The organism is Brevibacillus sp. NRRL NRS-603, from assembly GCF_003013445.1.
Lineage (GTDB): Bacteria > Bacillota > Bacilli > Brevibacillales > Brevibacillaceae > Brevibacillus > Brevibacillus formosus.
The window spans coordinates 1-57,671 of record NZ_PXZN01000030.1 but is presented as its reverse complement, the minus strand read 5'-3'; the positions used below and the strand labels follow the sequence as shown (position 1 = coordinate 57,671).

The 57,671-nt window shown below is 49.0% G+C and carries 49 protein-coding genes; 31 read left to right on the top strand and 18 right to left on the bottom strand.

Features of this window, described 5'->3' with window-relative positions:
- Positions 1 to 17 precede the first annotated feature (17 nt).
- The 3 genes from C7R94_RS21635 to C7R94_RS21625 all read left to right on the top strand — a co-directional run bounded on the left by C7R94_RS21635 (position 18) and on the right by C7R94_RS21625 (position 3,645).
- A complete protein-coding gene (locus tag C7R94_RS21635) occupies positions 18 to 2,693 on the top strand; it encodes a YhgE/Pip domain-containing protein (RefSeq protein WP_106784557.1) in 2,676 nt (891 codons plus the stop codon).
- 143 nt (positions 2,694 to 2,836) lie between these two features.
- Positions 2,837 to 3,082, top strand: a complete 246-nt coding sequence (locus C7R94_RS21630; protein ID WP_106784555.1) for a hypothetical protein — start codon at positions 2,837 to 2,839, stop codon at positions 3,080 to 3,082.
- 131 nt (positions 3,083 to 3,213) lie between these two features.
- Positions 3,214 to 3,645: a DUF2935 domain-containing protein gene (locus tag C7R94_RS21625; RefSeq protein ID WP_106784552.1), complete on the top strand. Its 432-nt coding sequence runs from the start codon at positions 3,214 to 3,216 to the stop codon at positions 3,643 to 3,645.
- 453 nt (positions 3,646 to 4,098) lie between these two features.
- Here the strand turns inward: C7R94_RS21625 and C7R94_RS21620 are convergent, their stop codons facing one another.
- Positions 4,099 to 5,496, bottom strand: a complete 1,398-nt coding sequence (locus C7R94_RS21620; protein ID WP_106784549.1) for an MFS transporter — start codon at positions 5,494 to 5,496, stop codon at positions 4,099 to 4,101.
- Between the two features lie 109 nt (positions 5,497 to 5,605).
- Positions 5,606 to 6,031 carry a MarR family winged helix-turn-helix transcriptional regulator gene (locus C7R94_RS21615; protein ID WP_106784547.1) on the bottom strand — a complete coding sequence of 142 codons (426 nt, stop codon included), beginning with the start codon at positions 6,029 to 6,031 and terminating at the stop codon, positions 5,606 to 5,608.
- A 169-nt stretch (positions 6,032 to 6,200) separates the two neighbouring features.
- Here C7R94_RS21615 and C7R94_RS21610 point away from each other — a divergent pair, with 169 nt between their 5' ends.
- Positions 6,201 to 6,854 (top strand): glycosyltransferase, encoded by a 654-nt coding sequence (locus C7R94_RS21610; protein WP_106784545.1) that lies wholly within the window; start codon positions 6,201 to 6,203, stop codon positions 6,852 to 6,854.
- A gap of 65 nt (positions 6,855 to 6,919) precedes the next feature.
- Here C7R94_RS21610 and gcvPB read toward each other — a convergent pair whose 3' ends face one another.
- The 3 genes from gcvPB to C7R94_RS21595 all read right to left on the bottom strand — a co-directional run bounded on the left by gcvPB (position 6,920) and on the right by C7R94_RS21595 (position 10,929).
- Entirely contained in the window at positions 6,920 to 8,479 is a 1,560-nt protein-coding gene (gcvPB, locus tag C7R94_RS21605; protein ID WP_199197954.1) for an aminomethyl-transferring glycine dehydrogenase subunit GcvPB, read from the bottom strand.
- 232 nt (positions 8,480 to 8,711) lie between these two features.
- Complete coding sequence (gcvPA, locus tag C7R94_RS21600) at positions 8,712 to 10,097, bottom strand: aminomethyl-transferring glycine dehydrogenase subunit GcvPA (RefSeq protein WP_106784541.1); 1,386 nt, start codon at positions 10,095 to 10,097, stop codon at positions 8,712 to 8,714.
- A gap of 49 nt (positions 10,098 to 10,146) precedes the next feature.
- Entirely contained in the window at positions 10,147 to 10,929 is a 783-nt protein-coding gene (locus C7R94_RS21595; RefSeq protein ID WP_106784538.1) for an SDR family NAD(P)-dependent oxidoreductase, read from the bottom strand.
- Positions 10,930 to 11,191: 262 nt separating this feature from the next.
- Between C7R94_RS21595 and C7R94_RS21590 the strand changes: the two genes are divergently transcribed.
- Both C7R94_RS21590 and C7R94_RS21585 read left to right on the top strand, forming a co-directional pair.
- Positions 11,192 to 12,946 (top strand): sigma-54 interaction domain-containing protein, encoded by a 1,755-nt coding sequence (locus C7R94_RS21590; RefSeq protein ID WP_106784536.1) that lies wholly within the window; start codon positions 11,192 to 11,194, stop codon positions 12,944 to 12,946.
- 59 nt (positions 12,947 to 13,005) lie between these two features.
- A complete protein-coding gene (locus C7R94_RS21585; protein ID WP_106784533.1) occupies positions 13,006 to 13,782 on the top strand; it encodes an arylamine N-acetyltransferase family protein in 777 nt (258 codons plus the stop codon).
- 60 nt (positions 13,783 to 13,842) lie between these two features.
- On the opposite strand, the gene C7R94_RS21580 is transcribed toward C7R94_RS21585, so the two are convergent.
- Both C7R94_RS21580 and C7R94_RS21575 read right to left on the bottom strand, forming a co-directional pair.
- The gene (locus tag C7R94_RS21580; RefSeq protein ID WP_106784531.1) at positions 13,843 to 15,270 is read right to left on the bottom strand and encodes a M23/M56 family metallopeptidase; all 1,428 of its coding nucleotides are present in this window, start codon (positions 15,268 to 15,270) and stop codon (positions 13,843 to 13,845) included.
- A gap of 4 nt (positions 15,271 to 15,274) precedes the next feature.
- On the bottom strand, positions 15,275 to 15,649 hold the full coding sequence (locus C7R94_RS21575; RefSeq protein ID WP_087348490.1) for a BlaI/MecI/CopY family transcriptional regulator: 375 nt from the start codon (positions 15,647 to 15,649) through the stop codon (positions 15,275 to 15,277).
- Positions 15,650 to 15,762: 113 nt separating this feature from the next.
- Between C7R94_RS21575 and C7R94_RS21570 the strand changes: the two genes are divergently transcribed.
- Positions 15,763 to 16,431 (top strand): class I SAM-dependent methyltransferase, encoded by a 669-nt coding sequence (locus tag C7R94_RS21570; protein WP_106784529.1) that lies wholly within the window; start codon positions 15,763 to 15,765, stop codon positions 16,429 to 16,431.
- Positions 16,432 to 16,473: 42 nt separating this feature from the next.
- On the opposite strand, the gene C7R94_RS21565 is transcribed toward C7R94_RS21570, so the two are convergent.
- Entirely contained in the window at positions 16,474 to 18,012 is a 1,539-nt protein-coding gene (locus C7R94_RS21565; RefSeq protein ID WP_106784527.1) for a hypothetical protein, read from the bottom strand.
- A 144-nt stretch (positions 18,013 to 18,156) separates the two neighbouring features.
- Between C7R94_RS21565 and C7R94_RS21560 the strand changes: the two genes are divergently transcribed.
- The 9 genes from C7R94_RS21560 (at position 18,157) to C7R94_RS21520 (ending at position 31,532) form a co-directional block, all read left to right on the top strand.
- Positions 18,157 to 19,560: a sigma-54 interaction domain-containing protein gene (locus tag C7R94_RS21560; protein ID WP_106784524.1), complete on the top strand. Its 1,404-nt coding sequence runs from the start codon at positions 18,157 to 18,159 to the stop codon at positions 19,558 to 19,560.
- Between the two features lie 203 nt (positions 19,561 to 19,763).
- On the top strand, positions 19,764 to 21,113 hold the full coding sequence (gabT, locus tag C7R94_RS21555) for a 4-aminobutyrate--2-oxoglutarate transaminase (RefSeq protein WP_015893916.1): 1,350 nt from the start codon (positions 19,764 to 19,766) through the stop codon (positions 21,111 to 21,113).
- Positions 21,114 to 21,139: 26 nt separating this feature from the next.
- Positions 21,140 to 22,564 carry an aldehyde dehydrogenase family protein gene (locus C7R94_RS21550; RefSeq protein WP_106784522.1) on the top strand — a complete coding sequence of 475 codons (1,425 nt, stop codon included), beginning with the start codon at positions 21,140 to 21,142 and terminating at the stop codon, positions 22,562 to 22,564.
- Positions 22,565 to 22,827: 263 nt separating this feature from the next.
- Positions 22,828 to 24,282: a polysaccharide deacetylase family protein gene (locus C7R94_RS21545; RefSeq protein WP_106784520.1), complete on the top strand. Its 1,455-nt coding sequence runs from the start codon at positions 22,828 to 22,830 to the stop codon at positions 24,280 to 24,282.
- 32 nt (positions 24,283 to 24,314) lie between these two features.
- Entirely contained in the window at positions 24,315 to 25,628 is a 1,314-nt protein-coding gene (locus C7R94_RS21540) for a nucleotide sugar dehydrogenase (RefSeq protein WP_106784518.1), read from the top strand.
- Positions 25,629 to 25,654: 26 nt separating this feature from the next.
- Complete coding sequence (locus C7R94_RS21535; protein ID WP_106784516.1) at positions 25,655 to 27,538, top strand: glycosyltransferase; 1,884 nt, start codon at positions 25,655 to 25,657, stop codon at positions 27,536 to 27,538.
- Positions 27,539 to 27,574: 36 nt separating this feature from the next.
- Positions 27,575 to 29,335, top strand: a complete 1,761-nt coding sequence (locus C7R94_RS21530) for a polysaccharide deacetylase family protein (RefSeq protein WP_106784514.1) — start codon at positions 27,575 to 27,577, stop codon at positions 29,333 to 29,335.
- A 27-nt stretch (positions 29,336 to 29,362) separates the two neighbouring features.
- A complete protein-coding gene (locus C7R94_RS21525; RefSeq protein WP_106784511.1) occupies positions 29,363 to 30,427 on the top strand; it encodes a glycosyl hydrolase family 18 protein in 1,065 nt (354 codons plus the stop codon).
- A gap of 271 nt (positions 30,428 to 30,698) precedes the next feature.
- Positions 30,699 to 31,532, top strand: coding sequence for an undecaprenyl-diphosphate phosphatase (locus C7R94_RS21520; RefSeq protein ID WP_304533970.1), 834 nt, complete (start codon positions 30,699 to 30,701; stop codon positions 31,530 to 31,532).
- Between the two features lie 41 nt (positions 31,533 to 31,573).
- On the opposite strand, the gene C7R94_RS21515 is transcribed toward C7R94_RS21520, so the two are convergent.
- From C7R94_RS21515 to efeO, 8 genes are all read right to left on the bottom strand, one after another.
- Entirely contained in the window at positions 31,574 to 32,041 is a 468-nt protein-coding gene (locus tag C7R94_RS21515; protein ID WP_106784509.1) for an OsmC family protein, read from the bottom strand.
- Between the two features lie 168 nt (positions 32,042 to 32,209).
- A complete protein-coding gene (locus C7R94_RS21510; protein ID WP_106784506.1) occupies positions 32,210 to 33,898 on the bottom strand; it encodes a hypothetical protein in 1,689 nt (562 codons plus the stop codon).
- Between the two features lie 27 nt (positions 33,899 to 33,925).
- Positions 33,926 to 34,366, bottom strand: coding sequence for a divergent PAP2 family protein (locus C7R94_RS21505; RefSeq protein WP_106784503.1), 441 nt, complete (start codon positions 34,364 to 34,366; stop codon positions 33,926 to 33,928).
- Between the two features lie 23 nt (positions 34,367 to 34,389).
- Complete coding sequence (locus tag C7R94_RS21500) at positions 34,390 to 34,746, bottom strand: SMR family transporter (RefSeq protein WP_088909983.1); 357 nt, start codon at positions 34,744 to 34,746, stop codon at positions 34,390 to 34,392.
- Positions 34,747 to 34,970: 224 nt separating this feature from the next.
- Positions 34,971 to 35,900: a decaprenyl-phosphate phosphoribosyltransferase gene (locus C7R94_RS21495; RefSeq protein ID WP_047070136.1), complete on the bottom strand. Its 930-nt coding sequence runs from the start codon at positions 35,898 to 35,900 to the stop codon at positions 34,971 to 34,973.
- 238 nt (positions 35,901 to 36,138) lie between these two features.
- Positions 36,139 to 37,923 carry an FTR1 family iron permease gene (locus C7R94_RS21490; RefSeq protein WP_106784501.1) on the bottom strand — a complete coding sequence of 595 codons (1,785 nt, stop codon included), beginning with the start codon at positions 37,921 to 37,923 and terminating at the stop codon, positions 36,139 to 36,141.
- A 27-nt stretch (positions 37,924 to 37,950) separates the two neighbouring features.
- A complete protein-coding gene (gene efeB, locus C7R94_RS21485; RefSeq protein WP_106784499.1) occupies positions 37,951 to 39,228 on the bottom strand; it encodes an iron uptake transporter deferrochelatase/peroxidase subunit in 1,278 nt (425 codons plus the stop codon).
- Positions 39,229 to 39,232: 4 nt separating this feature from the next.
- Positions 39,233 to 40,129, bottom strand: a complete 897-nt coding sequence (gene efeO / locus C7R94_RS21480) for an iron uptake system protein EfeO (RefSeq protein WP_106784497.1) — start codon at positions 40,127 to 40,129, stop codon at positions 39,233 to 39,235.
- A gap of 370 nt (positions 40,130 to 40,499) precedes the next feature.
- Here efeO and C7R94_RS21475 point away from each other — a divergent pair, with 370 nt between their 5' ends.
- The 14 genes from C7R94_RS21475 to C7R94_RS21405 all read left to right on the top strand — a co-directional run bounded on the left by C7R94_RS21475 (position 40,500) and on the right by C7R94_RS21405 (position 54,323).
- The gene (locus tag C7R94_RS21475) at positions 40,500 to 41,288 is read left to right on the top strand and encodes an HAD-IIA family hydrolase (protein WP_106784495.1); all 789 of its coding nucleotides are present in this window, start codon (positions 40,500 to 40,502) and stop codon (positions 41,286 to 41,288) included.
- A 21-nt stretch (positions 41,289 to 41,309) separates the two neighbouring features.
- Positions 41,310 to 43,391 carry a glycerophosphodiester phosphodiesterase family protein gene (locus C7R94_RS21470; RefSeq protein WP_106784493.1) on the top strand — a complete coding sequence of 694 codons (2,082 nt, stop codon included), beginning with the start codon at positions 41,310 to 41,312 and terminating at the stop codon, positions 43,389 to 43,391.
- A gap of 61 nt (positions 43,392 to 43,452) precedes the next feature.
- Positions 43,453 to 44,553, top strand: a complete 1,101-nt coding sequence (locus C7R94_RS21465; RefSeq protein WP_106784491.1) for an ABC transporter ATP-binding protein — start codon at positions 43,453 to 43,455, stop codon at positions 44,551 to 44,553.
- A gap of 25 nt (positions 44,554 to 44,578) precedes the next feature.
- Positions 44,579 to 45,898 (top strand): ABC transporter substrate-binding protein, encoded by a 1,320-nt coding sequence (locus C7R94_RS21460; protein ID WP_106784489.1) that lies wholly within the window; start codon positions 44,579 to 44,581, stop codon positions 45,896 to 45,898.
- Positions 45,899 to 45,925: 27 nt separating this feature from the next.
- Positions 45,926 to 46,813, top strand: a complete 888-nt coding sequence (locus C7R94_RS21455; protein WP_106784487.1) for a carbohydrate ABC transporter permease — start codon at positions 45,926 to 45,928, stop codon at positions 46,811 to 46,813.
- A 13-nt stretch (positions 46,814 to 46,826) separates the two neighbouring features.
- Positions 46,827 to 47,630 carry a carbohydrate ABC transporter permease gene (locus tag C7R94_RS21450; protein WP_106784485.1) on the top strand — a complete coding sequence of 268 codons (804 nt, stop codon included), beginning with the start codon at positions 46,827 to 46,829 and terminating at the stop codon, positions 47,628 to 47,630.
- 18 nt (positions 47,631 to 47,648) lie between these two features.
- The gene (locus C7R94_RS21445; RefSeq protein ID WP_106784734.1) at positions 47,649 to 48,470 is read left to right on the top strand and encodes a sugar phosphate isomerase/epimerase family protein; all 822 of its coding nucleotides are present in this window, start codon (positions 47,649 to 47,651) and stop codon (positions 48,468 to 48,470) included.
- Between the two features lies 1 nt (position 48,471).
- Positions 48,472 to 49,038 carry a glycerol-3-phosphate responsive antiterminator gene (locus C7R94_RS21440; protein WP_106784483.1) on the top strand — a complete coding sequence of 189 codons (567 nt, stop codon included), beginning with the start codon at positions 48,472 to 48,474 and terminating at the stop codon, positions 49,036 to 49,038.
- Positions 49,039 to 49,180: 142 nt separating this feature from the next.
- Complete coding sequence (locus C7R94_RS21435) at positions 49,181 to 49,483, top strand: NINE protein (RefSeq protein ID WP_158264698.1); 303 nt, start codon at positions 49,181 to 49,183, stop codon at positions 49,481 to 49,483.
- 282 nt (positions 49,484 to 49,765) lie between these two features.
- The gene (locus tag C7R94_RS21425) at positions 49,766 to 50,863 is read left to right on the top strand and encodes a nitric oxide synthase oxygenase (RefSeq protein ID WP_106784477.1); all 1,098 of its coding nucleotides are present in this window, start codon (positions 49,766 to 49,768) and stop codon (positions 50,861 to 50,863) included.
- A 101-nt stretch (positions 50,864 to 50,964) separates the two neighbouring features.
- Complete coding sequence (locus tag C7R94_RS21420; RefSeq protein ID WP_106784475.1) at positions 50,965 to 51,552, top strand: RNA polymerase sigma factor; 588 nt, start codon at positions 50,965 to 50,967, stop codon at positions 51,550 to 51,552.
- Entirely contained in the window at positions 51,521 to 52,462 is a 942-nt protein-coding gene (locus C7R94_RS21415; RefSeq protein ID WP_106784472.1) for a hypothetical protein, read from the top strand. Before C7R94_RS21420 ends, C7R94_RS21415 begins: the two co-directional genes overlap by 32 nt.
- A gap of 231 nt (positions 52,463 to 52,693) precedes the next feature.
- Positions 52,694 to 53,098 (top strand): hypothetical protein, encoded by a 405-nt coding sequence (locus C7R94_RS21410; RefSeq protein ID WP_106784470.1) that lies wholly within the window; start codon positions 52,694 to 52,696, stop codon positions 53,096 to 53,098.
- A 259-nt stretch (positions 53,099 to 53,357) separates the two neighbouring features.
- Positions 53,358 to 54,323 carry an iron-hydroxamate ABC transporter substrate-binding protein gene (locus C7R94_RS21405; RefSeq protein WP_106784468.1) on the top strand — a complete coding sequence of 322 codons (966 nt, stop codon included), beginning with the start codon at positions 53,358 to 53,360 and terminating at the stop codon, positions 54,321 to 54,323.
- 64 nt (positions 54,324 to 54,387) lie between these two features.
- On the opposite strand, the gene C7R94_RS21400 is transcribed toward C7R94_RS21405, so the two are convergent.
- Positions 54,388 to 56,010, bottom strand: a complete 1,623-nt coding sequence (locus tag C7R94_RS21400) for a family 10 glycosylhydrolase (RefSeq protein WP_106784466.1) — start codon at positions 56,008 to 56,010, stop codon at positions 54,388 to 54,390.
- Positions 56,011 to 56,251: 241 nt separating this feature from the next.
- Here C7R94_RS21400 and C7R94_RS21395 point away from each other — a divergent pair, with 241 nt between their 5' ends.
- On the top strand, positions 56,252 to 57,202 hold the full coding sequence (locus C7R94_RS21395) for a lipase/acyltransferase domain-containing protein (protein WP_106784464.1): 951 nt from the start codon (positions 56,252 to 56,254) through the stop codon (positions 57,200 to 57,202).
- Between the two features lie 55 nt (positions 57,203 to 57,257).
- On the opposite strand, the gene C7R94_RS21390 is transcribed toward C7R94_RS21395, so the two are convergent.
- Positions 57,258 to 57,671, bottom strand: a 414-nt coding sequence (locus tag C7R94_RS21390; RefSeq protein ID WP_146142814.1) for an LPXTG cell wall anchor domain-containing protein, incomplete at its 5' end; no start/stop codon positions are given.

The window sequence follows — 57,671 nt, the reverse complement described above, 5'->3', positions numbered from 1 at the left end:
TACTAGGTGGTACATACATGCGGTCTATATGGAAGATTTACAAAACGGACTGGATTAACATTTTCAAGGTCCCGACTGGGATTTTTCTGATCATCGCCATCGTTCTCATTCCTTGTTTATACGATTGGATCAACATCAAATCAGTATGGGACCCTTACGCCAATACGCAAGGGGTCAAGGTGGCGGTGACGAGCGAGGATCAGGGAGCCACGGTTGGCGATAAAAAGGTCAACATCGGAGACGAGCTCATAAAGAGCTTGCATAACAACCAGAAACTAGGGTGGACCTTTGTGGACAAAGAAGAGGCCAGGCGGGGCGTGGAGCGGGGCGATTATTATGCCAGCATTCTGATCCCGGCTGACTTCTCCACAAAAATCACGGGAATTGTCCATAGCAACCTGAACAAGCCTGAAGTGATCTATACGGTCAATGAAAAAGTGAACGCTGTCGCTCCCAAAATCACCTCGTCAGGTGTTTCGGCGATTGCCAAGCAGATCAACGAGAGTTTTACGGAAAGCGTCAGTGAAGCCTTGCTGACGAAGCTTACAGAGATCGGCATTAAGATTGAAGAGCAATTGCCGACCATTCGCAAAATCGAGAGTGGAGTTTTCCAACTGGAAAAAAACCTTCCCGAGATTCATGCCGCAGGGCAAAAAGTATTGGAGATTGAGAAGAAACTTCCCGAGATTCACGAGAAAGCCCAAATCATTCTGGAAGTGGAAAAAAGAATCCCCGAAATCAATCAAGCTGGGCAGGCCGTGCTCAAAATCCAGCAAAACTGGCCGAAAATCAATGAGGCGGCGTCTGTCATTATCGCGATGGAAGACAAGCTGCCGGTGATTGAGCAAGCCGTTGGACGAATAGAGGAGCTGGATCAAAATTTTGATAAGGTCGCAAACGCAGTGACTACGGCCACAGAAAAAGCGAGTCAGGCCATTGAGATCGTTTCGGCTGCTCAAGATGCGTTGCCGCGTATCGCTGATCTGACGGATAAGGGCGCGTCTGTTGCCGATCAGCTCAATGACTTTTTTACAAAGCATGACGGTGCCTTTGAAACGATAGCACCGCTGATCAAGCAAAATCTCATCTTAGCCCAGCAAGCCGCGGATGCCCTCACACAGCTCACAGACAGGCTGCTGCAAATCAATCCGGATCGCCTGCCTACTGCCAGTGAGGTAAATGCGGTGAAAGACAGGTTATCCAGAGCTGCGAATGTTTTGGGGCATACCGCATCGATTGTAGAGAAAGTAAACAGTTATATTCCTGGACAGCCGTTGAGTCATTTCGCAGAGAGGCTGCGCACGATTGAGAACAGAATGAACCGGCAAATCGAGATTCTCGGCATGATTGCAAGCGCGCTGGAAAAAGGCAAGCAGCCTGCGAAAGATTTGGTGGAGAGCTTGAATCAGCTCTCGAAAAACTCTAGCGCGGAATTGGGAGACATCCTGTCCCGTTACGATAGCGAAATCGTCCCGAAAATTTCCGAGGGCATTGATAGGCTGAAAGTGATCACAGGAGAATCTGCCGATCTACTGCACAAGGTCCAAGAAAAACTCCCGGATATTGAAGCGATTCTCCAAGAGACAAAGACGGGCTTGGAGCTGGGATTGGCAGAATTGAAGCGAATCCAGCAGGAGATGCCGCAAATACGGGCGAAAGTCCACGAGTTGGCTCAAACGCTCAGAAGCAAGTCAGATGCTTTTGCAAATGCCATTCGCGTTGCAGCTCCATTCCTGAAGAGCAATCTTCCTGCGATCGGGAAAAAGCTCGACGAGGCAGCGGCATTTGTCCAGAACGATTTGCCCAAAGCGGAGGCGGATTTGACCAAGCTGGCTGATTTTGTGCGCTACAAGCTCCCGGAGGTGGAGGCAGGAGTCCACAGAGTTGCTGCATTGGTTCGCGACGATCTGCCTAAGCTGGAGAGTGCCATTGGGCAGGCCGCCGACAAGCTGAGAGAAGTCGAAGCGAACAACAACTTCGCCGACCTTGCCAAGCTATTGCGCGGCGACATTAAAAAAGAGAGCGAATTCCTCGCAAGTCCCGTGCAGATCAAGGAAAACCGCCTATACCCGATTCCGAATTATGGTTCGGCCATGTCGCCGTTTTACGGTGTGCTGTCTCTCTGGGTAGGTGCGACCTTGTTGATTTCTCTGCTGAAGCCGAATGCAGAAAATCCAGGTGGAGTGTACAAGCCGTATCAGTTGTATCTCGGCCGCTTGGGGACGTTTGTGACAATCGGGCTGCTTCAGGCGTTGTTCGTCACACTCGGTGATATTTACATCCTCGGGGCCTATGTAGCGGATAAAGCTCCGTTTGTGTTATTCGGTATGCTGGTCAGCCTGGTGTTCGTCACGATCACGTACACGCTGGTGTCCGTCTTCGGCAACGTGGGCAAAGGCATAGCGATCATCTTCATGGTATTCCAATTCTCCAGCTCGGGCGGTACGTTCCCGATCAGCATGACCGCGCCGTTTTTCCAAGCGCTGAACCCATACATGCCCTTCACGTATGCGATCAGTCTGTTGCGTGAAGGGGTGGGCGGCATCCTCTGGGAAACAGCGATTCGGGATATACTCGTACTATTCGGCTTTATTGGGATTAGCCTGTTTGTGGCGCTCGCGCTGAAGCGTCCGTTGAGCGGAATCATTGAAAAGTCGATGGAGAATGCGAAGAAGACCAAGATTATTGGGTAAAGGTTACACGGAAGTTGATTGGAATTAGCAGGGTGTCCTCACGTAGATATCACTACTGGAGGGCACCCCCTTTTTTTAAGGACAAGTGATTATTCCTTTTGGTAAAATGTGGGTGATCGCTGAATCGTAAAGGGGAGTGAACCATGGGGAGGTGGTTTGGATACATTCTATTGACGATTTTGATAGGCGGTGTGTGCTTTTTTGTCATTACTCCAGAAATCACCTTGATATTGAGTATGTTCGTCATTATCGGAACCCTGTTTTATATTGTACACATTTTGAAAAATGAACTGCCCAGAGTAGTCCAGGATCGGCTGGAGAGACGATTCAACAAGATAGACAAAAGCCTTGAAGAATTAAAAAACCGGTATAAGCAGGAGGCTGAATAGGGTGATTGGTTTACACGAATCGCCCACTTCAAAGCAACGGTCATACAATGTCAGCACGGATGGAGCATCATAACCCTCGCGTTTTCCCCATATGGTGAAAAGAGAGCATTCTAAAATAGGGGAGGATGGGGATGCAATTTTATTATGGTCAGCAAATGCCACTGCGGATTTTGGATGAAGCGGAATTTTGGAAAATGCAAGAGAGCGAGCACACTGTTGTCATTCGAGAGGCTCTAACAAATTTGGAGAACCAATATGTGGAGGCGCTAAAACAATGGGAGCAAGCCCTGACGCGAACTCATCAAGAAGTCGTGAGTTACGTAGAAACGGTGATTCGCAGTCAATATGTCCCTGCCCAGCTTCATCAACAGGTGATCCAGCTGGTAACATACTGCCTAGATGAAAGCATGAAATTTATTGAACTGTGCCGTCAGATTAAAATTGATAGTTCAGCTGCTAAGAATAATCCGATAGCCCAAACGATACTCGATCATATCATTAGGGAATCTGAATACTTTATCGGCATTGCGCGAGTCATTCTATACGGCGATGTTCAGGGTTAAGGACTACTGTCTCAAAAGGTAAGCGGGGAGCTTTTGATTCCGTATGACAGCTACCTCCTTAAGTCAGGCAATTCAATTTCTTACATAATATCCATGAAATCATACGCATACAGGAGATTGATCCTACTAATAACCCCCTGCAGGAAATACGGTTTTCCTGCAGGGGGTGTGGCTATTTTTGCCCAGGTACAATTCGTAACAAGCGATTTTGCTACTTCTGATTATCCCCAGGAAGTAGCGAATATTCTAAACCCATAAAACTAGCTACAGAGAGCTTTTCTTCGTTTATGACCTGAAATCGGTAATTAGCAGGAGACAATAGTATTCAATGTCTTCCTATAAGAAAATCCGCAAGATAAAGTGGATGTAATTCAGTGAGAAATTTATTAATAACCTCGTTGTACTCTTCTTAGTGGTCACCGATCAGCACCGCCCGATCTAAATCGTGTGAGGCTACCCCAAGGTGTCCCTGTTTTTTTGAGCAGGTACGGAACGTGTCTCCAGTCGGGCAGCAGATGCCAGCCCCAGTATGACGATGAACGTCTGAAGGAGCAGGGAAACGGTAATACCAACTGAAAGTGAAAACGCAAAGGCAGTCATCACAGATATGATGGCTCCTCCCACCCCAATGACGATCGCAGGCGTGAATGTATCAGCGATAGATAGTTCAGCAGACACTTTTCCTTCTTCACCAGCTTTTGCAAGAGAAAACGCAATAGCACCGCTTGTCGGGTGAGCCAAACCGATTCCGAAGCCCATAATGATCTGACTAAAAATCGCGACCACGATACCGAAAAGGTCTTGGTGAATCAACGGCAGAGGTACGGTGCAAGCGACTCCGATGAGCATAATAACGAGGCCTATGATAATTCGTTTTTTTCGGCCAACCCCTTGGTCTTTCTTGTCCAGCTTTGCTTGTACATTGGCTGCCAGCGACCAACTGATTGCTGCGGAGGCAACAGCTAAACCAGCTTTGTCGGCGGTTAATCCTAAAATCATAGTGAGTCCAAGGACGAGATATGTTTGCGTGCCGTAATAAGCAGCGACAAAAAGACCCCGAGACGCGATGACGGCAGGTAAGCCTGAGCGTGCGATGAGCGTCCCTTTAGGCATCAGCTTATACAACGGGACACTGAGGGTGAGCAAACCCGCGATGGATAGCAGGAAACCGTAGATGGAGGGAATTTTGCCGAGTCCAAAAAGCAAGGCACCAGTCCCAAGGGCCAAGAAAAAAGGCAGAAGAAGGCTACGATTGTTTGCCGCGCTTGCTGTTGGCGGTTGTAAGCCTCGAAAAGAGGGGGTGGTTAAAAGTGCAGACAGAAAGATAAAGGGAAGGATCAGCCAGAAGACATATCGCCACGACAACTGTTCAGCAATAATCCCGGCGACATACGGTCCGAACAGGCCTGGAAGAATATAAGCGCTGGAGAAGACAGCAAGAATCTGAGGGCGAAGAGAGTCAGGGTAACGCAAAGTAATCATGGTATACACGCAATTGACCAAGGCACCGGCACCGAATCCTTGCATCACTCGCCCAAGCAGTAAAGTATACATATCTGGCGCAATTGCAGCAACTACAATGCCAAGAGCAAAGAGCACGATAGTGACAATGAAAGGCTGGGCAGGCCCTTTTCTATCGACGAATTGACCTGTGACCACGGTTCCAATCAGCTGAGCCAACAAATAAGCACTGAATACCCACCCATAAAGATCCTCACCCTGTAGCTCTCGGGAAAGACCGGGGGCGATTGTCGTGACAGCCAAGCCTTCAAATGCTGTAGCAGTCACTACAAGAATAATACCAATCGTCAATGCCCGGTAATGCGCGCTCCAAATGCCTTCTTTGCTCATCATTTTCACTCCTCTTTTGCATATATTTTGCTTTTAAAGTTGCTATAAAAACTGTTGTTACAGCAACTAATTATATACAAAAAATGACATCCTGCAATGGCTTTTGTTTTTACAAGCTTTTCACGTTCTCATAAATGATATTGAGTGTTCTTCGAAATTGGTTCACTTCTTCTTCGGTCAATCCTGCAATGGTTTTCTCGTACGCTTCAATGGAGGGAGGAAGGACCTCGTCTTTTAAAAGTCGCCCTTTTTCCGTCAGATAGACACGAAGGGAGCGGCGATCCTTTTTATCTGTTTCGCGATGAATAAATCCTCTTTCCTCCATGAGAAAGAGCATCCGCGCGATATTCGTTTTATCCTTATAGGTGCGTTCAGCCAACTCGTTCTGGGTCAAACCTTCTTCTTCCCATAACACGACAAAAATCATCCACTGATCGATGGTGATGTTATACGGGTTGCATACTTTTTGATAATAGTTGTTCAGTTTTAAATCCGTTCGTTTTACGATGACGCCGATATACTCATCCAATTTCATTGCGAAACCTCCTAGGTTAAGCAGTCAGGGCAACTGTTGATAAGACAACTATAAGGATGCTTCCGACAAGTGTCAATTTGCAGCGCTGATGTGTTAGACGCATGAAAAAGCCAAATTTGCTCAAAATAACAGCGGGATTCACTATTTACCAGAAAAGGAGAAGGAATAAATGACTTTACTACTCAAAAAAGTAACGCTGTTATTGATGTGCCTCGCTTTGCTTGGTGTGCCGGGCATGGCAGAAGCCAAGGAATCACAAGGAAATGTACAGCAGGCAGAATGTATAAAGCCGAAAGAAGTAAAGCTGCAAGGGGATATGAGAAAGCTCTGGATCGACCATTTGCAATGGGACCATCAATATATGGTCAGCGCTTTGGCAGGGCTGGAGGACAAAGACGCCGTACTTGCACGACTCTTGAAAAACCAGGTGGACATCGGGAACGCAATGAAGCCGTATTACGGAGAGGAAGCAGGTAAAAAGCTTACCGATTTGCTGACGGAGCATATTATGATAGGTGGCAAAATCATTGACGCAGCCAAAAAGGGCGATCAGGCTACTGTGGCCAAGCTCGATAAGGACTGGCACCGGAATGCGGATGATATCGCCAAGTTCTTAAGCAGCGCTAACCCCAATTGGACCGAGAAGGAATTAAAAGAGATGATGTACACGCATCTGAAACTGCTCAATGATAATCTCCAGGCGAGATTGAGGAAAGACTGGCAAGCGGATATTGTTGCGTTTGATCAAGGGGAGGATCATATCATCTCGTTCGCTGATGTGCTGACAGCAGGCATCATTAAGCAGTTCCCGAATCAGTTCTAAAAGAAACTTCCCCAACGAAAAGAACGCCAGCACGTTATACAACAAGTGCTGGCGTTTCTTTCTTGCTATCCTTGTGCCGTCTTTTTCAAATAAGCTCTCCATGTGATGCACCATTGATCAGGATCATCGAGTACGGACTCTAGGACGCGGTGACCTGTACTATGGTGCGGGGCTGTTTTGACAATCTCCGGATTCTCATAAGCTTCCTGTGAAATATGGGTCAGTGCCGCGACGTATTCGTCGAGCTCTGCCATGGAGTAGGACTCCGTCGGTTCCAGCGTAAACGGCTCCGGCACGACATATGGGTGATGACTGGTCCAGTAATGGTGGGCAAAGTCGACCATCCGGCGCTGAACATCGTAGGTCGTGACGCCCGTGTCTTCTTTTAGCTGCTGCCAGCTGTAGCGAACCTGCTCCAGGCGTCGGCCTTGTATATAGGGGGCGCTCGCACCGCGGATTTGCAGGATTTTGTGATAGAGATAGTTGTTGTTGAGGCAAGCGATTTCGGCAACTTCCCTCAAGCCGTCAGCACCAAGCGCACGGACCCAAGCGTAGGAGCGCAGGACAGCAGGTGGTACCCCGTAAAAGCTGCGGACTTTTCCGATGCTGTTTTTCAAATCACGCTTATAGAAGTAACGCTCCCCGTCGAAGTCTACGATCGGTCCTGGGAGGAATGGCGCAAGCTCGGCAGTGACCCCGAGGGCGCCTGTTGCAGGTCCACCGCAAGCGTGTGGGACGGAGAAGGTTTTGTGCAGGTTGAAGAAGCACATGTCAAAGCCTGCTTCCAGCGCACGGGTAATGCCGAGCAAGCCGTTGGCGTTTGCTTGGTCGTAGCAGCATAGCCCCCCTGCGGCGTGAACGACGTCTGTGAACTCCTTGATGCGGGAGTTGTAAATGCCTGTATCCTCTGGATTCGCTACAGCAAAGGCAGCGGTTCGCTCCGAGACGAGGCCCTTTAGCGCTTCCAGATCAGGGTAGCCGTTTTCATCGGCAGGTACATAAATGATTTTGAAGCCTTTGACTGCTGCCGTCGCGGCTTGGGACGGATGGGAAAAATGGGTGGTAATAAACTCGTTGCGCTGTTCTCCTTCGCCGCGAGATTCGTGGTATTTGCGCACGATAGAGGCTTGGGTAAACAACGCCTGTGTGCCGCTGCCCGGTTGGAACGAGAATTTGTCCATGCCCGAAATCTCGCGAAGATATAGATCGAGCTGATACGTCATCTCCAGCATTCCTTGGACAGTAGACTCGTCTTGCAGCGGGTGCAGCTCCGCCATTTTCGGCGAGCGCACAAAGCGTTCGTTGATTTTCGGGGAGTATTTCATCGTGCAGGTGCCTTGCCCGATCTCTACGTTGAAATCCGACCCCAGCACTTCCTGCGAAATGCGGGAGTAGTGGCGGATCACGCGGTACTGACTGATCTCGGGAAGATTCGGCCGTTTTTTCCGGCGCAGGCTGTTTGGCAGCTGGGAGATGCCATCGCCTACGGTCTCCACGATTTGTGGCTCGACGGGTGGTACCTCGACGCCACGCTCACCGGGCTGGCTCAGCTCGAAAATGACAGGCTCATCCCACTTTGCTTGGTGGAAGCGGCGTACCTTATGGTCTCTGGGAATCCGTTTCATTTTGTCGATTGTTCCTTCGGATGTTTTCAAGGGCGGTTTCCTCCTTTTTTTATTACGTGTTCAAAAAGTCGTCTTTTCAGCATCGAGAAAGTGGTGAGAACCTGAAGAAGGAGGAGCGGAGTGTAGGGGACCTACATGAGCACCGGACTTCGAAGGTGAACGCCAATTTCGACGTCGAATAAGCTGTCAGAACAACTTCGTGATCAAAAGACGGCTTTTTGAACTTCCTTGACTACAAAATGCTTTTCATGGCAGCAACGAGCGTATCGATATCCTCCTGGGTATGAACCTCCGTGACGCAGTAGAGCGCACATTGACCCAATTCCGGGTAGTGTTCAGTCAAATCCACACCGCCGAAAATTCCTTTGGCGAGCAGCGCAGCGTTGATGTCTTTGACGGTTTTGCCTGTTTGCGAGAAGTCGATCACGAACTCCTTGAAGAAAGGAGCGGCGAATTTGGCCTCGACACCGGGAATGGAAGAGAGCTGCTTGGCAGCGTATTGGGAGCGCTGCATGATGCCTTGCCCGACTTCTTCCATGCCCACAGGTCCCATCGTCGCCAAGTACACGCCTGCGGTAATGCCCCATAGCGCTGTTTGTGTTCCGACGGACTCCTTGCCTTTTTCACGTTTAGCAAAAGAAGTGCGGTCGTATGCGACATCTCCGAAGCCGTATTCGCCTTCGACCTCTGTCGGAGCGATTCCGAACAAGCGGGACGGATATTCCATGACGTAGGTCGGATCGTCATGTGTCGCAATAAAGCCAGATTGCCCGCCGCCGTAATGCATGTGTACGCCAAGCGGCTGCAAATCTCCGCAAACGATGTCCGCGCCGTAATTCGCCGGAGATTCCATCACGCCCAGAGAGATGGGATCGACGCCGACTACGCAAATGGCACCGGCTGCTTGGGCCAGATCCGCGATCATCTGTCCGTTTACTTCCACGGAGCCGAGGAAGGTCGGGTTTTCGAAGTAAACCGCTGCTGTATCTACACTGAGCTTTGCTTTTAGATCATTTAGGTCAAGTCTGCCTGTTTCGTTCTCAAAATCGATCAAGGTGACGGTAAGATCAGGAGACGTATAGTTTTTGATGATCAAGAGCTTGTCGGGATGGATATTTTTCGAGACCAAAAGCTCTGTGCGTTTGGTGATGCGTGCTGCCATGCGCAGAGCAGTAGAAGCAGCCTGTGCCCAGTCAAAGGTCGGAACGTTCACGACATCCATATCGACCAGCTCAGCTACGAGGCTCTGGTACTCGAACAACGCCTGAAAGCGCCCCTTGTCTTCATAAGGCTCACCAGCATACGCCGTCACAAACTCCGCGCGGGAGTTGATTTCATCACAGACAGCCGGAACAAAATGCGGCCAGCAGCCCGCGCCGAGGAAGCTGATATTTTCTTTTGTGGTTTTGTTTTTGTTCATGAGTTGGTTGACGTGGCGCTCCAGCTCGTATTCGGTCAATGCTTTCGGGATGTTCATTTTTTCTTTTAGGCGCAGCTCCCCGGGAATGTCCGCATAGATATCCTCGATGCTGGAAAAGCCGATTTCAGCAAGCATTTTCTCTTTGACTTCAGGTGCAGAATTCGGAATATACGGGTGGGCATAACGCTGTACGCTCATCTCATGGTTCCTCCATCTCTTCGTTGGAATATTCAGTCTGAATGATACATTAAGCCAAACCGCCACCGTCGACGACCAGTACGGAACCCGTCACCCAGGATGACAAATCGCTGGCAAAGAACAGGACAGCATTGGCAATATCTTGGGGAGAACCGAGACGCTCCAGTGGACGTCCTTGGGCGGAGGAGACGAGGAATGCTCCTTCTTCCTTTTCCAGCTGGCGCGCTTCTTCACGCAACAGAGGTGTGTCGGTATCGCCGGGTGACACGCAATTCACACGGATGTTTTGCGGACCGTGGTCAATCGCCATTGCCCGCGTCAGGTTGACGACGCCAGCTTTTGCCGCACAGTAGGCCGCCGCCTTGTCACCGCCCTTGATGCCCCAGCCAGAGCCAGTGTTAATGATGCTGCCTCCGCCTGTTTTCGCCATGACCGGAATGACGAATTTGGAGAGGTTATAAGCACCCTTCAAGGAGACATCGACGACCAGATCCCAATCGTCCTCTTCCAGCTCGACAACCGTCTTTCTTCTGATCACGCCTGCGTTGTTGAACAAAATATCGATGCGACCGTATGCTTCCTCGATCGCTTGCGTTACTTCACGACAATCCTGTTGGGAAACTACATTGCATGTAAAATAACGGGCTGACCCGCCCGCGGCTACGATTTCTTGTGCCGCCTTTTCCCCGAGCTCCTCATTGATATCAAGCAGCATAACGTTTACTCCGAATTGGGCCAGTCGTTTCGCTGTTGCCAGTCCGATACCGGAAGCAGCACCTGTCACCAAGGCTACCTTTCCTTGCAGATTGAATACCTCGTTCGTGTTTATCATGGTTGATCACTCCCCCTAGTTGAAAAGTTTATAATGCAATCGCTGTGCCAAGTGTGGATTGACCCCCGCCGAGTAACATGCTCCTTGCTTGATCGCAAAAAAGCCGATTTTACGAGGTTCCGACTGTGTTTCGTACTGTCACAGCGGTGACAAAAATGGCAATGAGTTGTCATTATTGGCAAGTATCAGTGGCAAAATATTTGTGAACTGTCTAAATATTTCATAAAATAGAGAGTAAGGACAATAAACAGGGAGGATATCCATGGTTTCGTTGGATCTGTGCAAACCAGCCATCGAAAGGGTCATTACAAGCATTTCAGATATATTGAACGTGGATGCTGCGGTGATTGACGAGCGCGGTCTCTTGGTCGTGAGTACGGAACGCTACTTGAAACAAAAAGGCGAAAATGTGCATGTGCCCTCAATTGAATTCGTGTTGGCAAAAGGACAGTATGTGGTAGACAAACCTGGCTCCATGGAAATGTGCAAAGGCTGCCGTTTTCTCGACAGCTGTCCCGCCAAAGTCGAGCTGCTCTCTTCTATTAAGGTAGCTAATCATGCAATTGGGGTCGTTTCTCTCACATCCTTTACGAAGGAAGGTCAAAATCGCCTGTCCAAGCATACAGAGAGATACCAGCAAATCCTGACAGAAGTCAGCGAAATAATTACGGCGATTGTACAGTCTCATGTGACGGGACAGATCGAACCGTCTGATGAATCCATGCGGCTGTTGGAGGGAGCGCTGGATACCGTTGCTGATGCGTATTTCACATTTGACCGAAGTGGCAATGTCATTCACACGAACGCCAGCGCGCGCAGACTGCTGTCCAAGCATCAGCTGCTGCCAGCGGAGATTTCACGGATGCTGTTGCCATCATTATCCGGGATGGCCGCACATTCCTTACCGATCGCCAATTGTCTCGTTGACAAGCTCGATGCTCCGACCGAGGCCACGCCGATCATTTTCAATAATCAGCTCATCGGCGGCGTGCTTCGCGTGCAGAGGGGATCGCTAACCACTCCGGGTTTGATCGATCATCAACGGAGCCGTTCGTCTGGCAAAGCGGATAGCCTTGCTCAAATTGTAGGAAACAGCCCAGCCATCAAACAGCTCAAAGAAATGGCGATGAAAATCGGCAACAGCAGCTCCACAGTACTGATTACCGGCGAAACAGGGACAGGCAAAGGGCATCTGGCAAAAGCGATTCACGAGGCAAGCACGCGCGCTTACTACCCGTTTGTCGCCATCAATTGTGCCAGCATTCCAGAAAATCTGTTCGAAAGCGAATTGTTCGGTTACGAGGACGGTGCGTTTACTGGAGCCAAAAAGGGAGGAAAGCCAGGGCGGTTCGAAATGGCAGAGGGAGGTACGCTGTTTCTGGATGAAATCGGCGATATGCCGCTCTCGTTGCAGGCAAAGCTGCTGCGCGTCTTGCAGGAAAAGGTCGTGGAACGCATCGGCGGTACACGGTCGTTTCCCATCAATGTAAGGATTATCGCGGCAACGAATCAGAACCTGGAGGAGCTCGTGGAGAAAAAAGCGTTTCGTGCCGACTTGTACTATCGGTTGAACGTCATTCCGATACACGTCCCGTCACTCGCAGAGCGCAAGGAAGACATCGAGCTCTTGGCCGTTTCATTTATGGAGAAGTACGGAGAGCAAGCAGGACGCACCTTCTTCGGAATAGCACGAGAGGCGATCAATCTGCTCACGCACTATCACTGGCCGGGCAATGTGCGGGAGCTGGAAAACGCCATCGAGTACGCCATGAACATGGAGCAAGACAGTGTACTGACTGCGGACAGCTTGCCTCCGCGTCTTCGTGCTCGTCCTCCAGTGACCCCTTCGCATTCAGGTCCAGCTATCAAAGCGAGGGTCGCCGATGCACAAGCGGAAGCCATTCGCGCTTCGCTGCAAAAGCACGGCAGTGATTTGAAAGGGAAGCAGCGGGTGGCAGAAGAACTCGGGATCGGGCTCCGTACTTTGTATCGGAAGCTAAAGCTGCTCGGTATTTAAGGAATTCGGGCAGGAGCTTGGTGTAAACTGGTGGGAGAAACGATAGGGGAGGAAGAAGCATGAGTGAGCTGAATGCCTTATTTCGGAAAAGAATCGGTATGCCTGAAAATGAAACGATTACCTTCGATACATTGGATCGCCTCCTAGATCTGACAGCATTGGCGATTCCTTTTGAAAACCTGTGCATTGTGGAAGAGCGAACGAGTCTAATCTCCAGACAGTCCATCATGGAGAAGATATTGGTCAGAAACGAAGGCGGTCTTTGCTACGAGCTCAATCCGATGCTGTATTACTTCTTGTTGGAAATTGGCTTTGACGCCCATCTGATTCGCGGAGTTGTTTACAGGCATGACGTTGGCGAGTATTACACGATTGGCCGAACGCATGCCACGATTTTGCTTACACATGAGGGGCAAACGTATTTGCTCGACACGGGCTTCGGTTCGAACCTGCCGTTGAAGCCTGTTCCGTTAACGGGGGAGACCGTTTCTTCGCGCAATGGTGAATTTCGGATCAGGAAAGAGCAGACGGAGTATGGCGACTATGTACTTGAAATGAAGCTGCGGCACAAGGATTCGGACTGGCGGATTGGCTATACGTTTGATTCGCAGAAGCTGGTGACGGATGAAACGGATTTAAACGAGATTCAGACGATCATCGCTGAACACGAACAGTCTCCCTTTAACAAAAGCGCGTTGCTAACGCAACTTACAGAGAGAGGCAATGTTACGTTGACGAATACGTCCTTTACACAGTGGGTGGATGGAGTCGTTACCAAAGAAGAAATCGACAACGCAAGATTCAAAGAGCTGGCGAAACAGCATTTTCGTTTATAGCACAGCGAGTAACAAGTTAGGCCACAGATGTTTTTTCTGTGGCCTTTCGTCTTTATTTCTTTATTCTTTTGCTTCTATGTCTGCCAACAGCTTCGTCGGGTCAACGGGTATACCATTTTCGAGAACCTGAAAAGCAAGATGCGGTCCCGTGCTGCGTCCCGTACTACCTAACAGGCCAATAAGCTGGCCTTGGGTCACGGTAGCTCCAGCGGTGACCTCCAGCTTTTCCAAATGAGAGTAAACGGTTTGATACCCACCTTCATGCTCCAGAATGACCTGATTGCCCATTTTTATATCGTATTCAGCCTTGAGCACTTTACCTGCCGCGGCTGCTTTAACCGGTGTGTTCAGCTTGTTGATAATCGAGAGGATGGTTGGATCAGTAAAGTCCCTCCTACTTTCCCCTTCTGCGGGGACGACGAAGGCCTGCTCGTTCCCAAGTGCTTTTTTTGCATCGGTCAAAGTGAAGACGCCTAAAGCCATGACGACCACGATACCAGATAGGGTCCACGTATACGCTCGTTTTTGAAAGTGACGAATCATTTCTATTCTCCTTTTCACCTGTTTTTTGGAGCTGGAGAACCCGACTGTGAAGTGAATTTGTTTGGGGCGGGCATACAGCTCGAGCATTTTGATCATGGTGTATCCGTAGCGAGGTACCTCTGACTCCTGCAAATAAGTCAAAGCCAAGGCATCACAAGCCATTTCTTGGTCCTGACGCATGCGAGAAGCAGCGTACCATAACAGCGGGTTGAACCAGTTGAGGATCAGCAGTACGCTCATGATGCTGTTCACAGGAATATCTCGTCTTTTCCAATGCGCCAGCTCATGCAAAAAGATGTGGCGCAGCTCATGCTCGTTGAGCTTGTCCAACAGATTTTCCGGCAGCCAGATTTGCGGTCGCCAGATTCCCATCAAGGCAGGGCTTGTCAGCTGATGACTCATGCGCAGGGGAATGGATTTGGTGATGCCCATCTGTTTTTGGCACTGGGAAAAGACGCGCAAAATGGCCTCATCCTGTACGAACACATCGTTTTTTAGCTGAGAGAGCAATCGGTATGTACTGAGAGTCATGGTGATAGCGAAAATGGTGATACCGCCGATCCAGATGAGGGAAAGCAGGCTGATCCAAGAAAAGCTCGCTTCGTTTGCTAGAGAGCCATCTGGTTGAAGGGCAGATTCATGCGGATGCAAAGCCTCTGAAGCGAGAATAATCCGTTCCGTAGGCGGATGCGCTTCCTGAATGGATGCCCATGCTGAAGTAGGCAGCCAGTTATACAAACTGATCGTGCTGTCTATCGACCAAGGAACGGCGAGCTTCCAGAGAAGCAGGAACCATACCGCGTGGTGCCAGCGGATGGGGAAATGCTTTTTGCCGAGCTGCTGGCAGAGCAAGATCAGGATCACAAGAATACTGGCTTCGATGGAGTTATACAGTGTCCACGTAAATGCTTGATTGAGAGTGAGTGTGAGCCATTGCCAATCCACCAGCTTATTTCTCCTTTTCGGAAAGGATTTTTTTCAGCTCGTCAATCTCTTGGGAGGAGAGCTTTTCCTCTTTTAAAAAGTGAACCAGCATGGGCTTTAAGGCCCCGCCGTACACCCGCTGCAAAAAGGATTGGCGCTCTTGGCGCTTGCATTCTTCCTCAGTGAGCACAGGGGAGTAATAGTAGACTCGATTGACCTGCTCATAGGTGAGAATACCCTTTTGCAAGAGGCGGCTGAGCAAGGTTTTGATTGTGTTGTCTTTCCACGTCTTGTTGTCTCGCAGGGCGTGGATGACATCGGCTGCTGTAGCAGGTGACTTTGCCCAGATGACCTTCATAATCTCCCACTCGGCATCCGAGATTCGCGGTTGCTCATCCAAGTAAGACACCTCTTTCGATTACATTTGTAGTCGTTGACTCTGTTTTAAAGATTACACTTGTAGTCAAGGGGTGTCAACTATCATTTTTTTTAATCCGTTCCAAGTGACCATCATTGGAAGATGACAAGCGAATTGGTACACTGAAGAAAAATCGGATAAAGGCTGTGATAGATATGAATCTGGCCGAGCAGTTTGGCGATATGGATATTTACTTGTTTGATCAGTTGTTAAAGGGACGGGTAACGAAGGATATGCAAATACTCGATGCCGGTTGCGGTTCGGGGCGGAATTTGGTCTACTTTTTGCGCAATGGCTATTCGGTGTACGCGGTTGACCAATCGGCAAAAGCTATTGAGGTTGTACAACAAATGGCATCCCAACTGACAACGGACTGGTCAGCGGGGCGCACTCGTGTGGAACCGATTGAGAGCATGAGCTTTGAAAACGAAAGCTTCGATTTCATAATCAGTAATGCGGTTCTTCATTTTGCTGAAAACGAAGAGCATTTTCGCCAGATGCTAGAGGAGCTGTGGCGAGTGCTGAAACCAGGAGGCATTCTATTCATGCGTCTTGCTTCCTCGATTGGAATTGAGCATGCTGTACAGCCACTGGGGAACGAACGTTATTTGTTGCCGGACGGAAGCACCCGTTTTCTCGTAAATGAACAGACGATGGTGGGCATGACGGAAAAACTGCAAGGCGTTTTCCTGGAGCCAATCAAAACGGTGAATGTAGCCGGACAGCGTTGCATGAGTACATGGGTAATCAAAAAGAATGCCTAAGCAAACAAAGCCGCCTTCCTGTGGGAGAGGCGGCGTCTTTACTCAAAAATCACGTGTCTGATCAAAAATAGCAAAAAGCTCGTCCACATCTACTTCCACACCGGCAGTAGCCAAATTCCGTTTTGCCGACTGAAGCAGCTCATCGAGCACAACGAAGATCTCTTCCCGCTCAACCGTTTCGATAAAGCCTGTCCGGCGATCCATTTTGTTGAAAGTCTCTGTATACTCTTTGACTAGTGCACGCAAAGCAGTCTGTATTTCTTCTACATTCGTCGCATCTTCACTGCTTTGCTTCTCAAACGCGCTGATCGAGGTGTTCATTTTTTTATAAAGACTGGCGGCCTTGTTGGCGTGGGTTTTTGAAATGTGTTCCCTGCCATCCCAATCACGAAACGGATTGGTTAAATTATTGGCCAGCCATTCGGGCTTTCGCGGCTTGGTGATGGACAAATCCAGCCCATTTTTCACTTCTTTTTTATAGGCGGCTTTAATGGTCTTGGCCGCTTCTGCCGGGAGGCTCGTCATCCAGAGCGTGGAGAGCTTGGGACATTGATCCGGCGAAGGGAACTCGTCCCCGGAGAAGCCAAACAGATCGTAGGTCGTAAACGTCAATAGCTCCTTCAAATCCTTGATACTGCCCAGATTGCTGAGGGTACCAGGCTTGCCCCACAGACGGATGTCTTGGAGCGAGGGATACCGCTGGACGAGTGGCTGCAAGTCCAACTCTGTCACATTGCGCAGATGGAGCTTTCCTAAAAGGTCGAGTCCGCGGTGAAGGGGCAGCGAATCTGAGAACGAGGCGGTCAGCCAATACCCATCCTGCTCGGCTTCTATGAACAGGTTGGGTGAAATGGCCTTATCCAGTATGAGTTCTTGTAAGCCATGGTTCAGATACAGTGATTCCAGCCCTTCCGCGTTTTGGAGAGAGAATTTACTGAGTTGGCTTCCTGTCAGGTCAAGAGAGGAGACATTGGCTCTCTCCAGGTGTAGCTCCCGAATAAACGGATTGCTTTTGACAAAGGCAAGCAAGGAATCGGTGGGCTCCTCTGCATAGATTCTTGTCAGGCAAGGGAGCTTTTCCAATTCAGAGATGTCCGTCAGGCTTCGCAGGATGTCTGCATGAATGACGTTGTTAGATCGGCGCAGGCTTTCCCCGCCCAGTGAAATCATCGTGTCATCCTTTGCGGCCTGTTTGAACTGTTGGCGACGCTCCTCGGGAATTTGATTCCATTTATGTTGACGATACAGGCTCCCTCCGACATCCCAACTGCCGTAACTCCTTGTCTCTTCTGTCACGAGAGGGGGTATATTCCCTACTTTTATGTAGCCTTTAGGCACGACATTATCGACATAGCTGTGCTCGAGCACATTGTTCCAGAAGAAGTAGTCGCAATATAAGGGCTTCATCAGATGCAGCTCCGATTCATCGGGCAACGTGTCGCTGCTCCAGTCGAGCTCGAGGATACTGATGAGGTTAGCGTTACTCGTGCCAGGTTCTTTTATCGATGTGACCTGACAAGCTGTGTACTTTTGCAGCTTCTCGACAAAAACACAGTAAATGTCTCCGACTGTGGGCGTCATACCTATTCATCCTTTCCATCTCGCAAGGCTTGTTATGATGGCTATTTTTACATATTTTTCATGTGTTGTCGTTGTTCTTGCTGTTTTCTATAATGAAAAAATAAATCAGATCGGACACAACGGCGTGTGAGAGGCGGCGAAGAGATGAAGAGAGAAGAAAGCACGGAGAAATGGATGAGCCGCGTATTAGAGGCCATTGTTGAAACGTCTCGCGATCATTTGTTAATCACGGACCATGAGGGCTACATCCGGTTGGTTGGTGATTCGTCCTATGATGTGTACGGCATCGGGAAGGAAGAGCTCTTGGGCAAGAACGTCATCGAGCTGGAAAAAAGGAAGGTCTTTTCTCCATCTGTCACGCGAAAAGTCATGGATGCCAAGACGCCGCAGACAATCATGCAGGAAATACCCGGCGGTCGAAAGCTGATGGTGACGGCGTTTCCCGTCTGGAACGAGGATGGCAGCATGCATTCGATTATCAGCTATTCCCATGACCTGACTGAAATTATGGAATTGAAACGGCGCTACGAAGGTCTCACGGAGCAGCTCAAGCAGTTTGAAACCGAGATTGAGGAGCTGCGAGAAAAGCATCAGGAGGGCTTCGTGGCAGTGAGTCAGCCAATGCAAGCCATTGAGCGTCTCCTCAAAAAAGTCGCGGCTGTCGATTCGACTGTCCTGATTCTCGGAGAATCGGGTGTCGGGAAAAATGTGATCGCAAAAGAAATTCATCGCAACAGCCGTCGTGCGGGTGGACAATTCGTGGAGATCAACTGTGGCTCGATCCCGGAGGGCTTGCTGGAATCCGAGCTGTTTGGCTATGAGGCTGGTTCGTTTACAGGAGCCGCCAAGCAGGGCAAGCAAGGGATTATCGAGATGGCGAACCAAGGGACTCTCTTATTGGACGAGCTGGGAGAGCTGCCGCTGACCTTGCAGGCCAAGCTGTTGAAGGTGATTCAGGAAAAACGGTTGCAGCGCGTTGGAAGCACGCAGTACCGCGACGTGGACTTTCGTCTGATTGCCGCCACTAATCGCGACTTGGAGAAGATGGTGAAGGAAGGGAAGTTCCGGCAGGACCTGTATTTTCGCCTGAATGTTGTCCCGATCCACGTCCCGCCGTTGCGAAATCGGCCAGAGGATATCGCGGCTCTCCTGAAGCGCGTCGTGCGTTCGCTCAATGAACGATACGGAATGGACAAGCGTCTGGACCCTGCCGTAACACATGCCTTGATGCAGTACGAGTGGCCCGGCAATGTGCGCGAGCTGGAGAACGTCTTGGAGAGAATGGTGGTCACAGCGGACGAAGATGTGATCACTTCTTCGCATCTGCCCGTGGAAATCAGGCTGGCAGGGGAAGAGCAGACAGCGATGGAGCCGAGTCTGGCAACTTCCAAAATGTCGCTTCGGGAAGCACTGGAGCAGGTAGAGGAAAAATGGCTGCGCTACGCATCCGAGCACTGCCGGACCACGGGAGAAATCGCGGAGTTTCTCGGCATTAGCCAGCCATCTGTCGTGCGGAAGCTGCAAAAATATCGGATTCGTTCCAGATGATTCAAAAATGAATCGTTTATTCAAAAGTGAATCGAACATTCGGGTGTTTTTGATTCACTTTTGAATAATTTGATGTGACGGTAGTGCCAGAAACGCGATTTCATCAACTTCTGGCGTTTGGCATAGGTATTGCTACATATCGTGGTTGAGTTTACAAGCAAGCAATCCAACCAATACCATCTCGAATGAGGAGAGGAAACGATATGTCTAAACAACGTCAATTTGTAAACGTAGCTGCTGGTGTGCCAGGTCCAAAGGGAGCGGCCCTGATTGAAAAAAGAAAGCAGTTCGTTCCAAAAGGTGTCGGCAACAATACCCCTGTTTTTGTAGAGTCAGCTTCAGGTGCATTGGTTACGGATGTAGATGGCAATACGTACATCGATTTTGCCGGAGCGATCGGCACACTGAATGCCGGACACTGCCCGCCAGAGGTAGTTGAGGCACTAAAAGCACAGCTGGACAAATACATTCATCCTTGCTTCCATGTAGGGATGTATGAGCCATATGTGGCTTTGGCTGAAAAGCTGACGCAAATCACGCCAGGCAGCTTTGAAAAGAAGACGATGCTCGCAAACAGCGGAGCAGAAGCAGTAGAGAATGCGGTAAAAATCGCTCGCAAATACACAGGACGCCCAGGCATCATTTCCTTTAGCCGCGGCTTCCACGGTCGTACGCTTCTCGGCATGTCATTGACTTCCAAAGTGAAGCCGTACAAATTCCAGATGGGTCCATTCGCTCCAGCAACGTATAAAGCGCAGTTCCCGTATCCACTGAACAAGCCGGAATCCATGACAGATGATGAGTACGCGCAATTCTGCGTGCGTCAGTTCGAGGACTTCCTCTTGACTGAGGTTGCACCGGAAGAAGTGGCTGCTGTGATTATGGAACCGATTCAAGGAGAAGGCGGCTTTATCGTTCCGCCTGTGTCCTTCGTTCAAGGTGTCTATAACATTTGTAAAAAGCATCAAATCCTGTTTATTTCCGATGAGATTCAAACAGGCTTCGGTCGTACTGGCGCCATGTTTGCCTCTACCCATTTCGGTATCGAGCCAGATATCATCACTATGTCCAAATCCATCGCGGCAGGCTTGCCCATCTCTGCGGTTACGGGACGCGCAGAAATCATGGACGCGCCAAACCCGGGTGAGATCGGCGGTACCTATGGAGGAAGCCCGCTTGGCTGCGTAGCGGCATTGGCAGTCATTGAGAAAATGGAGCGCGAAGACCTGTCTGGCCGTGCGCAGGTGATCGGAGACAAGATCAAGGCACATTTCCACGCGTTGCAAAAAGAGTTCCCTGTGATCGCAGAGGTGCGCGGACTTGGTGCGATGTGCGCCGTAGAATTTATCGATCCAACAACCAAACAGCCAGCGAAGGAGCTCGTTGCTGGCTTGACCAAAGGCTGCTACGAGTCTGGTGTCATCGTGCTTTCTGCTGGTGTCCACAGCAACGTACTGCGCTTCCTGTCTCCACTGGTCATTACAGACGAGCAACTGGAAGAGGCACTGGATATTATGACGGATGTTCTGAAAAGCCAATACGTGACGAACTAAAACGCCCGAGGGGGTTCTCCATACTCATGAAAAAGCATCTCTACATCAACGGACAATGGAAAGAAACAAAAGAATACGCGCCGCTCTACTCCCCTTATTCTGGGGAGCTGCTGGCTGAAATCGCTCAGGCAGACGATCATGACGTCGACGAGGCAATCAAGGCGGCAAAAGCTGCTGCCAAAGTCATGGCAAAAATGCCAGCCAGTCAGCGCGCCTTGATATTGGAAAAGGCCGTTGCGATTATGGAGGCACGCAAGGAAGAACTGGCGGTCATTCTCGCACAGGAAGCCGCCAAGCCGCTTCGCACGGGTCGTGTAGAAATCGCTCGGACGATCCAGACCTACAAGTTCGCAGCAGAAGAAGCGAAGCGCATCCACGGAGAGACGGTCCCGCTCGATGCAGCACCGGGCGGTGAAGGACGTCTTGCTTTTACGGTACGCAAGCCGATTGGCGTAGTTGGCGCGATCACGCCTTTTAACTTTCCGTTTAATCTCGTAGCTCACAAGGTCGGTCCTGCTATTGCCGCAGGAAATACCGTTGTGCTGAAGCCAGCGAGTCAGACGCCGCTTAGTTCGCTGATTTTGGCCGATATTTTCGCAGAGGCGGGATTGCCTGCCGGTGCGCTCAATATTTTGCCTGGAAAAGGCGCAGTCGTAGGCGAAAAGCTGGTCACTGACAGCCGAATTGCCGCGATTACGTTTACCGGAAGTCCTGCGGTTGGTATCGCGATGAAAAACAAAGCGGGACTCAAGCGCGTGACCTTGGAGCTTGGCTCCAACTCCGCAGTGATCATCGACCACAACGTGGAAATCACGCAAGCGTTGATTGATCGTTGCGTGACGGGCGCCTTCTCCTTTAGCGGTCAAGTGTGTATCTCGCTGCAACGCGTCTATATTCACCAGAGCAAGTACGAAGAGTTCCTGGAGAAGTTTAAGGCTGGCACAGAAAAGCTCGTCCTAGGTGATCCACTGAAAGAAGAGACAGACATGTCCTCTGTGATCTCAGCCAAGGATCATGAACGCATGGGAGCGTGGGTACAGGAAGCAGTAGAAGCAGGCGCACATGTAGTTACTGGCGGGAAGCCTGTCAGTGACAACCTCTTTGCCCCTACGATTCTGACGAATGTGGGCGCTCATGTTGCCGTCTCATGCCAGGAGGTATTCGGTCCAATCGTAGTCGTTACACCGTTTGAGACGATGGACGAAGCAATTGAGGCGGTAAATGACTCACGCTTCGGCTTGCAGGCAGGCATTTATACGAGTGACATTCACGCGGCTATGCGAGCAGCGGAAGAGCTGGAGGTCGGAGGCGTGATGATCAACGACATTCCGACGTTCCGCGTAGACAACATGCCGTATGGCGGTGTGAAGGACAGTGGCTTTGGCCGCGAAGGCATTAAGTATGCAGTCGAGGAACTGACCGAACTAAAATTAATCGCGATCAAGCTATAGCAGATGAAAGACGAGTCCAAAGAGGCTCGTCTTTTTTTTGAAAGCAGCGTCCGGAAGGAGATCGTCACCGGGACCATAAATTGTCATAAATGAAACCGCTTCATATAGTTGTTAGGCATAGGCGGTTATGTTAGGCTAGCGTGTGGAGGCAGACTATGTTCATTTTTGCGGAGGAGTGTTTGATTACACTTGACTTGTTGCGCAGATGAAATAGTCGTTTTTTTATGCGTAAACGGCATTTCTTACATGAAAAGGGGGCAATCATGATTAGTCATTGGAAAGGGGCCAGTGGGTTCCGATTATTTCACTGGATCTCCCTTGTAGCGATAGTGGTATTGGTGGCAGCATGTTCACCGTTTCAGGCAAATGAAAACAGTGCAGATAACAGCCCAGAGCCAGCCAAACCTGAAAAAATCGAGCGTTACCAAGGGGAAAAGAGCAAGGCAGTGTCCATGGTCTACACGACGCAAAGACAGCTTGCTCTTACTTTTAATGGGATGGCAGATAAGGACACGATGAAAAGACTGCTAGATGAGTTGGACAAGTACCACATCAAGGCAGCTTTTTTCATGCCAGGGATGAGAGTAGCTGAAGAGCCTGACATTGCGCGAGAAATTGTCGCCAGGGGTCACGAGATCGAAAACAATACGTTGAACAAATCGGATTTGCAGGGCCAACCTTACGAGAAAATGTACAAAGACATCAAGCTGGCCAATGAGATCATTCAAAGAGAAACGGACAAAACACCGCGGTATGTCAGGACGGATTCGGGTGAGTACGGCGACGATCTCCGATTGGTAGCTGCCCACAATGGACAAGAAGCCGTCGTGTCATCCAGTCTGTTCCTGCACAATTGGCAAAAAGAGACGGAAGCTGACAAGAGCCGCTATTTACGAAAGTATATGAATCGCGGTGGCATCATTGCAATGGACACAGAAGAGAACAAGTCTCTAATCGAAAACATCCGTCTTCTCGCAGAGGCAGCCACTAATGTTGGTTACAGATTCGTCCCATTGCACGAGTTGATTGCACAAGGCGGAGAGCGAAAGCCGCTGCAAGAAATTCCGGGTTTTGATGCAGCAAAAATGAATGCGGCGTACAACAAGTCCAAGCCAAATCTTATCTATCGAAAAGAAACGGACAAGAAGATGGTCGCCCTGTCCTTCGATGATTGGGGTACGGATCAAACGGTTACGAAGATTCTCGATATCCTGAACAAAAAAGGGGTAAAAGCTTCGTTTTTCCTTCGCGCAGATGGTGTAGAGCGAAATCCAAACTTGGCGAGAGCGATTGCGGAAGCGGGACACGACGTAGCCAATCACACCTATTCTCATCCGGTTAATACCAAAATTGCGCCGGAAGAATTGCAAAAAGAGATTGTCAAAGCCCACCAAATCATTACCGAAGCCATTCAGCAGAAGCCGACGATGTATTTCAGACCGCCAACCGGGGCGTTCGACGAACAGACACTCAAGGCGATTGCAGCAACGGGCTACGAGCATATTACGATTTATGATGTGACACCGTCCGACTACGACAAGAAACGGAGTGCCGACGATATCGTCCAAGACATTATGGAGCAGACGCGTAGCGGAAGCGTGATCTTGTTGCACATGCTCGATGACATTCACACAACAGAGGCGCTGCCAATTGTCATTGACCAGCTTAGAAGCAAAGGATACACGTTTGTACCCATGACAGAGATGTTTGGCCAATAAAGCCAAAATAGAACAGGGAGAGGGAGTCACTTATGAATTTGTACGAAGGGATTGTGGAGAGGAAGGAGAAAATTGCCGTCGTCGGTCTTGGGTACGTAGGCTTGCCGATTGCGATGGCACTGTCCAAACGTGCTTCTGTGATTGGATTCGATGTAAACAAAGAGAAAGTAGCAGCCTATCAAAAGGGAAACTTTACTGATGCGGACGTAAATCAGGAGCTGACGAGTGACGCTGCTATTGAATTCACTTCAGACGAAAATAGATTGCAGGAAGCGCGGTTTTTTATCGTGGCAGTGCCTACTCCGGTCAAAAGCGGCAATGTTCCAGACCTGAAATATGTAGAAAGTGCATCTCGCATGGTGGGCAGACAGTTGAAAAAAGGGTCAGTCGTTGTCTTTGAATCAACCGTTTATCCAGGGGCAACCGAAGATGTCTGCTTGCCGATCTTGGAGACAGAGTCGGGCTTGCGTTGTGGTATAGATTTCAAGATCGGCTATTCACCTGAACGCATCAACCCCGGAGACAAGGTAAATCGTCTGGAAAACATCGTCAAGATCGTATCGGGGATGGATGAAGAAACACTGGGAATCGTAGCAAGCGTCTACGAGCTCGTGATCAAGGCAGGCGTTTATCGAGCGGAAAGCATCAAGGTAGCAGAAGCGGCAAAAGTCATTGAAAATGCTCAGCGGGATGTCAATATTGCGTTTATGAATGAGCTGGCGATGCTATTCAATCAGATGGATATTCCGACGAAGGCAGTATTGCGAGCGGCAGGAACTAAGTGGAACTTCCTCCCTTTTACACCGGGGTTGGTCGGAGGGCATTGCATCGGTATTGACCCTTACTATTTAACGTACAAAGCAGAAGACAGCGGCTATCGCTCCCGCATCATTTTGGCAGCTAGACACATTAACGATGGTATGGGGAAATATGTCGCCCAACAAATCATTAAGATGGCCGTTCGCTCGAAGCTCGATCTTCAAAATGTACGGATCGGCCTATTAGGTCTGTCATACAAAGAAGACTGCGCAGATATCAGAAATACCAAGGTGACCGATATTATTGAGGAATTGAAAGAATACGGCATGAATCCGTTGGTCGTAGACCCGATGGTGAATCCTCGGGAGGCATACGAGGAATACGGTATCGAGCTGTCAGAAATGAAGGCTCTCCGCGACTTGGACATTGTGGTTGTAGCGGTCCCACATGCTCCCTTTGCCCAGATGGAAGTCGCTGATTTTGCCGCGATGTACGGCAAGAATACGGCAAAAATCATGATCGATATAAAAGAGATTTATTCCAAAGCTGACTTTGAAAACAGTGGGATTCATTACTGGAGCTTGTAGGCAGTGGAGGGGAGAGAGCGACAGGGATGAAACAGTTGATAGAGAAAATAAAGCCGAAAAAGAAAGAGAAAATCGAAGAAGTACTGACGGTTTCCAAAACAGAGAGGCGCGTGCTATCGAATGTGCCAGACCCGGAGAAAATTCGTGTCCAAGTGGACCGACGCGGTGCTAAAGATACGAATGAGCCAGGAAAGCTGGAGGACCCGGAATACCTGAATCGCATTCGGATGCTGAGTCTGCGCTATATGGCGGATTTCCCGGTGACACTATTGACCAAGAAGCAGCGGCTCAAGGATGGAATCAAGGCGAGAGCCGTCGACATTTCTTCGACTGGCCTATTAGTTGAACTAGATTCGGAGAGGGAAGACATCCAGGTGGGACAAGTGTTTATGATCCATTGCACAATCCCGCCGGGTACAATGCCAGAAGGATATGAGTCAACGGTGAAGCTGGATGCAACGGTTGTTCGCTCGTTTACCCAGGAAGAGGACGGGCGTCAGAAGTTCATGCTCGCCTTCGAGTTTTCCAAACCGCTGACCGAGTATTTTCGCAAAAAGCGCTGGGGATACGCCATTTATATCGCAAGTGCTTCCCTGTTTTTCGCTGCGGTGTTTATCGTGCTCATGCGCGCGGAGAGCGTGATTTATTTCAAATACAACATGTACTTGTACTTGTACAGCTTGATTGCCGCTGCCTTTTTGCTGACACGGTATTTATTTGGTGCTCTTTATCGGGAGGTTCCCGTCAATTTGGACTATACGCCGGGCGTGAGCATCATTATCCCGTGTTTTAACGAAGAACAGTGGATTCACCGGACGATTTTGAGTTGTGTGAATCAGAACTACCCGATTGATAAGCTGGAGGTCATCGTAGTAGACGACCGCTCGACAGATCGATCAGCAGAAGAGATTCAAAAGGTCATCGATATGATTCATAACGAGGCCGAGCGCTATATGACCCGCGAACGCGTGAGGATGCACATTCTTCCGGAAAACGGCGGGAAACGGGTCGCTTTGGTAAAAGGTGTGGAAATGGCCAAGCACGATTTGGTTGTCTTCGTTGATTCAGACAGCTTTTTGGAACCGACTGCGATCCGCAACCTCGTACAGCCTTTTCAAGACCCGAAAATGGGTGGTGTCGCAGGGCGTACGGATGTGGAAAACAAGTTCACTAACGCGATCACCAAGCTGCAAACCGTTCGTTACTACATTGCTTTTCGCATCATGAAAGCGGCTGAGTCGTGGTTTGACAGTGTTACTTGCTTGTCCGGGCCGTTGTCTTGCTATCGCAAGGAATTGATTTTGCAGCATTCCGAAGCATGGCTCAATCAGAAGTTTCTCGGGCAGCCCGCCACTTTTGGCGATGATCGAAGCATGACCAACTTTATTTTGCGAACACATCGGACAGGCTATCAGGATTCTGCGATTTGCTCGACGATTGTGCCGTCAGATATGAACGTATTTTTGAAGCAGCAGATGCGCTGGAAGCGCTCGTGGTTGAGGGAATCTTTGCGTGCCAGCGGCTTTATTTGGCGCAAGGAGCCTTTTATGGCGATCTTCTTTTACATTGGTCTGATTGTTCCTATCGCTGCTCCCGTCATCGTCCTGTACAACCTCGTATACGTCCCGCTCGTTCATCACGTTTTCCCGGGCACGTTTTTAATGGGCTTGCTGTTGATGGCGCTCCTAATGAGCTTGGCCCATCTGTTTTTCCGTAAAAGCAAGCTATGGGTTTTCGGGATTGTCTTTTGTGTGTTTTATGAGCTGGTGCTGCTGTGGCAGATGCCTGTGGCTTGGGTGACATTCTGGAAATCTACGTGGGGTACGCGAGAAACGCCACAGGACGTCGAAGCGAGATTGAAAAAAGAAGCCCGAAAGAAGAACAAAAAAGGCTTTGGATTGCCATTTTAAGAGGGAAAGACAAAGGGAGTGAGGGTGTCAGGAGTTATGGGGAAAACGACGAGCGATGTCTTGGATTATCGGAAAAAAGATCGCAATAAATTCATCAAGACGCTGAGCCAGGTCGCTATCTTAGTCGTCCTGGGTGTCATGTTATTCAATGCCGTCTTTGATTGGAAGAAGTACGAGGAACCGAATAAAGCGAGCTGGACGAATGAAAAAGGCTTTATCGCCATCTCCTATTTTGGCGTGGGTCGTTCGGGTACACCGAAATTAGTAGCCAAGAAGCAATTGGACGAGCAGTTGCAGGCGTTGTATGACCAGGGCTATCAAACGATCTCGCAACAAGATATCTTGGACTTTTACAAGAAAAAGAAGCCGCTTCCTGACAAGGCGCTGTTCCTAGCCTTTGAAGATGGCAGGAACGATTCGAGCTTGTTTGCCCAGCCGCTTTTGGAGAAGTACAACTTCAAAGCAACAGCATTGTCTTACGGCAACAAGATGGGAAACAGCGAGAACAAATTCCTTCAGCCGGAAGATATGAAAAAAATGATGGAAAATGGCTTCTGGGAGCTCGGTTCCAACGGCTATCGGCTGACGTATATCAATGTATTTGATGATCAGGGTAATTTCATCGGGGTGAAGGATGAGAGTGAATTATCAAACAAAACAAAGGTAGGCTACTATAACCACTACTTGATGGACTTTATCCGTGACAGCAATATGATCCCGATGGAAGACAGAAGCAAGATGGAAGCGAGAATCAACGAAGACTACAAGCTGATGAATGATACGTATATGGATCAATTGGGCTTTGTCCCGGGTGCCTATATGATCATGCATGCGAACACCCTGTATGGCGGGATGAATCGCTTGGTAGCGGATGCGAACGACGCGAATATCAAAAAGTATTTTACGATGCACTTTAACCGGGAAGGAACCGCCTACAACGACAGCGAGGGCGATCTCTACAACCTGACTCGCGTGCAGCCAGAGCCTTACTGGTACACGAATCATTTGTTGATGCGTATCCAAAAAGACACTGACGAAAAGATTCGCTTCGTTCGCGGCGATGAAGAGCAAGCCAAAGGGTGGGATCGTCTCGGTGGCGCCGCGCAATTTATGGAGGATCAGATCGTCCTGACCTCTCCAGCAGCTGGCTCTGGCATGTTATATTTAAAAAACAGCGACAGCCAGAAGGATATCAAGCTTTCTGCCAAGCTCGAAGGGAATGTAATCGGCAAGCAGTCCATCTATTTGCGCTATGATCGGGAAAAAGGCAGCTTTCTTCGGGTCGTCCTGCATGATAATGAGTTGCGCGTTGAGCAGAAGAAGGAAAAAGGAGAAGTCCAAGAGCTGTTCAAGACAGAATTGAGCCAAGTGATTTGGAATCCCGAAGATTTGACCTTCGACCGTGCCTCTGTTTATACGAGAGAGCAAGGCGAGTCTGGTGCTCCCGAGCTGGAAAAATACCCGATCAACATTAAAAATACGCGTGCATTCGAAATGATTGTTCAAGGCGACCGTCTCAGTGTTTCCGTGGACAAGACACCGCTCTTGGACAAGCAACAGATCGACCCAAGCATTAGCAGCGGTGGTGTTGCATTGGAAGCGGCCTATAGTGAAGTGAACAAAAAGGACGACATTTATGACGGGGTATTTGCGGACGTAAAGATAGAGTCCTTGGCGCAACCGAATGGTGAGCAGCAGATGCTGTTCAGTAATGTGCAGACAGGGCTTGCAGGAGTCGTCAGTTCGATCAAGAAATCTTTTTTTGCCACAATGGACTGGGTCATCGACACCTTTTAAATCCGAAACAAGGGGGATCAGTGTAAGGTGTCAAACATCAAGAAACGATCGATCATTTTGACCGCTCTTCTGATAGTAGTGTGTGTCATCCTCGTATGGTACATGATGAAATGGAATGATACCGACAGCTTGGAGAGTGTAGATGCAGCCAACAACACGATGGAACTGTCAGCGTGGGTAGTAGACTGGAAATGGGAAGCCGGTTTGGAGGATTTCCGCAGGATGACGGATGGCTTGTCCAGTGTGCAGGTCTTCGCGGCGTATTTTGATGAAAATGACAAGCTGCACTTTACTGATCGCATGACCAAGGCGATGCCAGAGATCAAGGAAGCAGCGAAGCAGGGCAGCTATGTCGATCTCGATTTGACCATTGTGAATGATCGTCTTAACAGTGATGGTACGCAGGTTCAAAAGGACCCGTCGATTGTCAGCCGGCTCATGGCGACAGATGCAAGCCGTACCAAGCACATTATGGAGATCAAGAATGCCGTGATCCAGAATGGCTTTCATGGTTTAGAAATCGATTATGAGAGAATTGAGGAGAAAGACTGGAACAACTTCCTTGCTTTTATCCATACCTTGTATCAGCATATGGAGAAGGAGGGAAAGTCGCTTCGCATCGTATTGGAGCCGCGCGCGCCGATTGAAGACTTGGCATTGCCAATAGGTCCTACCTACGTCATGATGGCTTACAATTTGTATGGTACGACTACAGAGCCAGGTCCCAAAGCCGATCATGCATTTATTGAGGAGCTTGGCTATCGCATGCAAAAAGTGCCGGGTGACAAGGTCATGGCCCTATCTGTGGGCGGGTTTGACTGGGCTAGTGAAGGAAAAGTGACGGCTGTGACGGAAAAGCAGGCAGCGGACCTTTCCATTTCGAGTATCGAGCCGCCAAAGCGGGATGAAGCTAGCGGAAGTTTGTACTTCGACTATATGGGTGAGGACGGCCAAAAGCACACGGTTTGGTATGCGGATGAAGTAACACTGTCTCAATGGGTTGCAGTTGCGAAGAAAGCGGGCATTGAGAAAATTGCGCTTTGGCGACTTGGTGACATGGGGGAAGGGACATTGCAATATGTGAATCGGTAGGGGGTGTAGTGGAAGGAAGAAGCGAATTCCCAGTCTACGCTTCGGCCTACGCGGCTTTGGATTCACATCTTGCAGATTTAATATAAATCAAGAAAGGCATGATGGCTATCACTGTGGGGACAACCCATCCGGGATTTGCTAGAATGTTTTTCTATGTTGATGTAACTTTGTACCAGAGATGAACGTTATAATGCTAGAAGCGGTAGTCTGCTCTTTTACAGGGCGGCTGCTACATATGATTTTGGACTTCATTCATAGGAGCGTGGAATTTTTGGGTCTCTGGGAAGCTTTTGTTGCGATTGTGCTGGGGCTAGTAGAAGGTTTGACTGAGTTTGCCCCTGTTTCCTCTACGGGTCACATGATCATCGTGGATGACTTCTTGTTCCAAACGAAAGATTTGTTTTCCCCTGAAGTGGCCAACACATTCAAAATTGTCATTCAGCTCGGCTCGATTCTGGCTGTCGTGGTTTTGATGTGGGATCGGTTCATGAGCTTGCTCGGCCTCAACAGACTGGCTGGTAAACGTGAGATTCCGGCAGGCCCTCGGCTGAATTTGGCTACGGTCATTGTCGGTTTGATTCCTGCGGGGATTCTGGGTGTTTTGTTTGACGACTACATCGATGAGTATTTGTTCTCAACGAAGACCGTGGTAATCGGTCTGGTGCTGGGCGCTTTGCTCATGTTGGCTGCGGATTGGTTCCGACCAGGACGTCCCAAGATCGAGTCGGTTGATCAGATTACGTACAAGCAGGCATTTCTGGTCGGACTTATTCAATGCTTCTCCCTGTGGCCTGGCTTTTCCCGTTCAGGTTCCACAATCTCCGGGGGCGTACTGTTGGGCATGAGCCATCGGGCGGCGGCAGACTTCACGTTTATTATGGCGGTGCCGATCATGGCGGGCGCGAGCTTTTTGTCGCTGTTGAAGCGTTGGGATGCGATTACAATGGACAGCATTCCGTTTTTCGTCGTCGGTTTTATTAGCGCGTTTGTATTTGCGCTTTTATCGATCCGGTTCTTCTTGAAGCTGATTAACCGCATCAAGCTGACACCTTTTGCGATTTATCGCTTGGTGCTGGCAGCAGTTATTTTCTTTGTGTTTATGTAAAATCAAAAAGACGACAAAGGCTCCCAGTTGGGAGCCTTATTTTAATTATTCGCCTTTATCTCACTCGGTTTTTCAATAACAATTCCGTTTAACTTAAGCGTAACAGGATTCGCGATCGTATCTCCAACGGGGCATGTCTGTTCCAAAAATTCCACAAAAGACTCTACTTGCTCTCTAGGAGCATCGGTTTTGATATGAAAGGTGTATCGAATCTCGGAATACCCGCGTCGGACATCAGATTTGTTCATGAAGCCATCCGTATCGAGATCGCCTTCAACTTCCACCCAAAAATCGTCGAGTTGAACGTTAAACTTCCTGGCATATACTCTGGCAACGATAGATTGGCAGGCGCCTAATGCGGAGAGTACCAGCTCAACCGGGTTCATCCCAGTATCGGTTCCCCCCAAGCTTTTCGGTTCATCGATCGTTATCTCGAAATTTCTGGAACTGGCCGTCACAACCATTCCCTTCTGTAGATGTGCAGTTGCTTTGAATGTTTCAACAGGCATGATACACACTCCCTTCCGGATAATCAATACAAGTAAACTCTACCATAGTTTTCCAATAACGATTAAGTAAATTTTTTACTCATGCAAGCTGGTGTCTCTCCCACTAAAACAATTAAAGGGGCTGTCCCAAAAGTCGATTTGCCGACTGAGAGACGCCCCTTCTATCTTTTATTTCAACAAGTAAACCGCACGCGTAGTCATAAATCCTTTGACATCCTCACCTTTATCCAGCTTTTGCTCGACGAAAGGAATGCCAGCTTCTTGCAGACGTACTTTCACCGCATTGAAATGGTGGAAGTCAACGACCAGCGTTTTGTTGCTTGCTTTGATCTCTTTAAGCTGCTTTTTCACTAATGCATTGGCGCCAGACTGTCCAATGATATGAGAGGCATTTACCAATACCATATTGGCGAGCAAAATGACGACCAGAACCTTGCCCGCATGGCGGAAAAAGCCCTTCTGAACATCCCAGACTGCCAGCGCAATCAAGAGTGGAATCAACCAAAGCTGCGGAACATAGCGTGCCCACCAGCTTTCCGGATTAATGAGCACAGTCACGAAGAGCGCCAGACTGATCCACAGGAAAGGTGCCGCCTTTTTTCGATGAGTCCCCAAAAGCAAGACGACTAGAATCAGGCATGTGACAATCACAGCTCCTCCGAAAAGCGGTCCGAATCCGGCTACACGCACGTCAGGAGAGTAGAACACGGCGAGCTCTTTCAAGGTGACCGTAAATGGCACCTTCCATGTAGGGCTATGGGGTGTTGCGATGTTCTCCGATTTGGAAAATAAGGAGATAGCCAGATTTTCAACGTTGGTATTGTCTTTAAAACCATGCGGGCTATTCGAGGTCATGATATCAACGGCACCTTTGCCCGCCAACGGATAAAACGGATGGCCCTTCGCAAGAGTGTTGGTGACATACGGATTGTACCCGACAACCACTACGGTGATAACCAGACTAATTGAAAGCCACATGAGCATGCTTTTGATGTGCTGACGGCGATCGTAGAAAAAGAAGAGCACGAGAATAGCCAAGCCGAGCAATCCGGCGTACCCCAATGCCGTGAATTTGATCTGCGCCAGCAGCATGAGTGCTGCACATAGTGCGAGTAGCGTCCAAGCATGGTAGCGTTTATAAAGCAGATAGCCGAGAGCGCAGATGATGAGCACGAGTGAGCCAAGCTGTCCGTCAATATAGAACGAAGTCGATTGCGTAATCACTGCGGGATTGAACGCCGCAAGCAACGCGAAGGCAATCGCCGCCCCTATTTTCTCTGGGAAAGCGGTTCGGATGGCAGCGAGTGTCAGGAAAAAGGACGATGCAATCAACAACAGGTTAAATATTTTGCTGACCTCAATTTGACCAGTCAGTTTATACATGACGGCATCGAGCATCCAAGGACCTTTGGCGTAATGATTAATCCACAGGTGAAAGGCGGAGAGAACCTCTCTATTATCCATCTCCTCCACCTCTTTTGAACCAGAAGGCTTGAGGATGGGCTGGTCATGAACCGGATTCCAGCCGTTGGTTATCTTTACGATTGCTTCTTGATGATACGTTTGTCCGTCAAAAGAGAGATCAAACGTATTGGCGCTGATAAAGTAGCTGATGCCTGAAACAATCGCCAGTCCAGCCAAAAGGGAGAAAAACCAGGCTCGGCGACGTGAACTCACGAAGACCGACACCATTGCGCCCATCGCAGCGAAAGCTGCAACGAGGCCAATCCAAAAGCTGGCGGCCGTTACGGATACGCCGAACAAAAATAAAACCGATGTGCTAAGCACAATCGTAGCCATAAACAAAAGCAAAGCCGTCCCGAGCAGGAACGAGTACGTTGCTGTACGGTTATTCATGAACATAATCTCCTGTCTACGAATCTACTAGCCAATGAGCTTAGGGAGGTTCGCTGCCAGCAGATGCAACACGGTCGCAAGCAGTACCCCGAGTACCAGACCCCCGGCAATTTCCCATCTGGTATGTCCCATGCTTTCGCGCAAAGGCTTGGTGGGAAACACGTCTGGATGTACCTTAGCGAGCTTGTTGAGCGCCTCTGCATGTTTTCCTACCGCTCTGCGCAATCCAGTCGCATCGATGATCACAATAAATGTCACAGCCACGCCCAGCCCGAATGCCGGATGAGTAAAGCCCTCCTGCAAACCAATCAGAAACACAGTGGTCACCATAACGGTTGTGTGCGTGCTGGGAAACCCGCCGTTCCCGACCATTTCTTTGGCCCGGGACCCAAAGCGAAGGTAATTAATCAAGAATTTGGTTATTCCGGACACAAGCCAGCCGATAAACGGCGCTACCGCATATAACATGAGAAAACTCCCCTACGTGATGATTACGATTGAGAAATGACGACGACGCCCACGACGATAATTGCCAGACCGACAATACGTGTAAGGGACAACGGTTCGTTGAAGATCAAGAAGGACATCACAGCTACCAACACGTATCCGAGTGCTGCCATGGGATAAGCATAGGAGAGCTGCACCTTTTCCAGCGCAGCAATCCAGATAAACGCAGAAAGTCCGTAAAGCGCAAGTCCCACCATAATCGGCAGGTTCGTGAAATAGTGCAGGAACTTCAGTAGCAGCATGTCATTATTGCTGGTGAGCGAGGACGCGCCCATCTTCATCGCAACTTGTCCACACGCACTGAGGATCACGGAAATGATGATGAGAACAATTGATGGCATAGCCTGATCCACAACCTATCTGTGCAAGTAACTTCATGTACAATACAGGTTCAAAAAGTTGGCTTTTCAGCACCGAGAAGATGGCGAGAACCGAACGAAGGAGGAGCGGAGTGTAGGGAATCTACATGAGCACCGGACTTCGGAGGTGAACGCCATATTCGATGTCGAAATAGCTTTCTAGACTACTTCGTGATCAAAAGACAACTTTTTGAACTTCCACTTCCTTATTTAAATTCAAATACGTAAATAATCCCGGCCACCATGACGACATACAGGAACACCGTAATGAGAATCGGCTTGTCCTGCAACAAAACTTTTTCCGGACTGCCGCCCTGGCCTGCGACAGTAATCAAATACAGGTAACGGAAAATACCAAAGATCACGAGTGGAATGGTCCACATCAAGTGAATCGTGCGTCCTGACGTAAAAGTGAACAAGGAATAGCTGATGATTGTCATGGTTGTCACAATCGTATTCAACTGATTCAACAATTCGGACGAATAACTGTCGAGCACTTTGCGATGCGTTCCTTTATCCTGCTGCAACAAAATCAGCTCGTGGCGACGTTTGCTGATGGCCAAAAACAGCGCAAGCAGCATCGTACAGAGCAAAAACCATGGCGTGAACGGCGTTTGGATCATCAGACTTCCACCGATGGCACGCAAAACAAAACCGGCTGAGATAATCATGACGTCCAGAATGACTACATGCTTCAGCTTCAACGAGTAAGCGACATTAAGCACAAAGTAAACCAACAGTACGAGCGCGAATAATCGGTCAAAGTAATAAGCACTAAACAGGGAACCTAGCAGCAAAAACACACCGAATGCTAAAGCGAGGGCTGGCGGCAATGCACCAGAAGCCATGGGCCGGAACTGTTTTTCCGGGTGATTTCGGTCATTTTTGATATCGACAAAATCATTGAGGATGTAGACACAGCCGGATACAAAACAAAACAGCAGGAAGGCCAGCACTGATTTTCCAATGACATCCGGACTTACTTTGTGCAAGGAAAATAGCAAGGCAGCAAAGACAAGCAAGTTTTTCGTCCATTGATGTGGACGAAGCTGTTTTACTAATAGGTAGACCATATTTTGTCGAACGCGTGGCGTTGTTTTGACGTCAACTTTAACAGAATTTGATGTTGCCCCCATATCTAACCCCTATCCTAATATCGAATCTTGTACCTTCTAATGACGGAAAATGTAAAAAGAAGGTTACACCTGTAATATGGTAACATAACTTCGCCCATAAAAATTTAAGGATAACAGAAAAAATGTGAACTTGCGAGAAAGAATAATTGCCAAAAATAATATTGAGGTTTTACAAGAAAACGCAGCCCTCATAAACGAGCTGCGTTTTTTCAGGTTTTCTCTTTTTAGTTCACTTGCGTTAGTTCACTCGCGGAATAGGAGTGGCTGCTTTTTTCCGTGAGTACAGGAACAAATTGAAAAGAACGATCACGAGTATGATTAATTGTGGGATCGTCGTTTCCCAGCTCGCGTAAATGCCGAGAGTCGGTGCATACAACAAGTAATCGCTGCTGTGTGCAGATAAGCTACCGGTCACCTGCAAAGCGTGGATGCTGACGCCGACGAATTTAAACGCCATATAGTAGAGCAAGAGACTGGCTACAAAAAAGAACGGACGAACCGGAATGCGTGCACTGAGCTTGATGATGACAAAGCCAATCACGGCCAAAACGACAAGCGCGCTCAAAATGCCGATCGCCAGGTCTGTCATGGAGATTGTAGCGGCCATCCCCATATAAAAGATAATCGTTTCTGCCCCTTCGCGGGCGACAGCGAGAAAGGCGGTGAATGAGAGTGACCACAGAGCTCCTGTTGCCAAAGAAGAGCCGATAGATTTCTCGACAAACTGATTCCATGCCTGCAAATTGGACTTCTTATGCAACCAGGCCCCGATCGTCACCATAAAGAAGACGGCAATGAGTCCAGTTACTCCCTCAATCGTTTCTCGCGAATTGCCTGTGGACAGGTTGGAGAAAACGACACTGAGGATGACTGCCAAAATGGCGGAAACTACGATTCCGGCAACTGACCCGGACCAGATCCATTTGCGCTTGTCGGCATTGCCTGACTTGTTCAGGACAGTAAGCAGAGAAACGATGATCAAGATAGCCTCCAGTCCTTCGCGGAACAAGATGAGTCCCGCATCCCAAGCGGTGTACGAGGACGCTGTCGCAAATGGTTCAAGCTCTGTCTTCATTTCCGCAAGATTTGCTGTCGCCTTTTCCCATTGCGGGGGATTGGACAGGATGAGTGTCGGGATGGCGACCATCTTGGCTTCGATACTGCTGTAGGTAGCAGGCGATTTGGTCATGACTACGCCTTCAACAGAGGGCCAAGAGGTGATAAAGGTCTCCATTTTGTCCGAAGCAGCAGTTGCATCCTGATTGGCGATCTCTGTTTCTACCGATGCAAGGAGTACCAGTAGAGACGAGATGGTGGGCTGCTCGGAGGAAGGATTCCCAGCGGCCTGTTGGACTGCCTTTCCTGCCAGATAATTGTCCACCGCAGTAATGAGCGCCTGTACTTTCTCTGCGCTCTTTTTAGGATCGGGTGGTTCTGTGTTCAGGGCAATGCGCGCACCGCTGATTTTGATTTCCATATCTCCGTAAACCGCGGCATTTTCCGCTCGAACAAGACCCTCCGCCTTGTACCAGCCGGTGACGAAGCTGCTGTACGATTGCTTGGCTTTCATCAGATCGCCTTCCGTGATGGCTGTCATGCTGTTTTGCAAGAGCGGTAGCAGTGCCGCAATTTGCTTGTGTGCGCGTTCTTTTGGCTGACCGCCTTCTTCGTTGGACGAGACGTAACGATCTGTCGCTTTTGCCAGATTGGAGATAGCTGCTTTTGCAGTGTCAGGATTCGCCTTCGCTTGGGCAAGGGCTTGCTCTGCTTCCGCGAGTGCTTGTGTCAGCGCTTGGGCATCTGCGGAGGTCTTTTCCGAATTGCTCTCCCAGATGGTCTTCATGCCGCTGACCGCTTTGGTTGCTTCTTCCCAGTTGTTATCTCCAGTGCTAATCAACGCATCGCTAGAGAGGGCGATCATTTGCTTGAGCTGCTCTGGTACCAGCGGCGTGGCTACAGCGGCAGACAGAGCGGATGTCCATAGCAGCATGCATGTACAAAGGATAAACAGATAGCGTTTCAAGGTGTTCACTCCATCCCAGGTAGTTGGTTAAAATAGTGTGTCCCCGATGTATCCGCCCTCACTTGCACCAGGTAGACAGGCGTACAAACCACTGCCAACATGGGTGATGTATTCATTGAGAAGGTCGACAGATGCGAGCTTTTGTTGCATCGGAATAAATTGCTTGCGCGGATCACGATTGAAGCAAATGAACAAAAGCCCAGCATCGAGCTGACCAGTCTTGAGATCCATTCCACTCGAATAAGAGTATCCGCGCCGCAAAATTTTCACCTTGCCCTCCATATGGGCCAAGGCGACATGGGAATCGACAGGAATAACGGGTTTGCCCTTGGCATCCTTTCGATCCAGCTCCAGCTCGTCGAACTCATTTGCTTTGCCAAGAGGCGCTCCGGTTAAACGATGACGACCAAATGTATTCTCCTGATCGGTGAGGGAGGAGCGATCCCACACCTCGATCCGCATGCGGATTCGACGCATAACCATGTAGCTTCCGCCTGCCATCCACGCGGGACTTTCAGCAGTGTGAGCCCAGACGACTTCATTTGCGGTAGCGGGATCGTTTACCTGCGGATTGTTCGTACCATCCTTGAAGCCCATCAGATTCCGTGGTGTGGAGCCAGTCGGGTCGGATGCGCTGGTACGCTGGAAGCCTTCCTGCAGCCAGTGGAGGACAGCTTTTCCTCGAGCGATCCGGGCCAAATTCCGCAGGGCATGGAAGGCGACCTGTGGATCGTTGGCGCAGACCTGCACGACAATATCGCCACCCGACCATTCCTTTCGCATTTCATCGCTGTTGAAGCGAGGTAAATCGACCAAAGGAGCTGGGCGTTTGGATGCCAGACCAAAGCGCTCGTCGAAGAAAGAAGCGCCAAGCCCAAATGTGATCGTCAATTTCATTGGGCGCAGGCCCATGGCTTCTCCCGTGTCGATAGGAGGAAGAAGGGCGTTATCGCTCTCCTCATCGACGTTTTTGCCGGCAGTCATGCGTGCTGCTGCCTGTGTCCAGCTTTGAAACAAGCTGCGGACATCCCCTAGCGAGGTCGTCGTCAAATCAAAAGCACCCATGCAGATAAAATCCTGCATAGGTGTAATGATTCCGGACTGATGCTTGCCATAAAAGGGAATGACCTCATCTGCACCGGTCGGAGTGGCACTCGTCTGCTCATTTTTAGGAGGAGAGGGCAAAAGGCTATTAACCCCAGTCGCCCCCAACAGCAGTCCAATCCCTCCGACCCCAGCCAACTTCAAAGCTTCTCGACGTGTGATTTTGTTCGCTGTGGTGTTTGCGAGATGCTTGTCATTCATTTTGTTAGCCTCCTACGATCTTACCCATTTTGGACAATGGCTCAGCCAATGCATCGAGGGACTGACTCAGCTTTTTCACTTGGTCTTCTTTCAATTCGGTGTACAGCACATAGCCGTCGCCTTTGCGGTAAGGTGCGAGGGCTTTGTCCAAATCAGCAAAGCGAGCTTCAATTTCACTGGCAAGAGCAGAGTCTTTTGCCGTAACAGCAGGCTTCAATACTTTGTAAATTTCGTGAGCGCCTTCTACGTTCGCAGCGAAATCGTACAAGTCCGTATGGGAATAGCGTTCTTCCTCACCAGTCACCTTGCTCGTCGATACCTCGTTCAAGAGCTCAACCGCACCGGTTACCAGCATAGGCACATCAATTTCGACGCTCTCTACTTTCACGCGGAGCTGCTTCACATCTTGCAGCAGTTGATCCGCTACTTTTCCTTGGTCAGCAACCGATTTGGTTTCCCAGAGTGCTTTCTCCAATTTGTGATAGCCGCGCCATTCGTTATCAGGCACATCGCCTTCGCGGGCATCGATCCACGGGTCAAAATCGCCGAGAGATTCCGCAATAGGCTCGATTCTCTCAAAGTAAGCACGGGCTGGAGCATACTCCTTTTTCGCTTTCTCCATATCGCCTGCTTTGACGGCGGTGGTGAAGCTTTCTGTTGCTTTTACGAATTGGTCGGTTTGGTCAACGACCCATTTTCGGTATTGATCCATAGAGGCTTGCAGCTCAGGAGAAGCAGCAGGAGCAGTGCTCGCTGTTGCGGACTTATCAGCAGCAGGCTTGTCAGGCTGCGTGGCTTCTGGTTTTTTCTCCTCGGTTTGTGTTTGTGCGTTTCCGCAAGCGGCGAGCAAGGAGGAACCGAGAATCACTGCGGCGAGTGGATAACTCCATTTTTGAATCATGAAAAGACATCCCTTCATCTAATATGAGTGCATAATTATATGGTTATATGTCGATAATGAATATCATTATCATCCACAAAGAATTTTACTCTTTCTTAAACAGTTTGCAATCTTTTTTTGGCTAACAATCACTGGTTTGTTTTGGCGTTGTTCACATAAAACCAAAAGTAGCTCAACAATCCCTTAACAATGACCTGTTATGATCGAGCTATCAACTAAATGAATAACGTCTGTAAGTGGGTCGAGACGTGGAGAAAGCCCTCATACAGCAATAGATTCGAAAAAGACCGTTCTTTCGGTTTGTTTCTTTGTGCTATTGCCGTGTATGAGGGCTTTTTGTGTTTTCGGACGAAAGGAGCGAGCAGGGGATTTGCTAGATACAGATAGGTACGATGCGTATTTTTTTGACTTGGATGGAACGATTTTTCTCGGGAATGAACTGCTTCCTGGGGTGGAAAAGACACTTGCCACTCTGCGGGAGAAGCAGAAGAAAATCATGTTTTTGACCAATACGACGGTACAGACAAGAACAGCTTGTCAAACTCGCCTCCAGAAGCTCGGATTGACTGCCCGGCGGGAAGAAATCATGACGGCAGCCTATGCGGCGGGATTGTATCTTCAAGAGAATACGGAGCAAGCGCGTGTCCTGATCGTTGGGGAGCCTGCATTGGAGGAAGAGATTGCGAGCTTTCATATAAAGCAGGTGCAAGATGCAAAGGAAGCCACGCATGTATTGGTTGGAATGGACCGTGGATTTACGTATGAAAAGCTGCAACAGGCTGCTGACGCTGTACGAAAGGGAGCCCACCTGATCGTAGCGAACCCCGATCCGGTATGTCCGGTGCCAGGGGGTGCGATTCCTGATACATGGGCGTTGGCGAGAGCGATTGAAACAGCTGGTGGAGCTTCTGTCTGGGCGATGACTGGCAAGCCGTCCCGGTACTACGCCGAGCAGGTTTTTCAACAGCTTCAAGTACAGCCAGAGAGATGCGTCATGGTGGGCGACCGTTTGGAAACAGACATTTTACTTGGGAAAAACAGCGGCATGAGAACGGCGCTGGTCATGACAGGTGTGACAACCAGCCGCGAACTGGAAGCCACAGAGATTCAGCCAGATTACATCCTTCCGACGATGGAAGCCATGGTGCAAGTCGAGTAGGAAAACGAGGAGGCATGGGAGATGGAGTTGGGAAAGAGCAGCAAAAAGTGGTTGTGGTCACTAATGGCAGCAAGTCTGGTGACAGGCAGTATGCCGTCCGTGATGGCGCAAAGCGCGGTGAGCAAAACCTTGCTCATTACAGAAGTTGTCAATGATCCCCTTTTTGATGAAAGCACAGGCGAGTTTATCGAAATCACCAATATCTCCAACGATTCGATTGATTTGAGTGGATACATGATCGGTGATGAGGAAAAGCGTGGAGGAAATGAAGGGATGCATGCGTTTCCGGAAGGCACCCTGATTGAGCCTTTCCAGACGATTGTCATCTCCCGCTATGCCGACGGTATCGTGGAACGCCATGGCGTCACGCCTGATTTTGAATTGTTTGATTCAATGGAGGACGTCCCTGAGCTGTTGCCGACGGATTGGGCGACAGGCAGCATTTATTTGGCCAATGGCGGTGACCACGTCATTCTGATGGACCCTGAGTACAATGTGGTGGATTCGATGGCTTACATGGATGCGAAGGTTCCGGGAGTCACCTCTCATCCGGGAGTAGCTGGCGGACACTCGATGGAACGCCTGACGGAAAGGGATACGAATGACGCATCTAAAGATTTTGTCGATCAACCCAAGCCTACCCCTGGTGAGCTGTTGTTTGGACCGAATGCCCAAAAAGACAAGATTCCAGTCTCTGATCTGAAAGACGACGTGCTGATTGTCCCTGAACCTAAGACGGGAATTGTCCTTCCTCCGACGGTGATTGCCATGTACGACAAGAAGTCCGAGATTGATGCGATTTTGGAAGCAGAAGCGTCTTCCATTTTTATTCCGGTGAAAAAATCCGGTAAGAACGGACTCGTCACCCAGGACGGCACACCTTTGGACGAGGTACTGGATCAGATCAAGGGCAAGGCGATTCCGGTGATTCATATCGAGGACAAAAAATTGGTAGCAGAGGTCGATCGTCTGCTACAGAAAGAGAATCTCACTGATGTGCACATTGTGTCTTCCCGACCGGAAATCGTCCAAGAAATGCGGGAGAAAAACAATGAATACCGTGGTGCCCTCGTGTATATCGACGGCAAGCTGAACGAAAAGAAGCAAAAGGAGCTGGTACGTTCAGCCAGGAGCAGTCGTTCCAATGTGATCGTTCTCTCGCAAACTGCGATGACGGAGGAGGTCATTCGCTACTTCCGCAATCGCGGGTTGTCCGTGTGGGGAATTGATCGGGCGAATAAGAGCCAAGCGAGTGAAATGATCGAGATGGGGGTGGCGGGGGTTGTCTCACACGATCCAAAAGAGGTGCATGAGCTGCTTGCAGCTTACCCAGAGAAAAGCATCACGCAACCTCCGATGGTCATGGCGCATCGAGGTATCCCTTCTTTAAAGCCAGAAAACACGATGTACGCCTTTGAAGAAGCAATGGAGCTGGGTGTGGAAATTATCGAGACAGACGTCCACAAAACAAAGGATGGCCACCTTGTCCTGATCCATGATTTTGATCTGGAACGCACCACCAACGGGACAGGGAAGGTAAAGGATTTCACGCTGAAGGAACTGCGCGAATTGAACGCGAACAAGCTCGATCCAGCAAATCCTTCCTGGTATCAGCCTGAGATTACGGATGCTGTTATTCCTACCATGGATGAATTGCTGGAAGCGGCAAAGGGCAAAGCGGTGCTCATTCTGGAAGCAAAGGGGATTGGGTACGAAAAGGAAATGGCGAAGGCTATCAAGGAGCACGACATGGTTGAAGATGTAATTGTCAGCAGCTTCAGCTCAGAAGTATTGGAGCGTTTCGCCAAGCTCAATCCGGAATTGGGACTGGGCTTTACCTTGAGCGGGACCAAGCCAAAGGAACAGCTGGAACAGTATGCCGAAAAGCAGGTAACAGACGCGGTTCAACTGAATGCCCAATACTTTATCAACCATCAGATTGTGACGCCAGAGCTAATCCGTTTCGCCAAGCATCGGGGAATCATTTTGACCGTGTATACCGTTAACGAGGAAGCAGATATGAAGCGGGCAACCGAGGCGGGAGTCGGCGGGATTATTACCGACTATGCACAAAAACTTTACAATACCCAAATATTACCTTAGTAAGCAATTGTTATAGTCGAGTGATACGTAAAAAACAGCGAGAGGTTCAGGGGGGAAAGTCGTGGCTGAAGTGGAATTGCGGCGCATTTCCAAGATGTATGGAGGCCAGAAGGTAGTCAATGAAGTGAGCGCTCGTATTCTGCCAGGAGAATTTTTCGTGCTGGTAGGGCCTTCTGGTTGTGGGAAATCAACCACACTGCGCATGATTGCCGGGCTGGAGGAGATCAGCACGGGAGAGCTGTTGATTGGCGGCAAGCCGATGAACCAAGTCCCTCCGAGCGAGCGAAACATCTCCATGGTGTTTCAAAATTACGCACTTTATCCGCATTTGACGGTAAAAGATAATATTTTGTTTGGCTTGCAGGTTCGAAAAGTAGACAAAGCAGAGCAGGGCAAGCGGTTGGAGCGTGTAGCAGAGATGCTGGGCATCGCGCATCTTTTGCAGCGCAAGCCGAAGGAATTATCCGGGGGACAACGACAGCGTGTTGCACTCGGACGGGCTATCGTCAGTCAGCACCCTATCTGCCTGATGGACGAGCCGTTATCCAATCTGGATGCCAAGCTGCGCGGGCACATGCGTACGGAAATCCGTCGCTTGCAGCAAGAGCTGGGCATCACGATGATTTACGTTACGCACGATCAGGTGGAAGCGATGACGATGGCAGACCGCATGATGGTCCTGCGCGACGGAGAGGTTCAGCAAGTTGGAAAACCTCTCGACGTGTACAACCATCCAGCGAATTTATTCGTGGCGGAGTTTACGGGGGCACCCCCGATGAATACGGTACCTACCATTTGGCAGGCAGGAGATCAGGCAGGGATTGTGTTGGAAGGTCAGCATTTTTTGCCGCTTCCTATGTTTCACGGTATCAAGGACCAGACCCCGGTCGTTCTCGGTCTGCGTCCAGAGTCATTGCAGCCCGCCCTTGAAGGGCAATCTGTCGATGTTTCCTGCCAGTTCCCTGTCACTGTACAGGGAGTAGAGATACTCGGTTCTGAGACCATTGTGGAATTCACCGTGGGAGACAAGCTGTGGAAGGCCAAATGGAACGGGCAATGGCACTGCAAAAGAGGCGAAACCATGCATGTTCGTTTTGATCCAGCTCAGGTGAACGTGTTTGATGGAGAAACCGGAAAAAATCTAGCGGTTACGACCAATTGAGAAAAGAAAAGGGAGAGGTACTGCGATGCGTAAAGTTGTCAAAAGCTTGTTTGCGGTCGTCATGGGTATGAGTCTGATCACAGGGTGCTCCAGTGGCAATTCTTCGTCCACGAACAACGCGGCGGCGCAAGGAGCCAATTCATCAGGCAAAACAGAGCTGTCCTTCTATTATCCGGTTGCGGTTGGCGGACCATTGACCAAGATCGTGGATGGAATGGCAGAGGAATTTAACAAAGAAAACCCAGATATCACAGTCAAGCCAGTTTATACGGGCAGCTATCAGGATACAACGACAAAAGTACAGGCAGCTGTACAGGGCAAAACTCCTCCCGACGTAGCGGTGATGCTCTCCACTGAGCTACATACGATGATGGACATGGATGCAATCCTGCCGTTGGATGACTTCATTGCCAAGGATGGCGGCAGCGAATACGTAAATGATTTCTTCCCAGGCTTTTTGGCGAATTCCCAAGTAGACGGCAAGACATACAGCATTCCATTTCAACGCAGCACGATCGTGCTTTATTACAACAAGGACGCGTTCAAGGAAGTCGGCCTTGATCCGGAAAAACCGCCGACATCCTGGGACGAGCTGGTTTCGTACGCAGCCAAATTGAAAAAGGACGGACGCTACGGCGTCGAGATTCCTTCCTCGAGCTTCACTTATTGGATGTTCCAAGCGCTGGCCCTGCAAAACGGGAAGAACTTGATGTCCGAAGATGGGAAAAAAGTGTTCCTGGATACGCCAGAAAATGTAGAAGCTCTGCAATTTTGGGTAGATTTGTCCAAAAAGCATCAAGTCATGCCTGAAGGCGTCAACGAATGGGCGACTGTACCTTCTGATTTCTTGGAAGGAAAAACGGCGATGATGTTCCATACGACAGGCAACCTGACGAACGTGAAGAAAAGCGCGAAGTTTGATTTTGGCGTAGCGTTTTTGCCAGCGAAAAAGAACTACGGCAGCCCGACAGGTGGCGGCAACTTCTACATGTTCAAAGGAACGGATGAAAAGAAACAGGCAGCGGCATGGAAGTTCATTCGCTTTATGACCGAGCCTAAGCGCGCTGCTCAGTGGAGTGTCGATACGGGTTATGTTGCGACACGCAAATCTGCTTACGAAGAAGAGACGATGAAGCAATACGTCAAGGACTTCCCGGCAGCAGCGGTGGCTCGCGACCAGCTGGAATACGGTCATGCTGAGCTGTCTACACACAATAACGGCAAAGTGACAAAGCTCTTGAACGACACGCTGCAATCTGTAATCACGGGCCAATCCGAGCCTGTGGAAGCATTGAAAAAAGCGCAGGAAGAAGCGGACAAGATGCTGGCGCCGTTCAATAAATAAATCAAGCAAGGCAATGGGGGAGCGACAATGGGGGAACTACGCGCAAAATGGAAAGTGAACATGTACGCCTGGCTCTTGCTCCTTCCCTCCCTCATCTTCCTGCTGCTGTTTACCTTCTATCCGGTTATACAAACGTTCATACTCAGCTTTCATCAAGCGGATCTGGGTTCTCCAGAGCCGTTTTTTAACGGGATAGATAATTATAAACAAATGGTGGAAGATGAAGTGTTTTGGAAGGTGCTGACCAATAATATCTGGTTTGCCATCGGAACGGTGCCGACGAGTGTGGCTCTCGCGCTGGGTATGGCTCTGTTCGCCAATAAGGCATTACGAGGGAAGAGTTTTATCCGCACGGCTTATTTTTACCCGACAGTTGTTCCGATGATTGCCGTGGCGAACATCTGGCTGTTTATTTACACACCGGAGTACGGAGCACTTAGTCATGTGATGGAGTGGTTCGGAAAAGGCGACATGAACTGGCTCGGCGATCAGAACAATGTGATGTGGGCGATGATCTTCATGGTCATTTGGAAGGAAGCGGGCTATTTCATGATCTTTTATTTGGCGGGACTGCAAAACATTTCACAGGAGCTATACGAATCCGCCTCCATGGAAGGGGCATCGTCGTGGACGGTTTTTCGCCGCATTACCTTTCCGTTGCTTATGCCAACGACGATGTTTGTCAGTATTATCGCCTTCACCAACTCTTTCAAGCTGGTAGACCATTTAGTGATCATGACCAAAGGCGGACCGGATAATGCCAGCAATCTCTTGTTGTACTACATATACGAGACGGCGTTTTCTTTCTGGGATCAAGGAATGGCCTCGGCATTGACGATTGTCATGGTCGTGCTGCTCTTGTTAGTCGCTGCTTTTCAGTTTTTTGGTATGGATAAAAAGATTCACTACAACTAAGGGGGGATGGCAGATGCTTCGCAAAATCACAACGGTTGGCATGTACGGCTTGGCCGTTCTCTGGCTGTTTCCTTTGCTCTGGGCGGTCTGGACTTCCTTTCGCCCGAGGGAGCTGGCGACTTCGTGGTCGCTCAGTGCAAATTTTACACTCGACAACTTTGCGAAGGTGTGGGACGCAGCGCCCTTTGACCAGTACTATATCAATACCTTTTTGATCGTGACCGGTATTTTGGTGGCGCAAATGATTACGGCTACACTGGCAGCCTATGCCTTTGCGAAGCTGCAATTTTGGGGAAAGGATGTGCTGTTTGTCCTGTTCCTGGTCCAGCTCATGGTTCCGGCAGATATTTTGATTTTCCCCAACTACAACGTCCTGCGTGACTTGTCTTTGCTGGATACCAAAATCGGCATTATGCTGCCGTATTTCGCGTCTGCCTTCGGGGTCTTTCTGTTACGACAAACCTTCAAGACAATCCCGCACGAGCTGGAGGAGGCGGCACGGATGGAAGGCTGCTCCTGGTTCCAGATTTTGTGGCGGGTGTACGTTCCGTTAGCGAAGCCGACCTATATTGCGTTTGGTTTGGTCTCGGTCAGCTACCATTGGAACAACTTCATGTGGCCGCTGATTATTACGAATTCCGTGGAAAATCGTCCGTTGACGGTCGGTCTGGCGATTTTTGCCCAATCGTTTGAGACGGGGGCGCAGTGGGCCGAGGTAAGTGCAGCGACGGTCATGGTGATTTTTCCGTTGTTGCTGGCATTTTTGTTGTTCCAGCGGCAATTTATCAACAGCTTCATCCACTCCGGCGTGAAATAAGAGGGAGGGTCATGAATGATGAGAGACAAAAGCTCGTTTGCCGTATCCACCTATGCGTTATTTGATCTGTCCTTGCGTGATGCTATCTTTCAGCTTTTGCAGCATGATTGGAAGGGCATCGAGATTATGTGTGAAGAGAATCATGCCGACCTCTTGGACTGGTCGTGGGAGCAGCTGAAAGAGTTGAAGCAGCTGGGAGCCGAGAGAGGGATTGCCTGGTCGATTCATGCGCCGATTAGCGGCTGCAATCTGGCGGCGGACGCAGGACCAACCCGGGATCAAACGTTGGACAAGATGAAGCGTTGCCTGGAGATTGCCAGCTTTCTCGACTGCACGCACGTCGTGATGCATGCGGGGGAGGTAGAAGACCGACTCGCGGAGACAGAGCGTGCCAGAGGTGTGGAAAATGTGAGTCAGGTACTTCATGTGTTGACCTCCGAGCTGTCCGCAGAGAGTAGAACCATACTGACGGTCGAGAATGTTCCCCCTTATCCAAAAGTGCTGGGGTGGAACGTTGAGGATCTCGTGCATATATGCCGTCATGTAAATTCCTCTCGTGTGGGGATCGTGTACGACGTGGGCCACGCTCATTTGATTCGTCCGGGATATGCGATCGATGCATTGCAGAAGGTGCTTCCTTATTTGTCCGCTCTTCACCTGAGTGATAACTTTGGCAAGCTCGACGATCATTTGGCAGTGGGGGAAGGAACGATCCCGTTCGAGCCTATCCTGTCCCTTTTAAAAGACAATGGATCTGCGGGTCATTGGGTTGTAGAGACAAAGCAGCTTGGCTGGGCTGAGGTAAGTGTGGAACGGCTACTGAGGGCAGGAGGCAAATAACATGGACATGCAAACGATTTTAAAAACGAATCCGGTGATTGCGGCAACCGAACAGGATCGTCTGGGAGAGGCGATGGCGTCCCGAGCTTGCGCGATCCTTTTGATGTACGGAAAGCTGACCAAGCTGATGGAGGAAGCAGAAACCATCCGTAAGTCGAGCAAACCAATTTTTTTGCACACAGACCTCATGAATGGCTTGTCCAATGACAAAGAGGCTTTTCGATTCTTGTCCACCTATATCCAGCCAACGGGCATTGTCACTACCAAAGGACCGATGATTCGCGCGGCCAAAAAGGAAGGGATGCTGACGATCCAGCGAGTCTTTTTAATCGATTCGACCTCTCTTTCGACGACCATCAAAAACGTCTTGGAAAACCAGCCGGATGCGATTGAAATCATGCCGGGGATAGCGCCGTCTATTATTTCGTATATCAAGGAGCATTTGTCGCAGCCGATTATTTTGGGCGGGTTGATTTGGAATATGGAACAGGTCAACGAAGCATTGAAGGCTGGAGCAGATGCTGTTTCGTTGAGTAAGTCGGAGATGTGGAATCATATGACTGTTTAGGAGAATGGGCGGGTGTGAAAGCACCTGTCTTTTTTGTATGTAGCCTGTGCTACTCTATTTTCCTTTACAGGTAATAAAAGGGGTAGTATTATTGCGTTATTAAATTTTTACATTATATAGCATGAGGGAGAAATTTTACATTATGGAAACAATCCTCATCCAGAAAAACATGACAATGGATCAAAAAATGATTTTCCAGTCCGAGTACGGTAAAGTCCAGAAAAACTCCACGACAGCTATTCTCCTCTGTCTGTTCCTTGGTGGTCTTGGAGCGCATCACTATTATATGAACCGCGTAGTCCTCGGCATTGTTTATACCCTTTTATGCTGGACGTACATTCCTCTTATTATTTCTATCGTAGAATTATTCCTTTTATCTGGACGGGTTCGCCGTCACAACGAAAGAAAGGCGAAAGAGATCGCCGGAAAAATCTTATCGGTTTAAGGAGGGCGCTAAGGCGCTCTTTTTATTTTCGTTAGGACTGCGCATCCTCAACCTTGAACAGCCCAAAGTGGACACACATATTTGTTGATTTGTTCAGCAAAGCTGGATGTCCGCCTACTATTTTATCTGGTTTGCCATCCATTCATGTTTCTTACAGATATGTGTCCAAATGCCTACATGATTGGTAATCACACAAGAGTAATTTTATAATGTAGGTAACAAAATTCTACGATGAAGAAAATAACAGCGAAGTGACACCCTTCAGCGTGAAAAGAGGGTAATATGGAACCAATTCAACTGATGGAAGCAGCAGAGCATTTTATCCGGACATGCTATCGTGAACTGGACAAGACACCTGACGAAACCGAGCAACGGCTGCAAGAAGTGCGACAGATGATTCATCAGCAGGGATACTATGAGCATACAGCCGAAGAGCTTCGTCACGGAGCGAAAATGGCTTGGCGCAATAGTAATCGATGTATTGGGCGATTCTTTTGGGAATCGTTAATAGTAATAGATGAGCGGCAAGTCGAAACAGAAGAAGAGATGGCGCAGGCCTTGCTCCGACACATCGACTTTGCCACCAATGACGGGAAAATTCGCCCGACCATCACGGTATTTGCACCTTCTGTAGCAGGCAGAGCTCCCATGCGCATCTGGAATGACCAACTGATTCGCTACGCGGGATACGAGACAGAGTACGGCATACTGGGTGACCCGATTTCGCTTTCGTTGACGAAGCTATGTGAGAGCTTGGGATGGCAAGGGAAAGGCACAAACTACGACGTTTTGCCGCTTGTCGTGCAAATTGGAGATCGGACGCCGCAGTTTTTTGAGATTCCTCAAGAGCTGGTCTTGGAGGTGCCGATCGTGCATCCCGATTTGCCGGGATTTGCTGATATGAAATTGCAATGGTATGGGGTACCCATTGTTTCGAATATGCGCATGGAGATTGGCGGTATCGACTATTTGGCCGCGCCTTTTAACGGCTGGTACATGGGAACGGAGATCGGTGCGCGCAATTTTGCCGATCAAGAGCGATATAACATGCTACCAAAGGTCGCAGAGGTCATGGGGCTCGATACGAGCAGGGAAGCGACACTATGGAGAGACAAAGCGCTCATCGAGCTGAATGTAGCCGTCCTGCATTCCTTCAAGGAAAAAGGAGTATCGATTGTCGATCACCATACGGCGAGCCAGCAATTCAAGCGATTTGAGGAAAGAGAAGAGAAATGTGGTCGACCCGTTACTGGTGACTGGACATGGCTGGTTCCGCCGATCTCCGGAACAGCTACACACATTTTCCACAGTCTGTACGACAACTCAATCCATACGCCGAATTTCTTTTACCAGGACAAGCCGGAGCTCGGAAATAAATAAGGCTTTCAAATGTCGCGAACATGCTTCGCGGCATTTTTTTTGCACGCGATGTCACATGCAGGGTGATATGGTGCGTTATACCAGTTGGAAGGAGGGAGAGAGTGGACACGAAACAGATAGGAGAACTCGTGGATGAGATCATTCAGGGAGCGGATGACCGCTACGCTATCATCATGAAAAGCTACCAAACCCCCATATTTCACTACTGCTATCACATCTTGGGGAATCGATGCGAAGCGGAAGATGCCACACAGGAGGTCTTCTTCAAGGCTTATCGCAGCTTGAAAAAATACAGTCCAATCATGCCGTTCGCAGCTTGGCTTTATAAAATAGCCTATCACCACTGCATCGATCTCATCAGAAAAAGGAAATGGACAAGATTGTTGCCATTTTTGATGCAGGACAAAGAGTCTCAATCAGACATCGAGCGGCATATTGAAAATGTTTATTTTAGTGAGGATGTATTTCTTGCCATGCAGACACTCTCGGTAGAGGAAAGAACGCTTCTCTTGCTACGAGGCGTGGAAGAAAAGACGTACGAGGAAATTTCCTTGATCATGAACAAAAATGCTGCGAGTCTGCGCAAAAAATTCGAGCGTACGGCATCGAAGTTCCGATCCGCTTATTCTCCTTTAGGGAAGGGAGGGTCAACTCACGATGAGTCGAAACAAATCGCACGAGAGTATTAAGGAGCTGTTCAACGACCCGCGCATCCCTCAGGAGATTGACATTAGCCATCAAGTGATGACAAAAATCAAACGAGAGAAGGAGAGATTTTTTGTGAAGTATAAGGTAAGTATTTTGGTTGCAATCGGATTAATCGCAAGTATTTCGTCGGGGTATGCTGCTGTTCAATACTATCAGTTAAAGAGCCCACAAGGTGAGGTGCTGTATCAGGAGAAGGATATATCGCAATATGAAGGGAAATCGAAAATTGTGAAAGAGGTCGATCCTGAAACGGATGCTTTATACAATAAACGCTGGGAAATTGAGGATTCTCTTGAGCCGGGGACTGCGGCAGCACTGTATATCGTTGCAAACAATCCGAAAAAGCTTGTTTTCACGGTATCAACCCCGTTCTCGTATACCACTCTGGCTGATGTTCAAAAGAAAGTGGGAGAAGGAATCGTTGTACCAAAGACATTGCCAGGAGGCTTTACCTTCTTAGATGCTCAATTGGCGAATGATATCAAAAACCAGTATGACAAAGAGGCTTTGTATAAACAGGCCGAAAAGGAAAAGAAAGAATTCGTCATGCAGCCCTTGGAATGGACGAACGAGCTGGATTATATGTATGCGACATACAAGGATTCAGCGGGAAGCTATTTAAATTTCAACATCACCAATTACGAAGATGTTGAGGGTAACACAACGTATGTAGTTGACCTGGATAATCAGAACAAAGAGGTAATAAAGGTAGGTAAAATTGAAGTGCTTTATACAGAAGAAGCTAGAAAAGACCAGGTTAGCAAAAGAATTGTCTGGGTAACAGAGGCTTCCGGAAAGAAATTACAGTACGAAGTATCGACAGACGGAGACAAATTGAATAAGGATACGATCAGCGAGTTCGTCAATGCTGTTGTTCCGAAAAACAAATAGCTCTTTCTTCACAAATAGAAACCCCTGAATTCTGCTACTGATTCGGGGGTTTTGCCTGTATAAGTAGATTCTTCAATCAGGTGAGTATACTCGGAGAAACGAGGATGCGCGTTGAGTTAAGGAAAATTTTAGTTTTACCCCACGATTTTGTTTAACATTTCCTCTTACCCTAGATTTAGCAAGTAAGAGAATTACTTGCACATAAAAAGGAAATGAAAAGGAGCGAGACCAATGAAAAAGAAATGGATGACAACTGCATCAGCATTGTTACTTACTGGGGTGATTGGTACTGTTATACCGTATGCAACCACAACAGCAGATGCAAAAGTAAACGTAGAGGAAAGAAATAACCTAGACCTAAAGATTACATTCGTTTTTTCTAAGGATGGCCAGGCAGTAACCATTAAAGACAGTCAAATAGGTGAGCACAAGGCCACGGTTAAAGATCTCTCCGAGAAGTTAGGTATTAAGGCAGATGATCTTAATCTATCTTCCTATATGATTGAAATGAAACCAAATGCGACAGGCAGCAAGATCGTTGTCAAAGAAACTTCCTTTAAAGGTGAAGTAAAAGAGTATGAGACGAGCGATAATGATGTTCTCATGCTGTTCGGTCTTCACAAAGTAACGAAATAAGCCGGTAAGGTAACTGCCGCATGTAAAATAGCCTCACCATGCACCGTTTCAACACCCCTTTTGTGTAAAAAATAAGGGTTCTCTCCCCGAAAAAATAAAGCTACCAATGTCGCGAACATGCTTCGCGGCATTTTTTTGTGATGGATTGTAAAGGGCATCTCGGAGAACGAAAAAGATGGGCAGAGCAAGCTCTTTATGCTAAAATTGCCGATAATGATTATCAATTTCAAATTCCGTTGAAGGAGAGGTTCTTTTGAGAATGAGGAAATCAGGCTTAGACAAGATCATAATGATAGCCCTTATTATAGTCATGCTCAGCATGTTATCAGCCTGCGGACAGACACCAGCCAATCCAACTGCTCAACCTGCGCAGGAAAAGCCAGGTAATGAGAGTGACAATGAATACATCACCTACGAGGCGTTTAATGGCACAGTGAGAATACCTAAGGACACAAAACGGGCTGTGATACTTGCAGACAGCTATGTTGGACATTTTCTGACGCTGGGGATCAAGCCTATCGGTATCACGGACCATGCTATGGAAAACCCGTATTTTAAAGGGAAGCTAGACGGTATCGAAAGCGTGGGCGACGGAACATCGGTAGAAAAAGTACTGGCGATGAATCCTGATTTATTGATTGTGTTTGAAGGGGATAAGAATATCGAGCAGTTCACCAAAATAGCTCCAACGGTAGTGATTCAATACGGTAAGAAGCCAATCCGTGAAGAATTGCGGGAGTTTGGCAAAATGACAGGAAGAGAAGACAAGGCGAATGAGTGGATTGCCGAGTGGGACAAGAAAATAGCTGAGGCAAAACCTAAGGTGCAAGCATCGGTAGGAGATAAAACCGTTTCGATTCTGCAGCCATACGCCAAGGGGATCTATGCGTTTGGCCACAACTTCGGAAGGGGCGGAGACATCATTTACGGCGAATTCCGGTTGAAGGCCCCGAATGCCGTACAAAAAGAAGCCATTGATAGCAATACTGGCTGGGCGGAGGTCTCGCTTGAAACACTGCCGGACTTTGCGGGAGACTACATTTTTACCAGTGCATGGTCCGGAGATGATGCCAATCCGGAGGGTGTATACAGTACAAGCGTTTGGAAAGGCTTGTCGGCAGTAAAAAATAACAAGGTTTTTCAGATTGATCGGAAAGGCTCCTATTTTAATGACCCGATCTCCTTGGAAGCGCAATTCAAGCTCATTGTAGAGAAGTTAACGTAGAAGAAAAACCCCCGAAACACATGTAGCAAGTATGCCCTGCTACGAGTGTTCGGGGGTTGTTTATTTAGCGGTTGTAATAGCTGCTAAGAGCTGGGAGCAAACCTAATGGATTTTTTCGCAAGTCCTTGGCACTAAAGAAAATGCTGCCCTGAACCTGAGGAACCATCGCGTTGTAATTCAACTGGTTGATAATCTCCTGGGCACTTTGCCAGCCTGCTTCAGCCGTTCCCAACTTGTAAGGGGAATGACCGATGTAAAGCTTGACGTTCGTCCCCTGTACTTCGTTTGCCCACCAAGTAACGAGCTTGTCGTATTGGGCAGGGGCGAAGGAAAGGCTCCAATAAATTTGCGGAGTCACATAATCAATCCACCCTTGCTGAATCCATGTGCGCACATCAGCAAACATGTGGTCATAAGCAGTAACGCCAGCTTTTGTATCGGAGCCGGTCGGATCGACGTTGCTGTTGCGCCATACACCGAATGGACTGATCCCGAACTGAACGTGAGGCTTGACGCTCTTGATGGATTGATTCAATTGTTGAACAAACTGATTGATATTATCGCGGCGCCAGTCTGCTTTGGACACGATTTTTTTGTTGTTGTAAGCTTTGAATGCTGCATCGTCTGCAAAGGCGACATTAGAAGGATAGAAATAGTCATCCAGATGGACACCATCGATGTCGTAGCGCTGCACGACTTCCATTACTTCATTGATAATTTGCTGACGTGCCGCCGGAATACCCGGATTGATGTACAGCTTTTTATTGGCATTCACAATCCAGTCAGGATGCTGCTTGATCACGTGATTCGCTGGCAATTGGTCTGTTTTTGCATCTGTAGTGGCACGGAACGGGTTGAACCAAGCATGGAATTGCATCCCGCGTCTATGCGTTTCTTCTACCATAAAGGCAAGCGGGTCGTAGCCAGGATCTTTCCCTGGAGTTCCCGTCAAAAATCTCGACCATGGAGTGAGTGCAGATGGATACAGTGCATCTCCAGATGGACGAACCTGCACGAAAGCAGCGTTCATTCCCATGGCTTGCAGCTCATCGAGCAGCTGTATGTATTCTTGTTGCTGCTTTGCTGGATTTCCGTATGAACCGGAAGATGGCCAGTCCAAATTGTAGACCGTAGAAATCCATACCCCGCGCAAATCGCCATTTGTCACGACAGGTGTGGCTGGTTCCATTCCGCCAGTTTCACTCAATATATCCTGTGGTGGCGGAGTCATGGTAGCGACGTTGCCGCTTTGCAGGCGAATGGTTCTTGTTTTGTCTTCCCATTTTACCGTAAGGCCCAACTGCTCAGAGACAAAACGCAACGGAACCATAATTCTTCCTTGCTTGTTCTGAACCGAAGCATCGAGTGGGACGCTGTTGTTGTTCACAAGAGCGTTCTTTTGATTAACCTTCAGCGACAACAAGGTATCTTGCTTACTGATCGTTGCGGTTTGAGACTTTGGATCCCAATTTACTTCGGCACCCAGATTTTCACCGATCACCCGCATGGGAACCATCGTTACGTCTGCTTTTGGAACAATGTACGGAGCGACGTCACTTTTGATTTGTTGCCCGTCCAAATAGATGCTGATGCCAGAGGATGTCTGCGCGGCTTGCACGGATATCCCCATCGTTGGAATACATAGTACGAACATTAGCAAAAGCATAAACCACTTGCGTACCTTCATTTTTGCCAATCCTCCGACAAGTATAGATTTGCTTAATACATTAGCCAATTCGTTAGACGCTTTATTATATCGCTTTGTTACGCTCAAGTGGGAAGATAATTGTCACGATTCGCTCCATTTCGGTAAAAAAAGACGAGACTCATCGAAGCAAGGGAACCACCCAAGCTGATCTGGCATAGGCAGAAGCATATGTTGTTTTCCTTCTGGTCATGGGACGAAAGAGAGGGAAAGGAGTGCAAGCATGAGTTCTTTTCTTGCGCCAAAGGCACCGATTGTTTTTGTTCCGGGGCTGTTTGGGTCGATGAGTGATCAAATTATTCCGGGTACTGGTGACTGGGGCTTCGGGTTTGCCCGAACCGCTTACGAGCCATTTATCCGTTTGCTTGGAAAAATGGGTTACCCCCTCAATGAACAATTGTTTGTAGCCTTTTATGATTGGCGAAGGCAGATCGATATTTCAGCCGAGCGCTTTTTGCTGCCTGCCATCGAGCGAGCGAAGCAAACGACAGGTTCGCCTTATGTCAATCTCATTTGCCATAGCATGGGGGGCCTTGTTGCTAGAGCCTATGTCCAGAGCGAATTTTATCAAAACGATGTAGATCAGCTGCTCATTTTTGCGACTCCCAACGCAGGATCGCCTGTCGCCTACAGCTATTGGGCAGGAGGGAAGCTCCCGCGCTCCGTGTCTGCCAAAAGAAATGTCGTGGAGCTATACATGAATGTATATCTGGCCTATTTGGAGCAAAGCATCCCTTTTCATCGTATACAAGCTATTCACAGACATTTTCCCAGTCTCCTTGATCTCACTCCATCAGCAGCATATGGCGATTATTTGCTGGAGAAAAACCAGGGGGTAGAAGCCTTCGTACCTTATGGGCAGATGGTCGTGAAAAATCAATACATGGACTACTTGAACGCAACGATGGGGATTATCGCAGCCCGCAATATTCGCGTCACGCTGGTAGCTGGCATCGGACACGAAACGATTCATTACCTGCGAACAGTCCCTTCGCTGTCTCCCGATAAATGGGTCGATGGAAGAGTAGTTGGCTCGATCAATAGTGACGCTGGGGATGGGAGTGTCATGGCAAACAGTGTATTCGCGCTGGAAGGTGAGCGTTATTACGTAGAGGCGACACATCTGGAGATTCTTTATAAAAGTGAACCGCTTCTCCGACAATTGCTAGAGTAGGGAGAAAAAAGAGGACCAAGCCGGGGAGATCCCTGGACTTGGTCCTTTAGATGAGCTACGCTTTCTTGTTTCTACGATACATGATCGAAATACCGATCAAGATCGAAACGATACCTGCAACGATAGGGAGTGGGTTAGCTTGTTCTCCAGTCTGAGGCAATACTTTACCTGTTGATGGAGATTCGTTGCTGGTTTCCAAAACGTTGGAGTTATTGGCCGCTCCTGAATCGTTCGGTTTGCTCGTATTTCCTGTTTGATTCAACTCCCCGGAAGTGTTGGGGTTTGTAGTGTTGTTGTTTGCATCAGGAGTGCCCGGTTGATCCGAGTTACCAGGTTGCTCTGGGTTACCAGGTTGCTCTGGGTTACCAGGTTGGTCTGGGTTGCCAGGTTGATCCGGTTTGCTAGGTTGATCCGGTTTGCTAGGTTGATCCGGTTTGCTAGGTTTATCTGGTTTGTCTGGTTTATCCGG

Bases quoted from the DNA above. Each gene is read 5' to 3' on its own strand.
- C7R94_RS21635 (WP_106784557.1), top strand. From the start codon at position 18: ATGCGGTCTATATGGAAGATTTACAAAACGGACTGGATTAACATTTTC.
- efeB (WP_106784499.1), bottom strand. From the start codon at position 39,228: ATGAATGACAAGCATCTCGCAAACACCACAGCGAACAAAATCACACGT.
- C7R94_RS21530 (WP_106784514.1), top strand. From the start codon at position 27,575: ATGGGGAAAACGACGAGCGATGTCTTGGATTATCGGAAAAAAGATCGC.
- C7R94_RS21625 (WP_106784552.1), top strand. From the start codon at position 3,214: ATGCAATTTTATTATGGTCAGCAAATGCCACTGCGGATTTTGGATGAA.
- C7R94_RS21410 (WP_106784470.1), top strand. From the start codon at position 52,694: ATGAAAAAGAAATGGATGACAACTGCATCAGCATTGTTACTTACTGGG.
- C7R94_RS21545 (WP_106784520.1), top strand. From the start codon at position 22,828: ATGATTAGTCATTGGAAAGGGGCCAGTGGGTTCCGATTATTTCACTGG.
- C7R94_RS21535 (WP_106784516.1), top strand. From the start codon at position 25,655: ATGAAACAGTTGATAGAGAAAATAAAGCCGAAAAAGAAAGAGAAAATC.
- C7R94_RS21440 (WP_106784483.1), top strand. From the start codon at position 48,472: ATGGACATGCAAACGATTTTAAAAACGAATCCGGTGATTGCGGCAACC.
- gcvPB (WP_199197954.1), bottom strand. From the start codon at position 8,479: ATGAAACGGATTCCCAGAGACCATAAGGTACGCCGCTTCCACCAAGCA.
- C7R94_RS21595 (WP_106784538.1), bottom strand. From the start codon at position 10,929: ATGATAAACACGAACGAGGTATTCAATCTGCAAGGAAAGGTAGCCTTG.
- C7R94_RS21450 (WP_106784485.1), top strand. From the start codon at position 46,827: ATGCTTCGCAAAATCACAACGGTTGGCATGTACGGCTTGGCCGTTCTC.
- C7R94_RS21620 (WP_106784549.1), bottom strand. From the start codon at position 5,496: ATGAGCAAAGAAGGCATTTGGAGCGCGCATTACCGGGCATTGACGATT.
- C7R94_RS21470 (WP_106784493.1), top strand. From the start codon at position 41,310: ATGGAGTTGGGAAAGAGCAGCAAAAAGTGGTTGTGGTCACTAATGGCA.
- C7R94_RS21630 (WP_106784555.1), top strand. From the start codon at position 2,837: ATGGGGAGGTGGTTTGGATACATTCTATTGACGATTTTGATAGGCGGT.
- C7R94_RS21540 (WP_106784518.1), top strand. From the start codon at position 24,315: ATGAATTTGTACGAAGGGATTGTGGAGAGGAAGGAGAAAATTGCCGTC.
- C7R94_RS21435 (WP_158264698.1), top strand. From the start codon at position 49,181: ATGGAAACAATCCTCATCCAGAAAAACATGACAATGGATCAAAAAATG.
- C7R94_RS21455 (WP_106784487.1), top strand. From the start codon at position 45,926: ATGGGGGAACTACGCGCAAAATGGAAAGTGAACATGTACGCCTGGCTC.
- gcvPA (WP_106784541.1), bottom strand. From the start codon at position 10,097: ATGAGCGTACAGCGTTATGCCCACCCGTATATTCCGAATTCTGCACCT.
- C7R94_RS21560 (WP_106784524.1), top strand. From the start codon at position 18,157: ATGAAGAGAGAAGAAAGCACGGAGAAATGGATGAGCCGCGTATTAGAG.
- C7R94_RS21565 (WP_106784527.1), bottom strand. From the start codon at position 18,012: ATGACGCCCACAGTCGGAGACATTTACTGTGTTTTTGTCGAGAAGCTG.
- C7R94_RS21395 (WP_106784464.1), top strand. From the start codon at position 56,252: ATGAGTTCTTTTCTTGCGCCAAAGGCACCGATTGTTTTTGTTCCGGGG.
- C7R94_RS21400 (WP_106784466.1), bottom strand. From the start codon at position 56,010: ATGAAGGTACGCAAGTGGTTTATGCTTTTGCTAATGTTCGTACTATGT.
- C7R94_RS21505 (WP_106784503.1), bottom strand. From the start codon at position 34,366: ATGTTATATGCGGTAGCGCCGTTTATCGGCTGGCTTGTGTCCGGAATA.
- C7R94_RS21460 (WP_106784489.1), top strand. From the start codon at position 44,579: ATGCGTAAAGTTGTCAAAAGCTTGTTTGCGGTCGTCATGGGTATGAGT.
- C7R94_RS21425 (WP_106784477.1), top strand. From the start codon at position 49,766: ATGGAACCAATTCAACTGATGGAAGCAGCAGAGCATTTTATCCGGACA.
- C7R94_RS21615 (WP_106784547.1), bottom strand. From the start codon at position 6,031: ATGAAATTGGATGAGTATATCGGCGTCATCGTAAAACGAACGGATTTA.
- C7R94_RS21510 (WP_106784506.1), bottom strand. From the start codon at position 33,898: ATGAATAACCGTACAGCAACGTACTCGTTCCTGCTCGGGACGGCTTTG.
- C7R94_RS21585 (WP_106784533.1), top strand. From the start codon at position 13,006: ATGAGTGAGCTGAATGCCTTATTTCGGAAAAGAATCGGTATGCCTGAA.
- C7R94_RS21405 (WP_106784468.1), top strand. From the start codon at position 53,358: ATGAGGAAATCAGGCTTAGACAAGATCATAATGATAGCCCTTATTATA.
- C7R94_RS21445 (WP_106784734.1), top strand. From the start codon at position 47,649: ATGAGAGACAAAAGCTCGTTTGCCGTATCCACCTATGCGTTATTTGAT.
- C7R94_RS21590 (WP_106784536.1), top strand. From the start codon at position 11,192: ATGGTTTCGTTGGATCTGTGCAAACCAGCCATCGAAAGGGTCATTACA.
- C7R94_RS21515 (WP_106784509.1), bottom strand. From the start codon at position 32,041: ATGCCTGTTGAAACATTCAAAGCAACTGCACATCTACAGAAGGGAATG.
- C7R94_RS21415 (WP_106784472.1), top strand. From the start codon at position 51,521: ATGAGTCGAAACAAATCGCACGAGAGTATTAAGGAGCTGTTCAACGAC.
- C7R94_RS21610 (WP_106784545.1), top strand. From the start codon at position 6,201: ATGACTTTACTACTCAAAAAAGTAACGCTGTTATTGATGTGCCTCGCT.
- C7R94_RS21495 (WP_047070136.1), bottom strand. From the start codon at position 35,900: ATGGGGGCAACATCAAATTCTGTTAAAGTTGACGTCAAAACAACGCCA.
- C7R94_RS21500 (WP_088909983.1), bottom strand. From the start codon at position 34,746: ATGCCATCAATTGTTCTCATCATCATTTCCGTGATCCTCAGTGCGTGT.
- gabT (WP_015893916.1), top strand. From the start codon at position 19,764: ATGTCTAAACAACGTCAATTTGTAAACGTAGCTGCTGGTGTGCCAGGT.
- efeO (WP_106784497.1), bottom strand. From the start codon at position 40,129: ATGATTCAAAAATGGAGTTATCCACTCGCCGCAGTGATTCTCGGTTCC.
- C7R94_RS21550 (WP_106784522.1), top strand. From the start codon at position 21,140: ATGAAAAAGCATCTCTACATCAACGGACAATGGAAAGAAACAAAAGAA.